The organism is Pseudomonas sp. 2835, from assembly GCF_050435905.1.
GTDB lineage: Bacteria > Pseudomonadota > Gammaproteobacteria > Pseudomonadales > Pseudomonadaceae > Aquipseudomonas.
Map to the genome: position 1 here is coordinate 277,902 of NZ_JBNDLE010000006.1, position 56,856 is coordinate 334,757.

Sequence of the window (56,856 nt, forward strand, 5' to 3'; positions counted from 1 at the left end):
CTGCTCTACCTGATCATTTCGCTGATCTCCGTGGCGATGACCTTCTTCGCCCTCGGCGCTCCGTTCGCCGGTGTCCTGGAAGTGATCGCCTACGCTGGCGCCATCATGGTGCTGTTCGTCTTCGTGGTGATGATGCTCAACCTCGGGCCGGCTTCGGTCGCCCAGGAACGCGGCTGGCTCAAGCCGGGCATCTGGCTCGGCCCGGTGGTGCTTGGTGCACTGCTGCTGGTCGAGCTGCTGTATGTGCTGTTCGCCAGCGAAAGCGGCGCCGGCATCGGCCACACCACGGTTGACGCCAAGGCCGTCGGCATCAGCCTGTTCGGCCCTTACCTGCTGGTGGTGGAACTGGCCTCGATGCTGCTGCTCGCCGCAGCGGTGACGGCTTTCCACCTCGGCCGCAACGAGGCGAAGGAGTAATCACATGCCAGCAATTCCTCTCGAACATGGCCTGGCCGTCGCCGGCATCCTATTCTGCCTCGGCCTTGTCGGCCTGATGGTGCGCCGCAATATTCTTTTCGTGTTGATGAGCCTGGAAATCATGATGAACGCCTCGGCACTGGCGTTCATCGTTGCCGGCAGCCGCTGGGCGCAGCCGGATGGACAGATCATGTTCATCCTGGTGATCAGCCTGGCAGCGGCCGAGGCCAGTATCGGCCTAGCGATCCTGTTGCAGCTGTATCGCCGCTTCCACACTCTCGATATCGATGCTGCCAGTGAGATGCGCGGATGAACCTTCTCTTTCTGACGTTCGTATTCCCCCTGATCGGCTTCCTGCTGCTGTCGTTCTCGCGCGGCCGCTGGTCCGAGAACCTGTCGGCGCTGGTTGGCGTCGGTTCGGTGGGCCTCTCGGCCATCGTCGCCGCCTACGTGATCTGGCAGTTCAACGTCGCCCCGCCTGCTGGCGGCGCGTACAGCCAGCTGCTGTGGCAGTGGATGTCGGTGGACGGCTTTGCGCCGAACTTCACCCTGTACCTGGACGGCCTGTCGGTGACCATGCTTGGCGTGGTGGTCGGCGTCGGCTTCCTGATCCACCTGTTCGCCTCCTGGTACATGCGCGGTGAAGCCGGTTACTCGCGCTTCTTCGCCTACACCAACCTGTTCATTGCCAGCATGCTGTTCCTGATCCTGGGCGACAACCTGCTGTTCATCTACTTCGGTTGGGAAGGCGTGGGCCTGTGCTCGTACCTGTTGATCGGTTTCTACTACAGCAACCGCAACAACGGTAACGCCGCACTCAAAGCCTTCATCGTCACCCGTATCGGCGACGTGTTCATGGCCATCGGCCTGTTCATCCTGTTCCAGCAACTGGGTACCCTGAACGTTCAGGAACTGCTGGTGCTGGCCCCGCAGAAGTTCCAGGCGGGTGATTTCTGGATGGTCCTGGCAACCCTGATGCTGCTCGGTGGCGCGGTCGGTAAATCGGCCCAGCTGCCGCTGCAGACCTGGCTTGCCGACGCGATGGCCGGCCCTACCCCGGTTTCGGCACTGATCCACGCGGCAACCATGGTTACCGCCGGTGTCTACCTGATTGCCCGTACCCATGGCCTGTTCGCCCTGGCCCCTGACGTGCTGCACCTGGTCGGTGTAGTCGGCGGCGTGACCCTGGTGCTGGCCGGCTTTGCCGCCCTGGTGCAGACCGACATCAAGCGTATCCTCGCCTACTCGACCATGAGCCAGATCGGCTACATGTTCCTGGCCCTGGGCGTTGGTGCCTGGGAAGGCGCGATCTTCCACCTGATGACCCACGCCTTCTTCAAGGCCCTGCTGTTCCTTGCTTCCGGTGCGGTGATCGTTGCCTGCCACCACGAGCAGAACATCTTCAAGATGGGCGGCCTGTGGAAGAAACTGCCACTGGCCTACGCCAGTTTCATCGTCGGTGGTGCCGCCCTGGCTGCCTTGCCGCTGCTGACCGCCGGCTTCTACTCGAAAGACGAGATCCTCTGGGAAGCCTTCGCCAGCGGCAACAACGGTCTGCTGTACGCCGGCCTGGTCGGTGCCTTCATGACCTCGCTGTACACCTTCCGCCTGATCTTCATCGCCTTCCACGGCGAAGCCAAGACCGAAGCTCACGCCGGCCACGGGATTTCCCACTGGCTGCCGCTGGGCGTGCTGATCGTGCTGTCGACCTTCGTCGGTGCCTGGATTCATCCACCGCTGGCGGGCGTGCTGCCGCAGAGCGTCGGCCATGCCGGCGGCGAAGCCAAGCACAGCCTGGAAATCGCCTCGGGCGCCATTGCCATCGCCGGTATCCTGCTGGCGGCGATGCTGTTCCTGGGCAAGCGTCGCCTGGTTACCGCGATTGCCAACAGTGGTATCGGTCGTGTGCTGTCGGCCTGGTGGTTCGCCGCCTGGGGCTTCGACTGGATCTACGACAAGCTGTTCGTCAAACCTTACCTGCTGATCAGCCACATCCTGCGCAAGGATCCGGTTGACCGCAGCATTGGCCTGATTCCGCGTATGGCGAAGGGCGGTCATGCCGCCATGAGCAAAACCGAAACCGGTCAGCTGCGCTGGTACACCGCTTCGATCGCCGTAGGTGCCGTGCTTGTACTCGGTGCCGTTGTTATGGCTGCGGTCTGATATGAACCTTGCGACTTTGCGAAAGGAATTGAGCCCGTCATGATTTTGCCTTGGCTGATCCTGATCCCCTTCATCGGCGGCCTGCTGTGCTGGCTGGGTGAGCGCTTCGGCGCTACCCTGCCGCGCTGGATTGCGCTGCTGACCATGTCCCTGCTGCTTGGTATCGGCCTCTGGCTGTGGGCCAACGGGGACTACACCCTGGCCCCTGCACCGGGCGCCGCGCCCGAGTGGGCGTTCGAATTCAAAGTGCTGTGGATCGAACGCTTCGGCATCAGCCTGCACCTGGCCCTCGATGGCCTGTCGCTGCTGATGATCCTGCTCACCGGCCTGCTCGGTGTGCTCTCGGTACTGTGCTCCTGGAAAGAGATCACTCGCCACGTCGGCTTCTTCCACCTCAACCTGATGTGGATCCTGGGCGGCGTGGTCGGTGTGTTCCTGGCCCTGGACCTGTTCCTGTTCTTCTTCTTCTGGGAAATGATGCTGGTGCCGATGTATTTCCTCATCGCGCTCTGGGGTCACAGCTCATCGGATGGCAAGAAGACCCGGATCTACGCCGCAACCAAGTTCTTCATCTTCACCCAGGCCAGCGGCCTGATCATGCTGGTGGCGATCCTTGGTCTGGTACTGGTCAACTACAGCAACACCGGTGTGATCACCTTCGACTACACCCAGTTGCTCAAGGCCGACCTGCCCGCTGGCACCGAATACCTGCTGATGCTCGGCTTCTTCATCGCCTTCGCGGTCAAGCTGCCGGTTGTACCGTTTCACTCCTGGCTGCCTGACGCTCACGCCCAGGCACCGACCGCAGGTTCCGTCGACCTTGCCGGTATCTTGCTGAAGACCGCGGCCTACGGCCTGCTGCGTTTCGCCCTGCCGCTGTTCCCGAACGCCTCGGCCGAGTTTGCGCCGATCGCCATGACCCTGGGTCTGATCGGGATTTTCTACGGTGCTTTCCTGGCCTTCGCACAAACCGACATCAAGCGTCTGATCGCCTTCTCCAGCGTTTCGCACATGGGCTTCGTGCTGATCGGTATCTACTCCGGCAGCCAGCAGGCCCTGCAAGGCGCGGTGATTCAGATGCTGGCTCACGGCCTCTCGGCAGCGGCACTGTTTATCCTCAGCGGCCAGCTGTACGAGCGCCTGCATACCCGTGACATGCGTCAGATGGGTGGCCTGTGGCACCGCATCGCCTACCTGCCGGCCATCAGCCTGTTCTTCGCCGCCGCCTCCCTGGGCCTGCCAGGTACCGGTAACTTCGTTGGCGAATTCCTGATCCTGATCGGCAGCTTCGTCGCTTCGCCATGGGTCACCGTGATCGCGACGTCGGGCCTGGTGTTCGGTTCGGTGTACTCGCTGATCATGATTCACCGCGCCTACTTCGGCCCGGCCAAATCCGATGAAGTCCTGGCTGGCATGGACACCCGCGAAATGATCATGGTGCTGGGCCTGGCTGGCCTGCTGATCCTGCTGGGCGTCTACCCGCAGCCGTTCCTGGACACTTCTGCCGCCACCATGAGTGGTGTACAGCAGTGGCTGGGTTCCGCTTTCACTCAACTCGCTTCGGCCCGGTAAGAGCGCTATGGACCTGACGATTCAACACTTTATCGCGCTTGCGCCGCTGCTGATCACCACCATCACCACGGTCGTAGTGATGCTGGCGATCGCCTGGCGGCGCAACCACTCGCAAACCTTCCTGCTGTCGACCGTGGGCCTGAACCTGGCCCTGCTGTCGATCATCCCGGCACTGAAGGTTGCGCCCCTGGCAGTCACCCCGCTGCTGACCATCGACAACTTCGCCTGCCTGTACATGGCGCTGATCCTGGTTGCCACCCTCGCCTGCGTCACCCTCGCCCACGCCTACCTGGGTGATGGCGGCAAAGGCTACCCGGGCAACCGCGAAGAGCTGTACCTGCTGATCCTGATGTCCGCCCTGGGCGGTCTGGTACTGGTCAGCGCGCAGCACCTGGCCGGCCTGTTCATCGGCCTTGAGCTGCTCTCGGTACCGGTCTACGGCCTAGTCGCCTATGCCTTCTTCAACAAGCGTTCGCTGGAAGCCGGCATCAAGTACATGGTGCTCTCGGCCGCAGGTTCCGCCTTCCTGCTGTTCGGCATGGCGCTGCTGTATGCCGACGCTGGCAGCCTGAGCTTCGACGGCATCGGCAAGGCCCTGGCGGCCACCAGCATGCCAAGCACGATCGCCCAGCTGGGCCTGGGCATGATGCTGGTTGGCCTGGCGTTCAAACTGTCGCTGGTGCCCTTCCACCTGTGGACCCCGGACGTCTACGAAGGTGCTCCGGCACCGGTTGCCGCCTTCCTGGCCACCGCCAGCAAGGTCGCCGTGTTCGCCGTCGTCGTACGCCTGTTCATGATCTCCCCTGCAGCCAGCAGCGGCGTATTGACCACCGTGCTGTCGGTGATTGCCGTGGCCTCGATCCTGATCGGTAACCTGCTGGCGCTGACCCAGAGCAACCTCAAGCGCCTGCTCGGTTACTCCTCGATCGCCCACTTCGGTTACCTGCTGATCGCCCTGGTGGCGAGCAAGGGCCTGGCGGTCGAAGCCATCGGCGTGTACCTGGTCACCTACGTGATCACCAGCCTCGGTGCCTTCGGCGTCATCACCCTGATGTCCTCGCCATACAACGGCCGTGACGCTGACGCCCTGTACGAGTACCGCGGCCTGTTCTGGCGCCGTCCGTACCTGACCGCGGTGCTGACCGTAATGATGCTGTCGCTGGCCGGTATCCCGCTGACCGCAGGCTTCATCGGCAAGTTCTACATCATCGCTACCGGCGTCGAGTCGCAGCTGTGGTGGTTGGTCGGTGCCCTGGTGATCGGTAGTGCCATCGGCGTGTTCTACTACCTGCGCGTGATGGTCACCCTGTACCTGATCGAGCCGAACCTGCGTCGCCACGACGCCCCGCTGAACTGGGAGCAGCGCACCGGCGGCGTGATGCTGCTGGCTATCGCCATCCTCGCCTTCGTCCTGGGCGTGTACCCGCAGCCATTGCTGGACATGGTTCAGCATGCAGGTCTGCAATTGATCGGTTGATCGATCTGGCACTGACAAACACCCCGCTTCGGCGGGGTGTTTTGTTTTCGGCTGCTTGCCAGCGATAGGGCCGGTACAGATCGGTGACTGTGCTTCGTCTGATAGTTGCGACGTCAGATACCCGCTCTCAGTCCTGGAACTCCATCGATGCGCCCCACCCTACCCCGCTCCTCCCTCGCCTTGCTGATCTCCTGTGCCGCGTCGGTGCAGGCCGGCGATAGCATCGAACTCGGCCAGGTGCTGATCCAGGAACAGGAGCAGAGCGAACTGCAGGACGCTCGCCAGCGCCTGCAGCAGGTGCCTGGCGCCAGCAACCTGATCGACATGCAGCGGGTGGAGCAAGGCCGGGTCGCCAGCAACCAGGATGTGCTCGCCTACCAGCCCGGGGTATTCGCCCAATCCGCTGGCAACGATGGCATCAAGCTGTCGATCAGGGGCTCGGGTATCAACCGCGCCCCCGGCGCCCATGGCTCGGGTGTGTACACGATGTTCGACGGCCTGCCGCTGACCGGCCCGGGTGGCACGCCCTATGAGCTGTTCGAACCCCTGTGGCTGAGCCGCGCCGAAGTGCTGCGTGGTGCCAACGGCTTCGACCGCGGCGCGTTGGCCCTGGGCGGCGCTATCGACTACATCACCCATACCGGCCGCGACGCCGCACCGCTGCAACTGCGCTATGAGCTCGGCAGTCGCGGCTATGCCAAACGCCAGATCAGCTCCGGCCAGGTACTGGGTGACCTGGACTACTACGTGGCGCTGACCGATTCCGAGTACGACGGCTACCAGCGGCACAGCAGCGGCAGCAGCAAGGGCCTCGCCGCCAATGTCGGCTACCGGTTCAACCCGAACCTGGAAACACGCTTCTACCTGCGCTATCGGGAAACCGAGAATGATCTGGCCGGGCGCTTGACCCAGGAGCAGATCAAGCATGATCCGCGGGCGGCCAACCCGGCCTACCTGAGCCGTGACGACAGTCGTCCGCAGCCGGGCAGTACCTGGCTGGGCAACAAGACCACCTTCTATCTCGATGAAGACTCGCAGCTCGAAGCAGGCCTTGTCTATCACGACTATCCGATGGACCTGCGCGAAGGCCCGATGCGCCTGAAGGTCGCCTACACCGACGTTAGCGGCACCCTGAATTATCAGCGCCGCCACACGCTGTTCGGCCACGAGAGCAAAACCACCGTCGGCTGGCGCACCACCAAGCACTTGCCTAACAGCGGCGCTTCGCAATACGCGCGGGTCAATGGCGTATTCGGAGCAAAAACCCGGGATTTCACCTACCAGGGCTCGGACACTGTCCTGCATGTCGGCAACGAACTGGAACTGATCCCCGACCTATGGCTGACCAGCGGCCTGGCAGCGATCTACACCCGCCGCGAAAGTGCGGTGACCTACCCGGACAATGGCGGCAAGGTCAGCCAGAGCGACTGGGACTATGCCCCGCGCCTGGGCTTGCGCTACGACATCAGCCCGCAGTTGCAGGTATACGGTAACCTGAGCCGTTCGGTGGAGCCGCCGCACCCCTGGTCGCTGGTCTGGAGCTCGACCAGTAACACGCAACCGATTGAAATGCAGAACCAGACAGCCACCACCCTGGAGCTGGGGGCCCGCGGCGAGTCGGCCATCGGCCGCTGGGACCTGGCCTGGTATTACTCGGACGTACGCCATGAGCTGTTGGCGGTGGAGATCGTGCCAGGCCAGCCGGCCAAGGAGTTCAACGCCAGCCCGACCGTGCACCAGGGCATCGAGGCCGGTCTCGACAGCCTGCTGTGGCAGCGCACTGGCGTCGGCAAGCTGAGCCTGCGCCAGGCCTACACCTTCAGCGACTTCCACTACCGTGACAACGACAGCTTCGGCGACAACCGACTGCCGGGCATCCCTATGCACTACTACCAGGCCGAGCTGCGCTTCGACCTGCCCAGCGGCCTGTATGCAGGGCTCAACACACAGATGGCCTCCAAGGTCCAGGTCGACTACGCCAACAGCTACCCGACCGACGCCTATGCCATTCTCGGCGCCACCCTGGGCTACAACTCGCCGAAACAGGACTGGCAGACCTGGCTCGACCTGCGCAACCTGACCAGCAAGCGCTACGCCGCCACCGTCACCCCGGGCTACAACGACAACGGCGCGGACATTGCCCGCTCGACCCCGGGCGAAGGCTTCGGGGTCTATGCCGGGGTGTCGTACAGCTTCCGTTAACTGGGCAGTTGCACCTGTGGTTTGGTGGACACGAAGATCGCCCAGCTGGACATGAACAGCGCGGCGATCAGCGGGCCGATGACAAAGCCATTGAGGCCGAAGACCGCAAGCCCGCCCAGGGTGGAAACCAGGATCAGGTAATCGGGCATCTTGGTGTCCTTGCCCACCAGGATCGGGCGCAGCACGTTGTCCACCAGGCCGATGACGAACACGCCAAAGGCGGCCAGCACCGCGCCTTGCCAGAAGGCGCCGGTGGCAACAAAGTACACCGCCACCGGCGCCCAGACGATCCCCGCGCCGACTGCCGGCAGCAGCGACAGAAAAGCCATCAGCACGCCCCAGACCAGGGCGCTGGGGATGTCGAGAATCCAGAAGATGATCCCGCCCAGTGCCCCTTGGGTCACCGCCACCAGCAGGTTGCCCTTGACCGTGGCGCGTACCACGCGGTTGAACTTCAGTTGCAGGCGGCGCTTTTGCTGTTCGGCCAGCGGCACCGCGGTGCGGATCTTGCGCACCAGCTCGGCGCCATCGCGCAGGAAGAAGTACAGCAGGTAGAGCATGATGCCGAAGCTCACCAGAAAATCGAAAGTACCCTGGCCGAAGCTGAATGCCTGGGTAGCGAAGAACTGGCTGCCTTGCATGGCGCCCTTGGTGATCTTGTCGCGCAGGCCGGCCAGGTCGCCCATGCCCATACGCTCGAGGAAGTTCTGCACAAAGGCCGGAAGGATGTTTTTGAAGCGTTCGATGTAGCCGGCCAGGTCCAGCTCGCCGCTTTCGACGTTCTTGTACAGCGCCGCACCCTCCTGCACCAGCAGGGTACTGATGATGATCACCGGCAGGATCGCGATCACCAGGCAGATGAACAGGGTCAGCCCGGCAGCCAGGTTGCGCCGCCAGCCCAGGCGCGCCAGCAGGCGGCGTTGCAGCGGGGCGAAGACGATACCGAGGATCACCGCCCAGAACACCGCGCCATAGAACGGCAGGAGAATCCAGATGAAGGCGACGGTTACCAGCACCAGCAGTGCCAGTAACGCCTTGTGTTGCATGACGGTTTCGTTCATGTGCGCTCCTTGTGCGTTCTATTCATTAGTGCGCCGGGCATTGCCAAAAGTGCCGTTGATGCAGATCAATAAACACTCGCTGCAGCCGGCGTAGCATCCGCGCCTTTTGCCGCGACCCGATCATGACCCTTCTCGCCAAACCCGAACTGCTCGCCCCCGCCGGCTCACTGAAGAACATGCGCTATGCCTTCGCCTATGGCGCCGATGCCGTGTATGCCGGGCAGCCGCGCTACAGCCTGCGCGTGCGCAACAACGAATTCGACCACGCCAACCTGGCCCTGGGTATCAAGGAGGCTCAAGCCCAGGGCAAACGCTTCTACGTGGTGGTCAACATCGCCCCGCACAACGCCAAGCTCAAGACCTTCCTCAAGGACCTGGCGCCGGTGATCGAGATGGCCCCGGATGCACTGATCATGTCCGACCCGGGCCTGATCATGCTGGTGCGCCAGAACTTCCCGCAGATGCCGATTCACCTCTCGGTGCAGGCCAACACGGTGAACTGGGCCAGCGTCGAGTTCTGGCGCAGCCAGGGCCTGACCCGGGTGATCCTGTCGCGTGAGCTGTCGCTGGAAGAAATCGAAGAGATTCGCCAGCAAGTGCCGCAGATGGAGCTGGAAGTCTTCGTCCATGGCGCCCTGTGCATGGCCTACTCCGGCCGTTGCCTGCTGTCGGGCTACCTCAACCGGCGCGACGCCAACCAGGGCAGTTGTACCAACGCCTGCCGCTGGCAGTACAAGGCCACCCCGGCAAGCGAGAATGTCACTGGGGAAATCGTCCGCGAAGTGGAACCGACCCTGGGCCTCGGCGCGCCGACCGAACAGGTATTCGTGCTGCAAGAGAGCAACCGCCCCGAAGAAGACATGCCGGCCTTCGAAGACGAGCACGGCACCTACATCATGAACGCCAAGGACCTGCGGGCAGTGCAGCATGTTGAAAGGCTGACGCGCATGGGCGTGCATTCGCTGAAGATTGAAGGCCGGACCAAGTCGCACTTCTACTGCGCACGCACAGCCCAGGTGTATCGTCAGGCCATCGATGACGCGGCAGCCGGGCGCGAGTTCGACCGCAACCTGATGCTCAACCTCGAATCACTGGCCCAGCGCGGCTATACCGAAGGCTTCCTGCGCCGGCATGTGCATGACGAGTATCAGAATTACCAGCGCGGCAACTCGGTGTCCGAGCGCCAGCAGTTCGTCGGCGAACTGAGCGGCGAGCGGGTCAACGGCCTGGCCGAAGTGCGGGTGAAGAACCGATTTGCCGTGGGTGATCATCTGGAATTGATGACGCCCAAGGGCAACTACCATTTCGACCTGCATCAATTGCGTGATCGCCAGGGCGGCGCGATCGAGGTTGCGCCGGGGGATGGGCACACGGTGTATCTGCCAATCCCCGAGCAGGTGGACCTGGCCTTCGGCTTGCTGCTCAGGGATTTGACTCATTGAATCAAGGTGCGGACTTGGCCACCGTCGCGCTTTCAACCTCGCGAATCACCTGCAAGCGATACTGCGGATCGGCCTTGATCTGCGCCTCGGTGAATGGAATCACCTGCCATTGCTTGGCCGAGAACGCCCGGGTCTGGTCGCTGGCATGAGCCGAACCCGCTTCACTGGACTCGGAGAACGCCAGCATTCCCAGGGCATGCGGGCCCAGGTCATCGAAGGTCACCAACTGCAGGTAGCTGGTGCCACTGACTACCAGGCGCTTGTCGGCGGCAACCGGTACGCTCTGGATCGCGTTGTATACGCCAAGGCTCGCCGGCCCGCCATGAATCGGCGTGCCATCGGCAGCCTGCTGGATCTGCCCCCAGCGCGCGTCCTCGGCGAAACCGGCCTTGCTCACCTGAGCGATTGAAGCCAGGGCCGCCTCACGCAAGGCATTGGCCACCTCGGCCTGATCGACCGCCAACCCGCGCGGCGTGTGCTGCGGATCGGCGGCGTCGAAACCGACGCGCCAGATGTCCTTGCGCCCCTGCAGGGCCTGTAAGATGTTCTGGAAGTGCACCAGGCCAAGGCCGCTATCGAGGTTGGCGCGTTGGTCCCAGGCCTTGAGGCTCGCACACAGCGCGCCGAGCCGGGCATCAGACGCTTGAGCGGCACACCAGGTGAGCAGGTCGGGCATGACCAGTTCGGCGACATATACCTGGTTGTCCATGACCATCTGCTGCAGGTCGGCCGGGCTGATCTTGCCCTTCTCGCTCAGGCTCGCCAGGCGCTGCAGGGCGAAGCGGCTGCGCGGCCCCAGCGGTTGGTCTTCGCGGCTGACCAGCGGCGAATAGCCTTGCAACGGTGTGGCCGGGTTGACCATCCACGCCGAGTCGTTGGAATGCTGGACGAAGTCCTTGCGGCTCAGGCTCGGCAGCAGTTGTGCGGGGAAGATGCCGGCCTGGGCGGCCCGCGGGTCGACCTTCCAGTTACAGGCACTGCGCGAGCCGTCGAGCACGATCAGCTCCTGGCCGGCGGCCGGGTCGCTGCAGGTGGCCAGCAAGGCGGCGTCGACATAGGGCACTACCGACTGGTTCAAGTACAGCGCCTGGCCCTTGGCATCCACCGCCAGGGTATTGACCCAGGGAATTCCCTGCAGACGCTGCACCGAGGCCTGCAAGGCCTTCAGGCTGTCGGCGCGATTCATCGCATCCCACTGCTCCAGCACCCGGGTGTTTTCGATATTGGCATCACGCAGGCTGAACGCGTGCTGCTTGTCCCAGTCCAGGCGCCCCGGCCATTGCACGATCGGACCGAACACCGAGCTGTAGACCTCACGGGTCACGGGCTTGAGCTGGCCGTCCTCGCCCTTGACCGTCACGCTCAGGCGCTGGTGGGTCATCGCCTGCGACTTGCCGTCGAGCAGGTAGCGGGTCGGGTCCTTGGGGTCCAGCTCCAGGCGGTACAAGGTGAAGTGCTTGGAGGTGTCAACCGTGTGGGTCCAGGCCAGGTGCTGGTTGAAACCGATATTGATCAACGGCAAACCCGGCAAGGCCGCGCCCATGGCATCCAGCTTGCCTGGCAGGGTCAACTGCATCTGATAAAAGCGCATACCGCCCGCCCAGGGAAAGTGCGGGTTGGCCAGGAGCATGCCGCGGCCATTGAACGAGCGCTCGGCACCGATGGCCACGGCATTGCTGCCGCGCTCGACGGCAAACTGCTCCTGGCGCAGTTGGGCGGCGCTGAGGTCCGGGCGCAACTGGGCGACCACATTCGGCGGCGTGGCCCCGGCCAGGGCTTCGGCGAACTGGCCTACACCGCCTTCGACCAGCAAGCGGCGGGTCAGCTTGACCAGGTCAAGGGTGGTGATCGGCCGCAACCATTCTGCCTGCAGGCACTGCGCGCCCTGCCCCTGGGCCTTGAACTCGGCCAGCGCGCGGTTGTAGCCCTTGGCATAGCCTTCCAGGCGTGCGCGCATGGCCGCCGGTTGCGCCTGCCAGAAACCGAACACGGCGGTTGGCGTATTCAGCCAATTGAAGAACAGGTCGCTGGGCAGGTTTTCGCGCTGCTCGAACGTGCGCTGGGCGGGGCCGAAGTAACGCGAGCGCTCGCCATTGACGGTGACCACTTCGTTAGCCAGCAGGCACAGGTTGTCTTGTGCGTAGGCGTAACCGATGCCGTAACCCAATCCCTGTTCGTCCTTGGCCAGGATGTGCGGTACGCCGTAACTGCTGCGGCGGATTTCGGCCGAGGCATCGCCCGCGGCCAAGCGCGCCTGGGCGGGAAGGCTCAGGCCGGCAAGCAGCCCGGCCAGACAAACGGTTGCAAAAGGACGGGGGTTGATCACGCGCACTCCAGCTCAATCAGGGGAAAGGTCGTTCTGACTGAACGAAGTGCGCCGGAAAAATTTACGGGATTGGCCCGCTCAATACGTCTTTAGAGGGTGAGCCTGGAGATTTTTTTCATCAGGTACTGCAGTTTTGCCGCGCTCATTCGTCTTATAGGTGTAGGCAAACACTTTTGCTTACCTGGACAGGCCAAGAAATGGAGCATTCACATGTACAACCAGCAACAGTCAGCGGTGATAGCTGGATCTGGCCGCACGACGAGCCAACCTGTGACTGAACGAACCGAAGCCGGCGACATCGAGCGCCCTGGCAATGAACACATCCGCGAGCTGCTCAAGGCCTTCGGCCTGCGCACCAGCCTGATTCGCCTGAAGGTCATCGATGCCCTGCACATGGCTGATCGCAATGGCCGCAGCATTGGTGTACGAGGGGTGCACAGCCAGCTCGAACAGCTGGATATCCCGCTGTCGTTTCTCAGTGTCCGCGAAGTGCTCAAGCGCTTGTGCGCCGAGGGCGTGATCAGCCTGGGCAGCGACAAATGCTACAGCCTCAACCCCCAGGCCCGGGCAGTGCTTGAGCAGTCGATTTCTCGCTGAGCGACCGGCCGGCAGCCAGCCGGCCGCGCTTATGGCCTCAAGGCTTGACCTTGCGGCGCATGATGCCGTTGACCACCACTACAACCACTGCCACCGCGATGGCGATGTACTGGAACACTTGCTCGCTGATGGTCCCCTGCTTTTGCAGATAGGACAGGCCGAGCATGATCCCCAGCACCAGCAGGGAGATCAGGATGGAGTATTTCAGACGTTGACCTTGAGTCATTGGGTAGTTCCTTGCGACATCGACAAAAAGCCCCGAAGCGGGCCGTGCGCATGATACATCCTCACCTGCCAGCAGCGGACTATTTCCCGCTTCTGCCAGCCACAATGCTTCGCCAACATGGTCTCCCAGGCCACCGCCCAGACAAACGGAAGAACAACCATGTGGATGCGAACCCTGCTGACCAGCCTGATGCTGCTTGGCCCCCTCACCGCTCAGGCCTTGTCCACCGAATCCCAACCCCGGGCGGTGTTGCTGGAGCTGGGTGCGCAACTGGCTAATAGCGCCGGCAGCAACCAATGGCAACAACTCTGGCAACGTACCCGCCAGGCCGGACACCTGCACAGCAGCCCGCAAGTCCTGCATTTTGATGCACCACAGGCACAGATTCCGGCGCTGGTTTCCAGCACCCTGACCAGGGCTGATGAGGCGCTGGCGCTGAAGCAGACGCACGTGCGCTATCGCCGCGATTTTCACCCCAGGATTATCGGCAAGGATGGCCCGCGTGAGTTGACCGCCCTGTGCGTGTGGGTCGACTGGCGCAGCTTCCCCGAGCAGGGGATCAGCCGCCCGGCCGGCTATCTAGGCCAGGTCAGCCTGTTGCTGGCGCGCCCTTGTGACTGAGCATGGGTAGGTCGACCAGGAAGCGGCGCTATTGCCATTTCAACCAGTAATCAAGGCGTGGCGCCCGCCCCTCAATTGCTTTCCCACCCCCAAGCATCGCCAGTCCTACGCAAAGCGTACAAAAAGCCCGCCCCTCCTGCCCCACTTGCTGCCTAGCCCGCGTTCCGCCCGGTAGCCGAGAATCCAGCTCAAGCCACGACAGACAGACGCGAATAGTCGCGTTGACGCTGCCTGCAATGGCTCTAGCCACCTGGCACGGATCATCAAGGTGCCGAACTATCGCCTACAAGGAAGTCATCATGGAACTGAGCGACCTGAACCGTATCGACGTCGATCAACTGCCTCATTCGCTGCAAATGCTGATCGAATGTCTGGGCATCGAGAATGCCTACAACCTGACCTGCGCATATGGCGGACGTCCCAAATACATTCCCAAGCACCGCGAACGTACCGCACTGGCGCAAGTACTGCCCGCGCCAGCACTGGATGCACTGATCAAACGATATGCCGGCATGGCCCTGGAAATTCCCAAGGTTGACCACTTCCTGCGCCAATTGCGCAACCAGCAGATTCAGCGGGAAAGCGCCGACGGCCTGTCTCGCAGCATGCTCGCCAACAAATACGGACTGAGCCTGCGCCAGATCGGCAACATCCGTCGTCAGGAAGCCTGTTCACGCTAAACACCAGCACCTTGAACCGAAAACTGCGCCCCCAGAAGCAAACCGCACAATGATGTGCACTCAAGACAAGGAAATCTCTGATGGCAACAATCGACAATGGCCTCATCGGCTCGGTCATGAACGCCCTGCCTCTGGACCGGATGATCTCGGGACCTTTGCAGGCGATGATCCAGGCGCAAACTTCGGCAAGCAAGTCCTACGCCGACTTTCTCATGGGTGTGTGCATCCAGAATGGCAAGGCCGTGGCCATTCAATTTGACTACGACGAAACCATCACCGATGAACAAGGGGTGTACAAGGGAACTGTCTCGAAGAAGATGCAGATCCCGCTGCTGGCAGCGGTCACTCACCCCAACATCGTCATCGAAGAAGGCAACATCGAATTCGAACTGACCATCAGCCAGCAAGCCGAGAGCACCGAAGAGAGCGGCAAAGAAGCAAGCTTCGGCGCTTCGCTGGGCTGGGGCAAATTCGGGCTCAATGTCAAAGGCCAGGTCAGCCACAAATCCACTCAAACTCGCAAAACCGATACCCGTGCACGTTACGCCTTCAACACCAAGGTACGCCGCCAGGACCCACCCGAGGCGCTGATGCGGGTCATCGACTTTCTCACCGACGCTGCGACCAAGCCTGTGGTCATGGCCGGTGCCACCGCGCAAAACCTCGATGCGATGCCGGTTTCGGCACTGCCGATGCCCGACGAACGCCGCAAAGAAGCAGCCATCTGATCGTGCAGCATCAATAAAAATCCAGGCCTCTCATTTTCGAGAGGCCTTCTGACGAGTACAAGGAGTGGCAACGATTGGACCAAACCCCGGCAGTGAACGCCCCCATTACCGCCAGCGACCTCTGTGACATTACCCGCGGCCTGCAGGAGGCCGCTGCGGCCACCAACCACCTGATTGCCCAGCAATACATCAAGCTGTTCGACCAGTTTTTTGATTACGACGCCGAGGCGCTGGGTGCGCCAATGAAAGCCAAGATGGTCGAAGTGGCGATCGATGACCAGCACACGATGCAGATCCCGCTGATCGCACTGGTGTCGCCGCGAGGGCTGGCACTGGAGCGAATGCAGGTTGACCTGTCGGTGCGGATTCAGAACACCGAGACCACCGAGGCCAGTGAAAACCTGCAGCGCGAACGCTTCTATGTGACGGTCGGCGGCCAGGGTAAACGCAACAACGACGCCCCCCGAGATCCCGATGAAGTGCAGATCCGTATGCAATTCCAGGCCTGTGATCCACCTGAAGCGCTGAACCGGCTGATTGAGGAGTACACCAACCTGATTACCCCGCAGCGCTTGCCCACCCTGCCCAAGCCCACGGACGACAGCAACGAGTTCATCGAAGCAGCGGCCGTGCGCTGAACATTACCGCCTCTAGAAATCGCGTTTGTAGAAGATATCCAGGGAGCTGGCCAGGCCACTGGCCGCCTCCAGGTAGACCTTCTTGCTGAGCTTGTAGCGCAAGGCAATGGTGTTGGCCGGCTCGAACACTCCCACCCCGTAACGCAGGCTCAAGCGCTCGGTCAGATTACCGCTGGCAACCACTGCGGTATTGTTGCCGCTACCCTGGGTGTCGAGCTGGAAGTCATCGATACCCAGGCTCGAAGCCAGGCTGCCGGTGATCCCGGCACTGCCTGCCAGGCCCAGGCCGAGCGCCGCTTCAGCGAGCATGTTGTTGTCCTCCCCGGTAGTGCCCAGCGGCCGCCCGAGCACCAGATAGGACAGCGCCTGCTCCTGGCTCATGGCCGGCTCCGAGAATACCTGGGTGGTGGGCTGCTCGGCGCTGCCGCTCAAACGGATCCCGGCAATCACGTCGTCGGTCTTGCGAATGGCCTCGATATCCAGGTACGGCTGATCGATGGGGCCGGCAAACAGCAGGCGCGCGCGGCGGATGGTCAGGCGCTGGCCATAGGCACGGTAGCGGCCATCGGCCAGGCTCAGTTCGCCTCGGGTATCGAGGTTATCGCCGATATGCACGTGGCCCAACAGGTTGGCGGTAAGGCCAAAACCGCTGAACGAGAGTTTATCCTGGCCCACCTGCACGTCGATATCCATGGCCATGGCCATCGGCGCTTTGCCCTCCTCGGTCTGATGCCCAAGGATCACTGTGTCATCGGACACCTTGACCGTCGACGGCGGCAATTCACGCACGGTGATCTTGCCCTTGGGCACCAGCACCTTGCCGGTTACTGCGAGCTTGTCGTCAATCAGGCTGATCTTCAGGTCCGGGGCCACTTCGAGGGCCGCGTAGGGTTCGACGTTGACCGGCAGACGCTGGCCCTGCAGCGCCAGGTTTACGGCCAGGGCCTGGCCCCAGCCGACCTGCCCGTTCAGGCTGCCCTGGCCGCTTTCGCCGCTTTTCCAGCTGCCGTTGAGCTGGACCTGTTCGCCGGCGATCAACGCCTGCAACTGCAGGTCCTCAAGGCTGATCGGCAGCTCGGCGCCGCTGATTTCGCCGCGCACAAGGTTCAGGCTGCCATTGACCTGAGGCGCCAGCAAGGTACCAGACAGGCGCCCGCTGCCGTTGAGCTGGCCGTTCAGGCGTTCGACCATCGGCGCGAACGGGCGGCCGATGGCCAGGTCCAGGCCGCTGAGACGGAAGTCACCACTCAAAGGTTTGTTTGTTGCCAGTGGATCAAGCCGGGTGTTGACCGCCAGCTCGCCGAGCTTGTCGCCCTGGAAATCCAGGCGGGTGTCGATGCGCCGCGGGCCCAGGGTGCTTTGCAGGCGCAGGGTCTGGTAAGGGAAGTCCAGCCACTGGTCCTTTTCACGCACCCGCAGGGTGCCGCCACTGGCATCGATGAGGATGGTGCCCTTGGGCCCGCTGGCCGGCACGTCGAGGTTGATGTCGGCATTGAGCAGGCCCTGCCAGGCGAAGTCCTTGGGCAACCACTGCGCCAGGCTTTGCAACGGGAACTGCTTGAGGTGATAGCGCAGGCGCGGTTCGGGCGCCAGGCGCTGGTCTTCGCCGCACAGGCTGGCCTGGCCGGAACGCCAGCAATGGGCGCCGAAATCCACCTGGCCGCTGGCCAGGCGTTGCAGTTTTGCCGGCGCCTGCAGGCGCCAGTCCTGGCCGCCGGCCTGGATTTCACCGCTGGCCAGGCGCCCGCGCCAGTTGCCCTTGTCCAGTTGCCCATCCAGGCCCAGGTCCAGCTTGAGCTGCGGCCCGTCCAGGCCCAGTTGCAGTTTTTGCTGGCGAATGTCACCTGTGCCTTTGGCGGTGAACATGCCAAGGCCGGTATCGCCCAGGCGAATGCTACCGGCCTCAAGGTCAATGACCGCGCGTTGCGCGTTGTCCAGGCGCGCATCCAGGCTCAGGCGCTGCACGCGATTGTCGGCCTGGGCCAGTTGCTGCCCCTGCAGCACAAAGCTGCCCTGAGGTGCCTGCAAGGTACCGGCAACCTCAAGGCGGCCTTTGACCTGGCCCTGTAGCTGCGGCCAGAGCTGGCCCAGGCGCGGCAGGTTGATATCGATCTGCCCGGCCAGACGCTGTTGCAGGCTGCCGCTGCCATTGATGTGGTTGTCGCCCAGGCGGATGTCCAGTGTGCCCAGGGTCCATTGCTGCCCTGCCCCTTGCGCCACTGCTTTGAGCACAGCGGGCTGGCCACGCAGGCGACCCTTGAGGTCAAGGTCGGCATCCAGGCGCAACTCACCGTTTTTCATCTCGCCCTTGCTGCGCAACGGGCCGGCCAGGGTGCCGGGCAACTCGGCCAGCCAGTACGCCGGGTTCAGCGCCGACAGCTCCAGCGCCGCATCCCAGGCCACGCCATCGGCGAACTGCACGCCGACACTGCCGGCGGCTTTGCCTTGGCCAGCCGTCAATTGAAGTTGTGGCAGGCTGACCTGCTTGAGGTCGCCCTTGAACGGGCTGCTCAGGCTGAACGCTCCGGCCGGGCCGTCCAGGTCGCCTTTGAACTCACCCTGGTAGTTGCCATCGCGGTATTGCACCTGGCCAATAAAGCGGCGCAAGGCAACTTCCGGTGCAGGATCCATGGGATACAAGCGCAGCCAGGGGAAATCCAGCCAGTCGATGCTGGCTTCGGCGTTCAGGCCTTGCTGCCAGTCGGCCTTGGCCTTGAGCTTGAGCGCCTGCTGCGCACTGGCGCTAAGGTCCAGGGCGCTGAGTTCTGCCCCCCTGGCATCTACCCGGCCTCGCAGGTCGAGCGCCACCGGGCCCTGTTCGGCAGGCAAGCTGGCTGAACCGAGCAGTTGATAGCCGCTTTGCAGGTTGCCCTTGGCGCTCAGTTGCAACTGGTTCAGTTGCAAGGTGTCGGGCAGCGCGGCCGAAGGTTTGAACGCCTCGCTGCTGATCTGCAGTTGCGCTGGCAGGTTGTGCGCCAGCGCCTGCAACTCGCCGCTCAGGCGCGCTTGCAGATAACCGCTGCTGTCAGCCGTGAGCTTGAGGGTTTTCTGCAGGTCGCCGTCAACCTGCAATGCCAGTTGCCAGGGTTGCCCGTCGACACTGGGCAACTGCAGTTGCCCCTGGGCCTGCAATGGCCAGTCGGCTTCGGGCTTGAGCAGGCCCTGCAGGTTCAGCTTCAGATCGTCGCGCTGCAGTTGCAGGCTATCGATCTGCAACCCACCCGAGGTCCAGTGCGCCGCCAATTGCAGTTGGCTGAGCTGTTCGTTGCCGTCCAGACGCAGATGGCCGATGCGCACAGTGCCCAGTTCGATGGCCAGCGGCAGCTTGAGTTCCGGCAGTTGCAACGGCCCGCTGTCGGTCTTCGGCTCGCCGGGGGCAAAGGCCAGGTTGACCTGATCGGCTTCCAGCCGCCCGATGCACAAGGTCCTGCGCAGCAGGCAGGCAGGCGACCAGGCCAATACCGGCGCCACCAGCTCGACGCGATCGCCGCCTTGTTCCCACAGCAAGCGCTCGGCTTGCCACTGCCCGGCCAGGCGCCCTTGAAAGTTATCCAGTTGCAGCCCCGGCACCAGCCCAAGTGCCCAGCGGCTGCCAGCCTGGGTGCCGAGCAACAGCCCCACACCCAGCACCAGCAACACGAGCAGGGCCAGCAGGCCAAGAACGATGAATTTGATAACGCGACTCACAGTTCCGGCCCCATGGAGAAGTGCAGACGGAAACCGCCGTCGTCATCCAGCGCACGGGCCAGATCCAGACGCAGCGGCCCGACCGGAGACACCCAGCGCACACCGATACCGACACCGGTCTTGAGGCTGGGTAGTTCCAGATTGTTGAATGAGTTGCCCTGGTCAACGAAGGTCGCCACCCGCCATTTTTCGGCGACCGAATACTGATATTCGGCGCTGGCGGCCACCAGGTAACGGCCACCGATGCGATCGCCATCGGAGTTCTTTGGCGACAGGGTCTGGTAATCGTAGCCACGCACGCTCTGGTCGCCACCGGCGAAGAAGCGCAGCGAGGGCGGAACGGAATTCTTGTAGCTGTTGGTGGCACTGCCGCCAAACTGCACACGGCCGAGGAAGCGATGGTTCTGGCCCAGGGTGGTCAGGCCCTTGAGCAACACATTGGCGTGCAGCAGGTTGGTGTCGGAAACCAGCCCCTCCTTGGCCGCCTGCACATCGAACTGCAGGCGATAGCCATTGTGCGGGTCGATGCGGTTGTCACTGCGCAGGTATGAATAGCTGATGCCGGGCATCAGCAGGTTGCTCAGGCCCGAGTCGTCCCCGAGCTTGTATTCTTCGCGCTGATACTTGAGCGAGATGACCCGCTGCCAGCCGCTGGGCAGTTTGCTGTGCCATTCCGGGCCGACGGTGAGCAGTTTGCTCAAGGTGTCGGTGCCGGCGATTTCTTCGTTCTGGTAGCCGCCGGCAAAGCGCAGTTTGTCGGTAAGCGGTGGGTCGAGCGGGATGTCATACCACAGGCCGACGTTCTGCCGTGGCGCCGACAGTTCGGTCTCCCAGCCATAGCTGTGGCCTTGCGGATTGACCCAGTGGCGGGTCCAGTTAGCCTTGCCGCGCGGCCCGACGTCGGTCGAGAAACCCAGGCCAAGGCCCATGGTTCGCGGCTTGCGGGTGTCAAGTTGAACGGCCACCGGGATGCTCTGCTCGACTGCGGCGGTGGGCGCAGCGTCGACCCGTACGCCCTCGAAGTAGCCGCTCGATTGCAGGGCATTGTTGAGCTCGGCGATCAGCTCGGAATCGTAGGGGGTATCGGCCTTGAACGGCACCATGCGTTGCAGCAGGTCTTCATCGAGCGGTGTATCGCCGGCGAAGCTGACCTTGCCCAGGCGGTAGCGCGGGCCGCTGGCGTAGATCAGTTCAATGTCGGCGACACCGGCCTGGGGATCGACCGCCAGGCGCTGGCGGACGAAGTGGCCGCTGAAAAAACCGTAGCGCGAGGCCTGGTTCTGGATCAGGCGCTTGGCGTCTTCGTAATGGCCATGGTTGAGCACCGCGCCTGAGCGCAGCGCCTTGCTGTCGGGAATGCGGAAGGCTTTAAGTTCGCTGGCCGGGCCGTCGATACGGATGGTCACATCACGCAGGTGCACCGGCTCGCCGGGATCGATGGTCAATACCAGTTGCGGGCCCTTGTCGGCCTTGGCGGGCGGCTTGACCTCGCTGTCGATCTGCGCCTGGTAATAGCCCAGGGCCTGGGAGGCCTTGCGCGCCTGCTCGACTGCGCCGCGGCTGAAGCGCAACAGCGCCTCTTCATCGCGTTTACCAAGGCTGCCGATATAGCCTTCGACATTGGCCTTGAGTTCGTTATTGGCAGGTTTGACCCGGACCACCAGCTCGCTTTGCGCATACGCGCCGATGCTGGCAACCCATAGAATCAAACCGCAGGTGAATCGTCCTGAATACGTCATAGGCGCGGATGCTACCAGAGCAGGGCGGCAGCATGGAGTCCGAGATAATGCTCAATGTGCAATTCAGGACGAAGCCTGCAGTGAAGGCTGTGGATTGAGATGAAGAAACACGTGTTCGCGGACCGGCCCTACCGCGATCTCACCTATTTCCTGGTAGCCCTGACGCTGGTAAAACGCCAGGTAGTGCTCGTTGCCGGTGTCCAGCACCACACCCTGGGAATGCTCATCCTCGGCACACCAGTCGTGCACAGCCTGTAACAATTGTTCGCCGTAGTGCTTGCCCTGGAACTGCGGGTGAATCCCCAGCAGCGGCAACACATGCACGGCGTCGCTGGGCAGGCAGGCCATCAGCGCGGCCTGGTAATCCAGGTAGCGTCGGGTGCAGCGAAAGCCAGTGCTGAGCACCATGCGCATGCGCCAGGCCCAGCTTTCGGTGATGCCCAGGCGCCGCTGCGGCGGGGCAATCAGGGCGATGCCGATCAGGCGGTCTTCGACCAGCAGGCCGATGGCGGGCAAGTCCTGGAGAAAATGCTGTTTGACCAGCTCGCGCACGGTAGCGCGAATGCGCTGGTCGAACCCCGGGCGCTGGGCTTCGAACAGAAAGGCAAAGGTCGGTTCGTGGCGATAGGCGTGATACAGCAGGGAGCGCGCCTCGCGGCTGTAACCGCCATCGAGCAGACGGACTTCAGCCGGTGCGGCAGTCGATTCGGGCATGCTGGCAAACCTCCGGAAATGGGCATTCATTGCCTTTGAGGTGCTCGCGGTGCCAACGTTCACCTCGTGGCACAGGTTAGCAACCTATCGAGTGGCTCGCCACGCTGGCCGGCGCCGCCGATGTCGGCTAGGATCCTGGGTTTTACCAGGATTGTGCTGCCCATGAAGATCGTCTCGTTCAACATCAATGGCCTGCGCGCCCGGCCCCACCAGTTGGCGGCGTTGATCGAAAAGCACCAGCCCGACGTCATCGGCTTGCAGGAAACCAAAGTCAGCGACGAGCAGTTCCCGCTCGCCGACGTCCAGGCCCTGGGTTATCACGTGCACTTTCATGGCCAGAAGGGCCACTATGGCGTTGCCCTGCTCTCGCGCCAGGCGCCACTGAGCCTGCACAAAGGCTTCAGCACCGATGAAGAAGACGCCCAACGGCGCTTCATCTGGGGCACCTTCGCCGATGCCGATGGCACGCCGATCACCATCATGAACGGCTACTTCCCCCAGGGCGAAAGCCGCGACCACCCGACCAAGTTCCCGGCCAAGCAGCGCTTCTACAGCGACCTGCAGGCACTGCTCGAAACCCAGTTCCAGAACGACCAGCCGTTGCTGGTGATGGGAGACGTGAACATTTCGCCGCAAGACTGTGACATCGGCATCGGCGCCGACAACGCCAAGCGCTGGCTGAAAACCGGTAAATGCAGCTTCCTGCCAGAAGAGCGCGAATGGATGGAGCGTCTGAAGAACTGGGGCCTGGTCGACAGCTTCCGCCACCTGCACCCGGAAGTCGCCGACCGTTTCAGCTGGTTCGACTACCGCAGCCGCGGCTTTGAAGACGAGCCCAAGCGCGGCCTGCGCATCGACCTGATCATGGCTTCCCAGGCGCTGCTGCCGCGGATCAAGGACGCCGGCGTCGACTATGACCTGCGCGGCATGGAAAAGCCTTCGGACCATGCGCCGATCTGGCTTGAATTGAACTGATAAACGCTCCCACAGGCTTTGCAGGAGCGGGCTTGCCCCGCGATGCGATCTGGCAGACAGCATGCTATCGCGGGGCAAGCCCGCTCCTACCACAGCCTGTCATCCCCCGGTCACATGGCTGTCTTAATCTCCCGGCACACCCTTTGCCCATGAGTGCCAGACGGCATGTTGCGCCACCTCTCCCTGCTTGTGCTTTGCCTGCTCCCGCTGATTGGCGCCGCTGACCCGCAGGCGCAATTGCGTATCCAGGGTTCCAACACCATCGGCGCCGCGCTGGCACCGGCGCTGGTCACAGGTTTGCTCGTGCAGCAAGGCGCCAGCGCTATCAGCGTCGTCAGTAGCGATGCCGCCAACGAACTTCAGGTCCGTGCCCAGGACAGCAACGGCCAGGGCTTGCGAATTGACATCGCCGCCCACGGTTCCAGCACCGGCTTCAGCGCACTGAAATCCGGCCAGGCAGAACTGGCCGCATCCTCGCGTCCGATCAAGCCGGCCGAGCTGAGCGAACTGCAAGCGCTGGGCGACCTTAATAGTGCCGCCGCCGAGCAAGTCATTGCACTGGACGGCGTCGCGGTGATCGTCCACCCCGACAACCCACTACCGCAACTGACCACCACCCAGCTGGCGCAGATTTTCTCCGGGCAGATCGGCCGCTGGGAGCAACTGGGCATCGGCAACGGCCCGATCAACCTGTACGCCCGCGATGACCGCTCCGGCACCTTCGAGACCTTCAAGGCGCTGGTCCTCGACCCGGCACAGCAAGCCCTGGCCGACCACGCCAAACGCTTCGAATCGGCCGAGCAACTGGCCAGCCAGGTGCTCGGCGATCGCCAGGCCATCGGCTTCAGCAGCCTGGCCACGGTGCATGGCGCCAAGGTCGTGGCGATTGCCGACGGTGAGTCCCAGGCCATGCTGCCAACAGCGGCGCTGGTGGCCAGCGAAGACTATCCGCTGTCGCGCCGGTTGTTCTTCTATCTGCCGCCCGGCCAGGCCAACCCCCTTGCCCGCGCCCTGGTCGAGTTCGCCCAAAGCCCCCAGGGCCAGGCCATCGTGACCCGTAACGGCTTCGTCGGCCAGCAGGTGCAGAGTATCAAGGTCCAACCCCGTGCCGACATGCCCCGCCGGTACCTGAGCCTTGCCAATGATGCGCAGCGCCTGTCGGTCAATTTTCGTTTCCAGGAGGGTAACGCCAGCCTCGACAACAAGGCCCTGCGTGACGTGCAGCGGCTTGTTCAGTACCTGCAGGCGCAGCACAAGCTGGTCAACCGGGTAGTGCTGGTGGGATTCGGCGATGCCAAGGATGACCCGCAGCGCGCGGCCCTGCTCTCGCGGCTGCGAGCCATGGCGGTGCGCCGCGAGCTGGCCCGTAGCGGTGTCGAGTTGCGCGAGATCATCGGCCTTGGCGATGAGCTGCCGGTGGCGGCCAACACCGCCGAGCAAGGGCGGATCCGCAACCGCCGGGTCGAGGTGTGGGTCTACTGAGCGGCTGTCTGTCAGGCTGGGCAATCAATTGTTACAGCCTTGATTGGGCGCCCTGCTTCTGCGGGTCTAGGCTTGTCCCTAGTGACGCCGGGCCCCTCTGACGGCTGCCAAGCCGCCATGTCGGAGTCACTGTTGCTCAGCAACGTCGACATTAAGGAGGGGCTCATGGCAGCTCTACAGGTATTTCTCGACAACGACTTCCTCGGCACCAGCCTATGGTTCTGGGTGGCCTTTCTCGGCATCGTCCTGACCTTGCTGGTACTGGACCTGGGCGTGCTGCACCGCAAACTGCACGAAATCGAAATGCGCGAAAGCCTGCTGCTGTATGGCGGCTATTTCAGCGTCGGGGTGATGTTCGGTGTGTGGGTGTGGTTCGAGCTGGGCGCGCAGAAAGCCCTGGAGTTCTATACCGGCTTTCTCATCGAGCAGTCGTTGTCGATGGACAACGTGTTCGTCATGGCGATGATCTTCAGCTTCTTCGCCATCCCCCGCCGCTACCAGCACCGGGTGCTGTTCTGGGGGATTCTCGGGGTGGTGGTGTTGCGGGCGATCATGATCGGCCTGGGCAGTGCGCTGGTGCAGGAGTTCGAGTGGATCCTCTACGTGTTCGGCGCCTTCCTGCTGTTCACCGGGGTAAAGATGCTGTTCTCCAGCGAAGATTCCCACCCGGACCTGGCCAACAACCCGGTACTGAAGTTTGTCCGGCGTCATATGCGGGTGACCGACGAGATCCACGGCCCGCGCTTTTTCGTGCACATCACCCCGCCCGGGCAGAGCAAGGCACTGCGCTATGCCACGCCGTTGTTCCTGGCGCTGGTGCTGATCGAGCTGGCAGACCTGGTGTTCGCCGTCGACAGCGTGCCGGCGATCTTTGCCATCACCCAGGACCCGTTCATTGTCTACACCTCGAACATCTTCGCGATTCTCGGGTTAAGGGCGTTGTACTTTGCCCTGGCGGCGCTGATGCACCGCTTCATCTACCTCAAGTACGCGCTGGCGCTGGTGCTGGTGTTCATTGGCGGCAAGATCTTCTACCACGGCCTGATCGGCGCCGTGCCGCCGATGCTGTCACTGGCGGTGACCATTGCCCTGCTCAGCGGTGGCGTGCTGGTTTCGCTGTTCTCGACCCGTGCACAGGGCAAGCCCGCCGCCGACAAGGAGGCGGACTTGCACGGCAAGCATCAATGACTGCTACGGAGCATTTCCTTGGGCACGTACTTGCCGATTTCGTACTTGCCGATCGCCGCACGGTGCACTTCGTCCGGGCCATCGGCCAGGCGCAGAGTGCGCTGCATGGCGTACATGTAAGCCAGCGGGAAGTCCCCCGATACACCGGCGCCGCCGTGGATCTGGATTGCCCGGTCGATGACCCTGAGGGCCACGTTCGGCGCGACCACCTTGATCTGGGCGATTTCGCTGCGGGCGACCTTGTTGCCGACGGTGTCCATCATGTAGGCGGCCTTGAGGGTCAACAGCCGGGCCATGTCGATTTCCATCCGCGAGTCGGCAATCTTGTCGACGTTGCCCCCCAGGCGCGCCAAAGGCCGGCCGAAGGCGGTGCGTTCCACCGAGCGCTTGCACATCAGCTCAAGGGCCCGCTCGGCCACGCCGATCGAACGCATGCAGTGGTGGATGCGCCCCGGACCAAGGCGCCCCTGGGCGATCTCGAAACCGCGGCCCTCGCCGAGCAACACGTTCTCGTAGGGCACGCGCACGTTCTCGAACAGCACTTCGGCATGGCCGTGGGGCGCGTCGTCGTAGCCGAACACCGGCAGCGGCCGGACGATCTTCACCCCGGGGGTGTCGGTAGGCACCAGGATCATCGAATGCTGTTGGTGCCGCGGGCCTTCCGGGTTGCTCAGGCCCATGAAGATCATGATCTTGCAGCGCGGGTCGCAGGCGCCGGAGGTCCACCACTTGCGGCCGTTGATCACCCACTCGTCACCGTCACGCACGGCGCGGGCGGCCATGTTGGTGGCGTCGGAGGACGCCACGTCCGGCTCGGTCATGGCGAATGCCGAGCGGATGTCGCCGCGCAGCAGCGGCTCGAGCCACTGGCGCTTTTGCTCTTCGTTGGCGTAGCGCACCAGCACTTCCATGTTGCCGGTGTCCGGCGCCGAGCAGTTGAACGGCTCGGGGCCGAGCAACGAGCGGCCCATGATCTCGGCCAACGGGGCATATTCGAGGTTGGTCAGGCCCGCGCCCAGCTCCGACTCCGGCAGAAACAGGTTCCACAAACCCTCGGCCTTGGCCTTGGCCTTGAGCTCTTCCATGATCGCGGTCGGCTGCCAGCGATCACCTTCGGCAACCTGGCGCTCGAACACTGCTTCGGCGGGATAGACATAGGCATCCATGAACGCCGTGACACGTTCACGCAGCGCCTGGACCTTGGGTGAGTAGGCGAAATCCATGGGCAGTACCTTCAGTGGAAAAGGGATCTGTTATCGATCCTAGATCAGCCAACAAAATCCACCTAGTCTATTCTCGGCGTGTATAAACATTCATAACCGATATATGATCCGCGGATAACACCAACAAGAGCAGCGCCCATGAACCTGAGCAAGGTCGACCTGAATCTGTTCATCGTCTTCGATGCCATCTATACCGAAGCCAACCTGACCCGGGCCGGGCAGATCGTCGGCATTACCCAGCCGGCGGTGTCCAACGCCCTGGCACGCCTGCGCGAAACCTTCAACGATCCGCTGTTCGTGCGCACCGCCCAGGGCATGGTGCCCACACCCATGGCCCAGAACATCATCGGCCCGGTGCGCAATGCCCTGTCGCTACTGCGTGTGTCGGTGCAAGAGAGCCGCATCTTCAACCCGCTACAGGCCAACAAGACCTTTCGTATCAGCATGACCGACCTCACCGAGGCGGTGATCCTGCCGCTGCTGTTCCAGCGTCTGCGACGCCTGGCGCCGGCGGTGGTGATCGAAAGCTTCTTGTGCAAGCGCCGGGAAACCACCAAGGAACTGGCCGCCGGGCGCCTGGACTTTGCCGTCGATGCGCCGCTCAACACCGACCCGCAAGTGCGCCATGTCAAGCTGATGCAGGACCGCTATGTGTGCGCCATGCGCCAGGGCCACCCGCTGTTCAAGAACAAGCTCAGCCTCGACGACTACCTGGGCATGACCCACATCCATATCTCCAGCCGCCGCAACGGCCTGGGCTATGTCGACCTGGCCCTGGGCAAGATGGGCGTGCAGCGCAAGATCGCCCTGCGCTCCCAGCACTACCTGATGGCCTCGCAAGTACTGCAGCAAACCGACATGGTCATGACCGTGCCCGAGCGTTTCGCCCGCCGCCACCAGCTCAACCACGTGAGCCTGCCGGTGGACGTGCCGCCGCTGGAAACCCACCTGTACTGGCACGAAAGCACCGACCAGGACCCGGCCAACCGCTGGATGCGCGAACAGATCATCGAGTTGTGCCAGGGGGTGGTGGCGCAGGATGAGCGGGCGGCCATGGCTGAGGTGTAGGGATCTCTCGCGGGGCAAGCCCGCCAATCCTTGCTTGACGTAAACGTCAACCTGCAATTAGCTTAGCTCCATGCCCTTTTACCGAGCCAAGCGATGAGCAGCCAGACCTACAGCATCTCCGACCTGTCCCGCGAGCTGGACATCACCACCCGGGCCATTCGCTTTTATGAAGAACAGGGCCTGCTCAGCCCGGAGCGGCGCGGCCTGGAGCGGGTCTATTCGGCCCGCGACAAGGTCAGCCTGAAGCTGATCCTGCGCGGCAAGCGCATTGGTTTTTCCCTCGCCGAGTGCCGGGAACTGATCGAACTCTACGACCCGTCCAGCGGCAACCTCAAGCAACTGCACAGCATGCTGGCAAAGATCGCCGAACGCCGGGCCCAGCTCGAACAGCAACTGCTCGACATCCAGCAGATGCAACTGGAGCTGGACACCGCTGAAGAGCGCTGCGAGCAAGCCCTGGCAGCGACCCTGAACAACCAGAAAAACAGCCACTGAGCCCTGAGGAACCCTGCCCATGTCATTGCCTGAAAAAGTCCGCCTGGTCGAAGTCGGCCCGCGCGACGGCCTGCAGAACGAAGCCCAGCCCATCAGCGTGGCCGACAAGGTACGCCTGGTCGATGACCTGAGTGCGGCAGGCCTTTCTTATATAGAAGTGGGCAGCTTCGTTTCCCCCAAGTGGGTACCGCAGATGGCCGGCTCCGCCGAGGTGTTTGCCAATATCCAGCAGCGCAGTGGGGTGACCTATGCGGCCCTGGCGCCGAACCTGCGCGGTTTCGAAGATGCGCTGGCGGCCGGGGTCAAGGAAGTGGCGGTGTTCGCCGCCGCCTCCGAGGCGTTCTCCCAGCGCAACATCAATTGCTCGATCAGCGACAGCCTGCAGCGCTTCGTACCGATCATGGAAGCGGCGCGTCAGCACGGGGTGCGGGTGCGTGGTTATGTCTCGTGCGTGCTGGGTTGCCCTTATGAAGGCACGGTCAGCGCCGAACAGGTGGCCCCGGTGGCCCGCGAGCTGTTCGACATGGGCTGCTATGAAGTGTCGCTGGGCGACACCATCGGCACCGGCACCCCTGGAGCCACCCGGCGCCTGTTCGAAGTGGTCGGTGCCCAGGTGCCACGCGCCCAGCTGGCCGGACACTTTCATGACACTTATGGTCAGGCCCTGGCCAACGTCTATGCCAGCCTGCTTGAAGGCATCAGTGTGTTCGACAGCTCTGTTGCGGGCCTTGGCGGCTGCCCTTATGCCAAGGGCGCCAGCGGTAACGTTGCCAGCGAAGACGTGCTGTACATGCTCCAGGGCCTCGGTATCGACACCGGTATCGACCTGGAGCGCTTGATTGCCGCGGGCTTGCGTATCAGTGAGGTGCTTGGCCGCAGCAGCGGCTCGCGAGTGGCTCGCGCCCGTCAGGCACAATGAACACACCCGGTAACAGCCGGATCGGCGTCCGGGTGTTACCGCCCCCGCACTTTCCAGAGAAATTCCGGGTAACACGGAAACAAATCGACAGAATTTTCCGGCCTGATTTTTACTGATAACATGTAAACCATTGATTTTATTGGATTTTAAAAAGTTGGCACGGCACCTGCTATATCTCAGGTACAAGAACAATAAAAAGTGCGACACACCCAATAAAAATAAGACGAAACGACTCTGACATAACAAGAACAACACGACAGAGGCGCAGCTAACAGATTTTTTTGGAGAGGATGTGCTTTCCAGGGGCTTGCCCCGCAACCGGACACAGAACAATAAAACTACCCCGAGGTAGCGCAGGTCACGGTTGGATCAGCAATGATGAAGGTAGATCAGCGCTCAAAAAAATACGTTTGCTCTTGATCCCGGATGGGGATCGCCAAAGATACAGAGGCAACGGTCGCCAAAAACAACAACAGGCCGCCCTCCAATAACAAAAAAAGAGCACGCAACAATCTTTGAGGGGAGCCTAGGCTCCCCTCAGTGCTTCCTGCCCTGCTCGTTTTCATCCTCGTCGTCCTTCTCGAAGCGGTTCACCACCAGCGGCATCACCCCCAATACCAGTAATGCCAGCACCGTGCTGACCACTGCCGTGGCTTCCCGCCCCATGCCCGCCGCGACACCAATGGCCGCGGTCATCCACAAGCCCGCTGCCGTGGTCAGGCCCTTGACGTGCCCGGCATCCTGGTCGTGCCCCTTGAGAATAGTGCCGGCACCGAGAAAGCCGATGCCGGCAACGATACCCTGCACCACGCGGCTCAGCGCCGCATCGTCGGCCCCGGCCATACGCGGTACCAGCACGAACAACGCCGCGCCGAGGGCCACCAGCATATGGGTGCGCACCCCGGCGGCCTTGCCCTTGAGTTCGCGCTCAAAACCGAGGATGGCGCCCAGCAGCGCCGCCATGACCAGGCGTACCGTCACCTGGGTAAGCTGCTTGGCATCGGTGATGTCGGCAAATTCCGCCAACAGAGTGATCCAGACTTGATGCCACCAGGCGTCCATGGGCGTTGTCCATGCAAAAGGGTTAATCGATGGACAACAGCGTAGTCGGCAAGTGCGCCGCCTACCGCTGATCGGTTGTTGCCAGTATCCGCAACGCTTACGCGGTCCCAACTTTAGGACCCCAGTAACGAGGATACGGCCATGCCTATTGAAATTAACCAGACCAACCAGTGCACCCTGATCAGCGATGACATGCGTGTCCAGGGCGAGGCCACGCAAGTGCGAATCGTCACCGACGAAGCCTTGCGCATGTCGGTTGCCGAGCTCGAAGGCAAGCGCGTGCCGATCACCGAACAGGAAGCCGACGCCCTCACTGTAGCGGGTGCGGTGGATGGTCGCAGGCACCTCAAGGAGACCGAGGAGGGCTCGATAATCTGAGGCCTGCAGAGGTTCGCAGGTAAATCTGATACGGTTTTTATCCAGATACCTGAGCCTGTTATGCAAACAGATGGGGCGCCATAGTGCTCTGGCCTGATCGAGGCCTGATGAGCGACGAACCATGAGCGATAGAATCCCCGTCCAGATCGTTGAAATTGCTGAGCCTTCCACGTTCAAGAAGAAGCCTGCCAGCAGTGACCGACAGATCCACACCCGTAGTTTCACCGGTTTGTTTCGTAACCTGCGCCTGGCTGGCGCGGGTTTTCTGTTTTTGCTGTTCTTCGGCACTGTCTGGTTGAACTGGGGCGGTCGTCAGGCCGTGCTTTGGGACCTGGCCGACAGTAAATTCCATATCTTCGGCGCCACCTTCTGGCCGCAGGATTTCATCCTGCTCTCGGCGCTGCTGATCATCTGCGCCTTCGGCCTGTTTGCCATCACCGTGTTCGCCGGCCGGGTGTGGTGCGGCTATACCTGCCCGCAGAGCTCCTGGACCTGGATCTTCATGTGGTGCGAGAAGGTCACCGAAGGTGAGCGCAACCAGCGCATCAAGCTCGATGCCGCGCCCTGGAGCCTGAACAAACTGGCCCGGCGCTCGGCCAAGCACACCTTGTGGCTGGGCATCAGCCTGCTGACCGGGCTGACCTTCGTCGGCTACTTCACGCCGATCCGGCCACTGGCCGAAGAACTGTTCACCCTGCAACTGGGCGGTGTCAGCCTGTTCTGGATTCTGTTCTTCACCGGCGCCACCTACATCAATGCCGGCTGGCTGCGTGAAGCAGTGTGCATGCACATGTGCCCGTACGCACGGTTCCAGAGCGTGATGTTCGACAAGGACACCCTGACCGTTGCCTACGACCCGGCCCGCGGCGAGTTCCGCGGCCCGCGCAAGAAAGACGTCGACCACAAGGCCAAGGGCCTGGGCGACTGCATCGACTGCCACATGTGCGTGCAGGTGTGCCCGACCGGCATCGACATCCGTGACGGTCTGCAGATGGAGTGCATCGGTTGCGCCGCCTGTATCGACGCCTGTGATTCGATAATGGACAAGATGGGCTATGCCCGCGGCCTGGTCGGCTACAAGTCCGAACACACCCTGCAAGGCGGCACCACCAACTGGCTGCGTCCGCGCCTGCTTGGTTACGTCACCGCCCTGGTGGTGATGATCGGCGCCCTGGTCATCGCCCTGCAGCAGCGGCCGATGGTGTCGATGGATGTGATCAAGGACCGTGGCCTGTTCCGTGAGAACAACGCCGGGCAGATCGAGAACATCTACACCCTCAAGGTCATCAACAAGACCCAGCAACCCCAGCACTATCGCCTGCGCCTGCTCGATGCCGAGGGTTTCGAACTGCACGGCAAGACCGAATTCAGCCTGGCGGCCGGGGAAATGAGTGATTTGCCGGTGTCGGTGGCGATGTTGGCCGAACGCCCGCAAAGCAGCTCCCAGGACATCAGTTTCGAACTGATCGACACCGACGAGCCCGGTGTGCGCAGCGTCGCCCACAGCCGTTTTGTCGCGCCTTTGAACCGCTGATCCCATACACTGCCCGAGCATCCGAAACCTTTCGAGCCATGATGAAACGCTACGAGAAATTCGCCGACGACATTGCCGAACTGATCCGCTCCGGGGTCCTCGGCCCCGGTCAGCGCGTGCCGTCGGTGCGCTACGCCAGCCAGACCCACGGCGTCAGCCCGTCCACGGTGTTCCAGGCCTACTACCTGCTGGAGCGCCGCGGGCTGATCCGCGCCCGGCCGCGCTCGGGGTATTTCGTCAATGCCCACGCGCCGCGCCAGTTCAGCGAGCCGCAGATCATCGAGCAGGCCAGTGAGTCCACCGAGGTGGATGTCAGCGAGCTGGTGTTCTCGATCCTCGACTCGATCAAGGACCCGCAAACCGTGGCCTTCGGCTCGGCCTTCCCCAGCCCCAACCTGTTCCCGCTGCCGCGCCTGGCCCGCTCCATGGCCAGCGCCAGCCGCGAGATGGACCCGCGCATGGTGGTCACCGACCTGTCGCCGGGCAACCCGCAACTGCGCCGGCAAATTGCCCTGCGCTACATGGTCGGCGGTCTGATGCTGCCGATGGAGGAGCTGCTGATCACCAACGGCGCGCTCGAGGCCTTGAACCTGTGCCTGCAGGCAGTGACCGAGCCTGGCGACCTTGTGGCCATCGAAGCGCCGGCGTTCTATGCCTGCCTGCAGATCCTCGAGCGGCTCAAGCTCAAAGCGGTGGAAATTCCCGTGCACCCGCGTGAAGGCATCGACCTCGGGGTGCTGGCCCAGACCCTGGCCAAGCACCCGGTCAAGGCCGTGTGGTGCATGACCAACTTCCAGAACCCGGTGGGCGCGAGCATGCCGGAAGAAAAGAAACAGCAGCTGGTTGAGCTGCTGCGCGAGCATCAGGTGCCACTGATCGAAGACGACGTCTATGCCGAGCTGTATTACGCCCAGCAGGCGCCGAAACCGGCCAAGGCCTTCGACACCGACGGCCTGGTGATGCACTGCGGCTCGTTCGCCAAGAGCCTGGCCCCCGGCTACCGCATCGGCTGGGTGGCAGCCGGGCGTTACGCGCAGAAGATCGAACGGCTGAAGCTGATGACCTCGCTGTGCGCCTCGATGCCGGCCCAGGCGGCGATTGCCGACTACCTGCAACACGGCGGCTACGACCGGCACCTGCGCAGGCTGCGCTATGCCCTGGAAGAGCAACAGGCGGCGATGCTCGCGGCCATTGCCCGGTATTTTCCGGCGCAGACCCGGGTCAGCCATCCGGCCGGTGGCTACTTCCTGTGGCTGGAGCTGCCTGAACAGATGGACTCGCTCAAGCTGTTCCAGATGGCGTTGGCGCAAGGTATCAGCATCGCACCCGGGCCAATCTTTTCCCCGACCCGGCGCTTTCGCAACTGCATCCGCCTCAACTACGGCAGCCCCTGGACCGAGCAATCGGAAAAGGCCATGGAAACCCTGGGCAAGATCGTCCGCTCGTTCTGAGCGACGGTTGTACTTCGAGCGCGCTTGCGGCACCCTGCGCGCTTGAATTTCCCAGGGATGGATGGCATGCACAAGCGACAGCATTTTCTTACGCCGCAACGCTACGAGCGCTTTCTCGAACACGATGAAGAAAGCCGCGAATTCCTGCGCAACAACCGCCTGCAGGCCGACTCCGACGAACAGGAAGCAGTATTCAGCGGCAAGAGCCTCAAGGGCCTGGCGCTGGACAAACTGCTGATCAGCTATACCGCCGGCGTCGACATCGACGCCCTGCCCGCCTTGCTCGAAGCGCTGGTCGCCGAGTACGAGCAGTTGCAAGGCAAGATGGCCGTGTACGCCGAGGACCCCGACGTCGCTCCGCTGAATCTGGGCGACAGTGAGGAACACCACGAATGCATGCAGGTCATCAGCCTGTGCATCCTGCTCGGTCGCCAGGACCTGCTCGAACGCTTCGTCACGCTGATGGACAACGGCGGCTATGCCGAAGAAGACACCCTCTATGAAGACCTGCTGAGCCGGGTGCTGCCCGACCGCTACGACGTCGATGCGTGGTACCAGGACTACGCCACGCCGTTGGTGCAAACCATCTATGCCAGCAGCCCCGAGCAAGCGGCCAGCCGCCTGCAGGGCTACTGCGAGCAATGGTACGAGCACTTCGAGCACGCCAGCTGGTACGACACCCATGGCGACGATATCAGCGGCTACGTCGGCTACTGGTCGTTCGAGGCCGCCGCAGTGGCCCTGCTCTACGGCATCGATACCCGCGAACTGTTGCACGTGATCTTCCCCCATGAGCTGCTCGCGCATGCCCGCAGCTTGCCCGCCTACCAGGGCATCCAATGGGAGTGCCTGGGCGACGCTGTAGACGAACAGGAAGAGGACGAAGAAGAGCTGATCGACGAAGAGGACGAAGACGACAGCGACGAAGACTTCGCCTATGACATCAAGGCCGCCGGCGTCACCTTGTCCGACGCCATCGATGCCGGCAGCATCCCGCACCTGGCTCAGGCCCTGAGTGCCTACGACACCGTCGAAGCAATCCTGGCCCTGAACCTGGCGGCCGACCAGCAGGAAGAAGACGAGGCCTTCTTCGATCTCGCCCTGGCCCTGCTCGGCTGGGTCCCAGGCCCCGGCCACGGGCTCAAACGGGTATTGCGCCTGGTCAATCGCGACCCGCAAAAGCACGCCGAGCAGCTTTATGACCTGCTGCGCCACGTACTGCTCAACTGCAAACTGAAGACCAGCCCGGATGCCCTGCTCGAAGAAAGCCTGGACGCCGAGGTGCTACGCAGCGAGCTTGCGCAAATCATCGCTGCAGTCAGCGCCAGTGCAACCTTCCTGGCCCTCGACACGCAGCGCCAGGCGCTGGTACTGGCTGATCTGGAACAGGTCGGCGAACACCTCGACGACCTGATCGAGCGCATCGACGAACGCCTGATGCCCTGGCTTGCGGTGCAGCGCAACAGTTCAGCCCAAGCCTCGGGCAGTAGCCTGCGCATCCCGGCGCAAACCAGCAAACCGCAGTCGCGGCGCGTCGACAACCTGCGCGAGCACGGAGTGGTCAGTACCCATCCAGCGGCCAGCGATGGCGGCAAACTCAGCCGCGAGCAGATCAACCCGGCAGCCACCAGCAACTGGCTGGAACTGAGCCTGGACGACGGCAAGCTCGGCGGAGTGCCCGGTGCGGCCTACAAGGTGATCTTCGCCGACGGCAGCATTGCCGAAGGCCACTTGAACAACCTCGGCCACATTCGCCTGGAGGGCGTACCGTTCGGCCCGGCCAAGGTGTACTACGGTGAAGACCCGCGCCCCTACCAGCGCCAGCCAATCAAGGCCCTGGCCAGCAGCGCGGCACTGATCGACCGCGACCTGCGCAGCCTGGGCTTTATCCCGGCGAAACTCGACTGCGACGACCTGTACGCCGAAACCACCGGGCGAATTGCCCCCTACTGCGAGCTCAACGCGCTCTGGTGGGAATGGGCTAGCGCCCGTTACCACGGTGATTGAGCCGCACAGTTGTTGAGTGCTGCGCGGGACGCTACATTTGCCACAGTCCCCAGGCCGGAACACGCGCATGCCGTCGAGCGAACTGCAGTCCCTGCGCCAGCAACTTGAGCAGTTGCAGCAGCAGAACAACCTGCTCACAGCCCAGCTCGCCGAGCGCAACGGCGGGCCTGCACCTGACCAGCAGGCCCTGGCCGATACCCAGCAGCGCTACCGTTTTCTGTTCGAGGCCATGGACGAAGGCTTTTGCATCATCGAGTTCTTCGACGGCCCCCACGGCCCGCTCAGCGACTACATCCATGTCGAAGCCAACGCTGCCTACGCCAAGCATGCCGGTATCGACAACGTGGTTGGGCAGAAGCTGCGGGAAATGGTCCCTGACGAGGCCGACGACTGGATCGCCCGCTACGGTGCGGTGCTGCACAGTGGCAAGCCGATCCGCTTCGAGCAGGAGCTGGTAGCCACTGGCCGTCACCTGGACATCTGCGCTTTTCGCCTGGAGCCGGCCAGCCGCAAGCAGGTGGCGGTACTGTTCCAGGATGTGACCGCACGCAAGCGTGCCGAATTCGGCCTCAAGCGACTCAACCAGGAACTTGAACAACGGGTGGCTCAGGGCCTTGCCGAACGCAAGATCCTCACCGACGTGGTCGAAGCTACCCTGGCGCAGATCCAGGTAGTGGACCTGGACATGCGCTGGCTGGCGATCAACAGCGCTGCCCGCGACGAGTTCCAGCGGATTTTCGGCCTGACGCCGAGTGTCGGCGACAGCTTGCCGAAACTGATGGCCAAGCGTGCCGATGACTGCGCCCGCGGCCTGCTGCTATGGACGCGGGCGCTCAAAGGCGAGGCATTCGTCGAGGTAGCCGAATTTGGCGAGGGCGACCAGCATCGCCACTACGAACTGCGTTTCAGCCCGCTGCATGATGCCCACGGGCATCTCATCGGCGCTTACCTGTTCGCCTACGACATCAGCGAGCGGATCCGCGAGCAAAAACGCCTGCGCAAGACCGAAGAAGCCTTGCGCCAGGCCCAGAAAATGGAAGCGGTTGGCCAACTCACCGGTGGCATCGCCCATGACTTCAACAACCTGCTGACCGGCATCAGCGGCTCGCTGGAGCTGTCGCGCAACCTGCTCGGGCGCGGCCGCCACGAGCAAATCGCCCCCTACCTGAGCAGCGCCCAGGACGTGTGCAACCGCGCCGCGTCCCTGGTCCACCGGCTGCTGGCGTTTTCCCGGCGCCAGACCCTGGAACCGCGCACCATCGACGTTAACCGCCTGGTCAGCGGCATGAGCGAACTGATCCGCCGCAGCGTCGGCCCGCACATCGAGATCGAGGTGTTTACCGCCAGTGCTGCGTGCCGGGCCAGCATCGATTCTTCGCAACTGGAAAACGCCCTGCTCAACCTTTGCATCAACGCCCGCGACGCCATGCCCGCCGGCGGCCGGATCAGTATCGAAACCCGCCACCTGCAAGCCGATGAGCAGGTGGCCGCGCACCTGGACCTCAAGCCCGGTGACTACCTGGCCTTAAGCGTCAGCGATAACGGCAGCGGCATGCCGCCCCAGGTGCTGGCGCGCGCCTTCGACCCGTTCTTCACCACCAAGCCAGTGGGCCATGGCACGGGCCTGGGGCTGTCGATGGTCTATGGTTTCGTACGCCAGTCCGGTGGCCAGGTGCGGGTGTACTCGGAACCTGGCCAGGGCACCAGCGTGCACCTGTACCTGCCGCGCCTGGACAGCGCCACCCTGCCGCCCAGCGAACCACTACCAACAGCCCGCCCGCAGCGTGAACTGCGCGACATGACGGTGATGCTGGTTGATGATGAAGCGACCATTCGCATGCTGGTGGGCGAGGTGCTCAGCGACCTGGGCTACGCCAAACTCGAATTCGGCGATGGCCACAGCGCCCTGGCGGCGCTGCAAAATGGCGCGCAAGTCGACCTGCTGATCAGCGATGTCGGCATGCCCGGCGGCATGAATGGCCAACAACTGGTGGCCGCCGCCCGCCAGTTGCGGCCCGGGTTGAAAGTGCTGTTCATCACCGGCTACGCCGAGCAGGCAGTGCTCGGCACCGGCGTATTCGAACCCACTACCCGGGTGCTGACCAAGCCGTTCAGCCTCGACACCCTGGCCCAGCGTATCGAGGAAATGATCGGCTGATCAGCGCCCGCCGCCCAGGTCCAGGAAGCTGCCGGTGGAATAAGAGGCCTGGTCTGACAGCAGCCAGATGATTGCCTCGGCCACCTCCTCTGCCTGCCCGCCGCGGCCCATGGGAATGCCCGGTTCCAGCTTGCTGACCCGCTGCGGGTCGCCGCTGAGGGCGTGGAAGTCGGTGAAGATGTAACCCGGGCGCACGGCATTGACCCGCACCCCTTCGCCGGCCACTTCCTTGGCCAGGCCGACGGTGAAGGTATCCAGCGCGCCCTTGGAGGCGGCGTAGTCGACGTATTCGTTGGGCGAGCCCAGCCGCGCTGCCACCGACGAGACGTTGACGATGCTGCCGCCCTGCCCGCCATGATGGGTCGACATGCGCTGCAGTGCGTGCTTGGCGCACAGGATCGGCCCGACTACGTTGGTCTTCATCAGCTTGAGCAGGCGAAACTCCGACACTTCTTCGACCCGGCTCTGGTGGCCGATGGTGCCGGCGTTGTTGACCAGCGCGGTGACCGGGCCCAGCTCGGCATCCACGCGCAGGAACAGCTGGATGATTTCGTCCTCGACACTGACGTCAGCCTTGACCGCAATGGCCTCGGCGCCCAGTTCGCGAACCTCGGCCAGCACCTGCTGGGCGGCCTCGTCGTCACTCAGGTAGTTGATGCAGATACGGTAACCGGCGCGTGCGGCCAGGCGTGCGGTGGCGGCGCCAATACCGCGGCTGGCGCCGGTGATCACAATAACCTTGTCCATGGATACTCCTTGCCCGCAATGGCGTTGACCCCTCAAGGCTAACGCAGTCAGGGGCCGGGTACAAAGCCGCTTCAGGCGGCGGGTGGCGGTACTGGAGCCTTGGGCTCGGCCTTGCGCAGCGGGTACAGGTGCTGGCGTACGATACCTTCAGGCAAGTCCTTGCCGAACACGCCGTATCGCGCCGGCCATTCCTTGGGCGGCAGCTTTTGCACCTTGGCCTGCAAGGTATCGGACACCACCCAGCCGGCCAGCCAGCTGGACGAGGCAGTGACACAGATGATGATGAACTGCACCAGCATGTGGCTGCGGCGCGGAGTATACCGACCTCAGCAACAACCACGCTATCAAGCCATCATCACGGGTCAACGCTCAAGTTCAATGCGCACCACTTGGGCCAAGGCCCGTTCTCTCAAGTCAGCCCGGATCGCCTGACGATACCCGTCGTACACCTGCCGATCAAAGCGATACACCCCGCCGACCACACGTAGCACCATGTCCCGGCGAGTGGAGGTCCAGAAGTCAAAATCACGGGTTTCCACCGACAGCGTGACATTCACTCCCAGCACGACCAGCAAGATGTCACCAGAAGCGGTCTTTTCACTCGGTACGGAAAGAAAACTACTAAACCCCTCCTCCTGTTCCCCCGCACGGAAAAACCGTTCGGCATATTGACTGTCACGAACCCACTTCAGGGTGGTCTCAACCTGCCGCGCCAACAGCGGTGTAGCCACTCTGCCGGTGATGGACGCGATACAGGCTTGCATCTGATCGGCACTGGTCACCACTTGCGCAGGCTCGGTGATCAAACTCACCGGTCGACATCCATGTTTTTCCAACCGATTGCGATAACGGTCCATCCAACTCTTCCAAAGTTGCTGGCGATCAAAGGCTCGGCTGGCGAAACCATCGGCCTGCATCAGCAGATCGAACAAGTCGTCGCGCTCTTCCTTCATCAGGTTTGGTGCGAAAGACATCATGCTTTCACCCGTCAGCAGCACTTCGGTTACTGTGGCACTGGTCATATCAGATATGCCTGAGTCATTCAGTAGATCCGTTAACTTACGTTTCGTCCCCCATGGCCAAACAGATGGAAGCGATTTCATGCTCCGCTGATTGGCTGACAAATCTGTAATCCATTGCTCAGTTTGCTGACAGTCAGCGCTGGCTATGGTCGTGCCATCCCCGCCCCTGGAATGGCACCCATGCTTAGACACCCGACCCGCCGCACCTTCGTCAAGGGCTTCGCCGCTGGCAGCGCCCTGGCTGGCCTCGGCCTGTGGCGCCTGCCGGCGTTTGCCACGCCAAGCGTGTTTGCCAACGAACTGAGCGGCAAGCACTTCGAACTGTTCATCGGCCAGACTCCGGTAAACCTCACCGGCCGCCCGCGCACGGCGCAGACCATCAATAACAGCCTGCCCGGCCCGACCCTGCGCTGGCGTGAGGGCGACAGCGTGACCCTGCGGGTGCGCAACCGCCTGGGCGAGCCGACCTCGCTGCACTGGCACGGGATCATCCTCCCGGCCAACATGGATGGCGTGCCGGGCTTGAGCTTTGCCGGCATCAAGCCCGGTGGCGAGTACCTCTACCGCTTTACTCTTGAGCAAAGCGGCACCTACTGGTACCACAGCCATTGCGGCCTGCAGGAACAGGCCGGGGTCTACGGCGCGATCGTTATCGAACCCAAAGAACCCGAAGCCCATCGCTACCAGCGCGACTACGTGCTGCTGCTCAGCGACTGGAGCGACCAGGCCCCCGAGGCGCTGATGGCGACCCTGAAAAAGCAGTCCGATGCCTTCAACTACCACAAGCGCACCGTCGGCGACTTCATCGACGATGTCGCCAGCCATGGCTGGCAGCAAACCGTGGCCGAACGCAAGGCCTGGGCCGCTATGCGCATGAGCCCCACCGACCTTGCCGACATCAGCGCTGCTACCTACACCTACCTGCTCAACGGCCAGCCGCCGGATGGCAACTTTACTTGCCTGTTCCAGCCCGGCGACACCGTGCGCCTGCGCCTGATCAACGGCTCGGCGATGAGCTATTTCGACTTTCGCATACCGGGCCTGAAGCTGACGGTGATCGCCGCCGATGGCCAGGCGGTGCAGCCGGTCGAGGTTGATGAACTGCGCATCGCCGTGGCCGAAACCTATGACGTGCTGGTGCAGGTCGGCGACTTGCCCGCCTACACCCTGTACGCGCAGAGCATGGACCGCACTGGCTACGCCCGCGGTACCCTGGCGCGCAGCAACGGGCTGAGCGCCGAGGTGCCAGAGCCGGACCCACGACCCATCTTGACCATGGCCGACATGGGCCACGGCGCCATGGCCGGGATGGGTGCCATGGACCACAGCCAGATGGCCGGCATGGACCACTCGATGATGACCGGCATGCAGCAGCACCCGGCTAGCGAAAGCGGCAACCCGCTGGTCGACATGCAGACCATGAACCCCAGGCCCAACCTCGCCGACCCAGGGATTGGCCTGCGCAACAACGGCCGCCGGGTGCTGACTTACGCCGACCTCAAAAGCACCTTCGCCGACCCCGATGGCCGCGAGCCTTCGCGGGAGATCGAACTGCACCTGACCGGGCACATGGAGCGCTTCGCCTGGTCGTTCAACGGCATCAAGTTCTCCGACGCCGAGCCGCTGCGCCTGACCTACGGCGAGCGCCTGCGCATCACCCTGGTCAACGACACAATGATGGCCCACCCGATCCACCTGCATGGCCTGTGGAGTGACCTGGAAGACGAACACGGGCGCTTCCAGGTGCGCAAGCACACCCTCGACATCCCGCCCGGCAGCCGCCGTAGCTACCGGGTCAGCGCCGACGCCCTGGGCCGCTGGGCCTATCACTGCCACCTGCTCTATCACATGGAAATGGGCATGTTCCGCGAGGTACGCGTCGATGAATGAGCTTCTCAATCGCCCACTGCTCGGCAGCCTCGCCCTGCTGGCCTTGCTGGCCAGTGAAGAGGCTCGCGCCGAAGTCATGGATCATGCCGCCATGGGCCACGGTGCCATGAACCATCAAGGCATGAACCACAGCATGGCGCCCGAGTCACCGCGCACGCCACTGCGGCCGATCACCGACGCCGAGCGCCAGGCGGCCTTCCCGCCGCTGCCCGGTCATCAGGTCCATGACCGGCAGATGAACTGGGCGGTGATCGTCGAGCAACTGGAATACCAGAACTTCGACAGCAGCAGCGCGCTGAAGTGGGATGCCAACGCCTGGGTCGGCGGCGATATCGATCGCCTGTGGCTGCGCAGCGAAGGCGAGCGCGAACAGGGCGTGACCCACAAGGCCGAACTGCAGGCGCTCTGGGGCCATGCTATCAGCCCCTGGTGGGAACTGGTCGGTGGCTTGCGCCAGGATTTCAAGCCGGCCAGTGGCCAGACCTGGGCTGCCTTCGGCATCCAGGGCACGCCGCTGTACGGGCTGGAACTGCAAGCCACCCTGTATGCCGGCGAGCGCCAGCAAACCGCGCTGCGCCTGGAGAGCAGTTACGCTATCCTGCTGAGCAATCGCTGGATCCTCGAACCGTCGCTGGAGGCCAATTTCTATGGCCGCAACGACGCGTCCCGGGACCAGGGCAGTGGCCTTGCCGACAGCGAAATCGGCCTGCGCCTGCGCTACGAAATCACCCGCGGCGTTGCCCCTTACCTGGGCATCAGCGTCAACCGGGCCTACGGCAACAACGCCGAGCAAATCCGTGATGAGCACGGCGACATCGGCCAGACCCGCCTGGTCGCCGGGGTTCGCCTGCGTTTCTAGAAGTGGAGAAGTACATGCTGAACAAGAAAATCGTCGCCTTCGGCCTGCTGGCCCTGAGCACCCTGGCCCAGGCCGGGCAGACCATCGATGTGTACCGGGACCCCAACTGCGGCTGCTGCAAGGAATGGATCAAGCACCTGCAAGACAACGGCTACACGGTCAACGACCATGTCGAGCCGAACATGAGCGCGGTCAAGCAGCGCCTGGGCGTCGAGCCGCGCCTGGCCTCGTGCCATACCGGGGTGATCGACGGCAAGTTCGTCGAAGGCCATGTGCCGGCCGAGCAGATCAAGCTGCTGGCCAAGCGCACCGACCTCAAGGGCCTGGCCGTACCGGGCATGCCCATGGGCTCGCCAGGCATGGAAATGGGTGACCACAAGGATGCCTACCAGGTCATCGGCCTGACCCGCGAGGGCAAGGACGAAGTGGTCGCCAACTACTGATCCGCCGCTGATGCTCAGCTATTGGGCGCTGTTTCTCAGCGCCTTCGGCGCCGCCACCTTGCTGCCGCTGCAATCGGAAGCGGTACTGGTTGGCCTGCTGCTGCGCGAGCCCGAGGCAGTGATCAGCCTGTTGCTGATTGCCACCGCTGGCAACGTGCTGGGTTCGATCGTCAACTGGTTGCTCGGCCGTGGCATCGAGCACCTGCGCGACAAACGCTGGTTCCCGTTCAAGCCCGAACAACTGGCAAAGGCCCAGCAACGCTACCAGCGTTATGGCCAGTGGTCGCTGCTGCTGAGCTGGATGCCGGTGATCGGCGACCCGTTGACGCTGATTGCCGGGATCATGCGCGAGCCGTTCTGGCGCTTTGTGGTTTTGGTCACCCTCGCCAAAGCCGGCCGTTACCTGGTGCTGGTGCTGCTGACACTCGGCTGGATGCAGCACTAGCGACCCCAGATCTGCGCCTCGGTCCAGCCCAGTTCGATAAAGTCCTGGGCGCGCAGGTGCGCTTCATCCTCACAAAAGAATTCATCCAGCTGCGGCGGGCGCACCGAGGTGTCGCTGAGCATCGCGTGCACCTGGCCACGGTGGTGGATCTGATGCTCGAACAGGTGCGACAGCAGACGCAGGCGTTGCTCGCGCTGCACCCAGTCGGGACGCACGATGTTCACGTAACGCTGCAACTGATCGTCACGTAACTGGCGGCAGTAGGTGATCAAGCGGTGATCGGCCTGCAGCTGTTCGGCGTGCAGTTCCAGGCAGGTTGAGTATGGCTCCTCGGGCTCGAAGAAGCGCTCGCTGTCCGGGTCGGGCGCTTCGCCGCGCTGCTCGCATTCCAGGGCCTGCAAGTAGAACCAATCGACCGTAAGAATATGGTTGAGGGTGGCCTTGATCGACGGGAAGAAGCTCGCCCGCGGGGCGACGAACTCATCCTGGCTCAGCTGCCTGCAGGCCTTGTACACCCGGTGGTTGGCCCAGCCGTTGTGGTAGGCCATGGTCAGCAGGTGGTGCGAAAGAGGCTCGGCCATGATCGATTCCTCAGCAAAAGCGTTGCAGTTGCATCTCCCGCAAGCGGCTGAGCGTACGCCGGAACGGGAACTCCAGATACCCTTGAGTGTAGAGCGCTTCCAGGGCGACCTCGGCTTCCAGGTACAGGGCGATCCGCCGGTCGTAGCATTCATCGACCAGGGCGATGAAGCGCCGCACGCTGTCGTCATGTACCGACAGTTGCGGCAACTCACGGTCCCCGGCCACCACCCGCTGGGCACCGTCCTCGGTGCCGCGGGCGATCTTCGCCGGGCGCTGGCGGGCACCGAGCGCCGGCACCTCGCCAAGCAGGATGGCCTGGAAGCGGTCGCACAGGGCCATGAAGTCCATGGCGGCGAAGGGTTGCTCACAAAGGTCGGCGTAGCGGCACCAGAGCACGCTGTCGCAGCGTTGCACCACGTTGAGCTGGCGTGAACCGATCAACAAAGGTTGATCAGTGGCCGCTTGCTCGCCGCGCAGTTGTTCGAAGACTTGCGCCAGGGCCGCCGGCTGGCCTTTTTCGGCAATCCAGTAGCGCTGTATCGTCGCGCCCGGATGCAGGCGATGGTCGTGCTCGCCCGCCACTGCCACAACCTGCATATGCTGCTCGATGGCGGCAATCGCCGGCAGGAAGCGCTCGCGGTTGAAGCCGTCGCTGTAGAGCTGCCCGGGTGGCTGGTTGGAGGTGGCAACGATCACCACCCCGGCGTCGAACAGCACCTGGAACAACCCGCCGAGAATGATCGCATCGCCGATGTCGTTGACGAACAACTCGTCGAAACACAGCACGCGGATTTCTTCGGCCAGGGACAAGGCCAGGGCCTGCAAGGGCTCGGCGGTGCCATTGAGCTGGAACAGGCGCTGATGCACCCAGCGCATGAAGTGATGAAAATGCTGGCGCCGGGCCGGAACCTGCAGGCAGGCGTGGAACTGGTCCATGAGCCAGGTCTTGCCTCGCCCAACCGGGCCCCAGAGGTACACGCCTTGCGGGGTTTCACCGCGCTGCAGGGCCTCGAAGCAGGTTTGCAGGGCGGTGGCGGCCTGCAACTGGGCCGGATCGCTGACAAACCCCTGGCTGGCAATGGCCTGCTGGTACCGGGTCAGCGGGGACTGTTCGGTGAAGCAGGACATGCGCGGCGTCCGTCGCAAAAGGGGGCATTCTGCGGCGGGGGGCATCGCGGGGCAAGTGGTACCACCATTGGTAGGAGCGGGCTTGCCCCGCGATGAGGCCAGTACAGTCAGCACATCGGATGTTGTCTGAGATACGACCGCTGCGCGCTCGATCGCGGGGCAAGGCCCGCTCCCACAAGGTCTCTACAGATCGAGGCCGACTTTGAGCAGCGCCCCGTCCGTCTCATCGGTAAGCAGGTACAGATACCCATCCGGCCCTACCCGCACGTCGCGAATCCGCGCCTTGAGCTCGCCGAGCAGGCGCTCTTCATGCACCACCGTGTCACCCTTGAGCTGCAGGCGAATCAGTTCCTGCGCCGCCAGGGCGCCGATGAACAGGCTGTGATCCCAGGGTTTGAAGCGCGGGTTGTCGTAGAACGCCATGCCGCTGATGGCCGGGGACTTCTCCCAGACATGGTGCGGGTCGAGCATGCCCTCGACGTGCTCGCCCTTGGCCTCCGGAATCGGCATCAGCGAATAGTTGATGCCGTGAGTAGCGATCGGCCAGCCATAGTTCTTGCCGGCTTTGGGGATGTTGATCTCATCGCCACCACGCGGCCCGTGCTCGTTGGTCCATAGCTCGCCGGTCCAGGGGTTGAGCGCCGCGCCCTGCTGGTTGCGATGGCCAAACGACCAGATCTCCGGGCGCACGTTGTCCTGGCCGACAAACGGATTGTCCTTGGGCACCGTGCCGTCAGGCAGGATGCGCACTACTTTGCCCTGCAGCTTGTCGAGGTCCTGCGAAGTCGGGCGCTGGTTGTTCTCGCCCAGGGCGATGAACAGGTAGCCGTCGCGGTCGAACACCAGGCGCGAGCCAAAATGGTTGCCGCTGGAGAGCTTGGGCTGTTGGCGGAAGATCACGTTGAAGTCTTCAAGCTTGGCGTTGTCGGCCGACAAGCGCCCGCGGCCCACCGCCGTACCGGCCATATCGCCTTCCCCGCCACCTTCGGCGTAAGACAGGTAGACCATGCGATCCTGCTTGAAGGTCGGCGACAGCACCACATCGAGCAAACCGCCCTGACCCTTGGCCCAGACTTCGGGGACGCCGCCCAAGGGCGGCCCGACCTTGCCTTCGGGGCTGACAATGCGTAGGTTGCCGGCGCGCTCGGTCACCAGGATGCCCTGGCCGTCCGGCAAGAACGCCAAGGCCCAGGGATTGCGCAGGCCTTCGGCGAGGGTGCTGACCTTGACGCTACCCTCCTCGCTCTTGAAATCGCGCTCGGGCGCGGCATGGGCCAGCAGCGGCAGCAGCGCCGCGGTCATCAGGGTGGGTAGCCAGGTGCGTGGGGACATCAGCGATTCCTTCCAGGGAGGGCCTGTTATTCAGGGTGCGGGCGCGCGCGGCGGCCGGGTGGGTTCCAGGCGCGGGGCGGTTTGTTCGCGGCGGATGTTTTCGCCATTGCCGATACCACGGTTTTCAAGGGTCGGCGGGCGCGGATTGGGCTGGGTCGACGGGCCGCGCACCGGCGGCGTGGCCGGCACGCTGCCCTGGCGGCTGTTGGGGTTGGCGCGCATGATCGGGCTTTTGTAGGGGTTGTTGTTGCTGGCCGCCAGTTGCAACGGCGCGGCAACTGGCGCCGCCTGCAGCGGCGAGCTCAAGAGCAGGGCCATGGCCAGGCCCGACAGTAATCGGTTCATGGTAATCACCTCCGGCACCACGCGGCGCCGAAAACCAGCGCGCCCAAGCGTTGGATAGCCTAAGGCGCGACAGGTTCGCCGGGAAACCTCGATTTGCCCCGCAGGTGATTCATTTTGTTACCGGATCAACCATCGACCTTATGTTTCGCGGCATACAGGCAGAGCATCTCCATGGCCAGGGTCGAACCGGCCAGGGCGGTGATATCGGCATGATCATAAGCCGGCGCGACCTCCACCAGGTCCATGCCCACCAGGTTGATGCCACGCAGCCCGCCGAGAATTTCCAGGGCCTGAACCGTGGTCAGGCCGCCACACACCGGGGTGCCGGTGCCGGGCGCGTAGGCCGGGTCCAGGCAGTCGATGTCGAAGGTCAGGTACACCGGCTGCTCGCCGACCCGCTGGCGAATCGCCTCGATGATCGCCTGGGTGCCGCGTTGGTGCACCTGGCGGGCATCGAGCACGGCAAAGCCCTGGGTATCGTCATTGGTAGTACGCAGGCCGATCTGCACCGAGCGCGCCGGGTCTACCAGGCCTTCGCGGGCCGCGTGCCAGAACATGGTGCCGTGATCGACGCGCTGGCCCTCCTCGTCCGGCCAGGTGTCGCTGTGGGCATCAAAATGAATCAGCGCCAACGGTCCGTGTTTGCCTGCGTGCGCCTTGAGCAGCGGGTAGCTGATGAAGTGGTCGCCGCCCAGGGTGAGCATCGCGCAGCCGGCTTCGAGAATCTGCTCGGCATGGGCCTGGATGCTCTCGGGCACGGTGTGCGGGCTACCGTAGTCGAAGTTGCAATCGCCGTAGTCGATCACTGCCAGATGATCGAAGGGGTCGAACTCCCACGGCCAGTGCCGGGCCCAGGCCTGCTGTACCGAGGCGGCACGAATCGCCCGCGGGCCGAAGCGCGCACCGGGGCGGTTGCTGGTGGCGGTGTCGAACGGCACCCCGCTGACCACCACATCGACACCGCGCAGGTCGCGGCTGTAGCGCCGGCGCGAGAAGCTGGTGATACCGGCAAAGGTGTTTTCGGCGATGGTGCCATAGAGACTGTCGCGGGTGATGGCCTGGTCGTTGTCGGGGGCGAGGTCCATGATCGGGCTCCTTGGGTATTGTTATTGGCGGCTACGGAAAGTGGTCCACAGGCGGGTGCGCTTGCGCATGTCGGCCAGGCTCATGCTGCGGTCGGCAAACAGCCGCGCGCGTACTTCGGCCGAGGGGTAGATGTCCGGGTCGCCGCGCACCGCCTCGTCGACCAGGGGCGTGGCGGCCTGGTTGGCATTGGCGAAGAACAGCGTGTTGGTCAGTGGCGCCACCGAATCGGGGCGCAGCATGAAGGCGATGAAGGCGCGGGCCGCTTCTGGGTGCGGCGCGTCTTTGGGCACGACCAGGTTGTCCTGCCAGATCAGCGTGCCTTCGCGCGGGATGCGGTAGATCACCTGGTACGGCTTGCCGGCCTTGTGCGCCTGGTCGGCGGCCATGGCCGCGTCACCGTTGTAGGTCAGGGCAAGGCATACGCTGCCGTTGGCCAGGTCGTTGATCTGCCGGCCGTTGGCGACGTAGCTGATCGACGGCTGCAGTTGCTTGAGCAGCGCCTGGGCTGCCGCCAGGTCGTCCTTGTCACGGCTGTAAGGATCCTTGCCGAGGTAATGCAGGGCAATGCCAATCACCTCCTGGGGCGAGTCGGACATGGCAATCCCGCAATCCTTGAGCTTGCTGGCGTACTCGGGCTTGAACAACAGGTCGAGGCTGTCCAGGGGCACATCGCCCAGGCGCTGGCGCACTGCCTCAAGGTTCATGCCCAGGCCCAGGGTACCCCAGGTGTAGGGCACGGCGTACTGATTACCGGGGTCAACTTCGGCCAGCTTGGCCAGCAGGTCCTTATCGAGGTTGGCATAGCCGGGCATGGCCTGGGCCTGCAGCGGCTGCAGGGCGCCGGCAGCCAGGGCCCGAGCCAGGAGGCTGGAAGATGGCACCACCACGTCATAGCCACTGCCACCGGTGAGCAACTTGGTTTCCAGTACTTCGGTGGTGTCGAAGGTGTCGTAACGCACCTTGTAGCCGGTTTCCTGCTCGAAACGCTGCAAGGTTTCGGGGGCGACGTAGTCGGCCCAGCTGTACAGGTTGAGGACTTTTTCCTCGGCCTGCACCGGCAAGGCCAGGGCCAGGGACAACAACCACAGGGATGTACGCATGTCGGGCACCTTTGTCAGTGGATGCCGCCAGCATGCCTGCCGGGTTACATTACTAAAATGGCAAGTCAATTAACCTGACATTCATCGGGAGCAATGTTTGATGTTGGGACAACTGCACGACCTCGACCTGCACCTGTTGCGGCTGTTCGTCACTGTAGTCGAGGCCGGCGGCTTCAGCGCCGCCCAGGGCGTGCTGGGCCTGAGCCAGCCGAGCATCAGCCAGCAGATGGCCCGCCTGGAAACCCGCCTGGGCTATCGCCTGTGCAGCCGCGGCAAGGGCGGCGTTGGCCTGACTGCCAAGGGTGAGGTGCTGCTCAAGGCCACCCGCGAATTGCTGGTGCAGATCGAAGCATTCCGGCATCAGGCCAACGGCGTCGCCGGACGCTTGCTCGGCGAGGTGCGCATCGGCGTTTCCGAAGCCCAGGAGAGCACCGTGACCTTGCGCCTGGCACGGGCCATCGAGCGTTTTCGCCAGCGTGACGAGTCGGTGCGCCTGGAACTGGTCAGCGCCATGCCGGCCGACCTTGAGCGCCAGCTGTTGCAGCAGCGCCTGGACCTGGCCATCGGCTATTTTTCCGGCAAGCAGGCAGCGTTCGATTACATCCCGTTGTTCGAAGAAAACCAGCGCCTGTACTGCGCCAGCCATCACCCGCTGGCCGGCCAGCCGGAGGTCAGCCTGGAGGCCTTGCAGCAGGCCGACCAGGTCGAACACCCCTACCGCTTCCAGAGCCGCCAGGAGCCGTTTGACGGCACCAGTGGCGCGGCCCGCTCTGAGCAGGTCGAAGGCGCCCTGACCTTTATCCTCTCGGGTCGGCATATTGGCTACCTGCCCTGCCACTACGCGCAGCCTTGGGTCGCGCGCGGCCTGTTGCAGGCTCTGGACCCGGCGCTGGATTTCGCCGTGCCGTTCGTACTGGTGCGCCACCGCGCCCAGGTGGCCAGTGATGCCGAGCAGGCCTTCGTAGCCGACCTGCTGGCAGCCTTCGCCTGACTCAGTAGGCCAGCGACCAGGTCAAGGTGTAGGTGCGGCCACGGCCCTGGTAGTCATAGAGGTAGGCCGGGCCATAGGTCGGCGAGTAGAACAGCGTCGCGCGCTGGCCCCAGACGGTGCTGTACTGCTTGTCGAGCAGGTTCTGGATGCCGGCGCTGAAGGTGCCGAAACCGGTGTCCTGGCTGCCCAGCAGGTCGAAGGTGGTGTAACCGCTGATCGTGTGATCGGCATCGTCCTTGAGGGTGAAGGCATGGTTGGCCTGCAAACGGGCGCTACGGCCATCGCCCTTCCAGCCGACGAAGGCGGTGGACTTGGACAGCGAGGCATAACGGGCATCGCGCTTGATCCAGTCGCCGTCCTTGTCTTGCTCTTGCGAGCGCACCAGGTGCAGGGTGCTGCCGGCTTCCCAGCCGCTTTCGAAGTGTCGGGTCAGTGCGCCTTCAAAGCCGAAGTCGCGGCTTTTCTGCTCTTCGACATTGATGGTCAAAGTGGCCATGTCGGTGGTGATGATCTTGTCAGACCAGATGTAGTACACGGCGGCCTGGGCGTCCCAGTCGAGGTCGGCGTAGCGCCAGCCCAGCTCCACCTGGCGGCTCTTGATCCCGGCCAGCGGGTTGTCCTCGACGCTCAGGCCCGGCTTGCCGTAGTACTTGGCCGGGTCCGGCAGGTCGAAGCCTTCGCCGTAGTTGCTCCAGAGCTGGTGGCCGTTCTTGAAGTCGTAGATGGCGCCGAAGTTGAACAGGTTGACCTGGTAGTCGTTGTTGCCGCCGGGCACGCTCTTGAAGTCGCCGACGTCGACGTCCATCTGCTGGCGCCGGGCGCCGCCGGAAAAGGTCAGGTTATCGGTAGCCTTCCAGTCCAGCTGGGCGTAGGCCGAAATACCGTCGACCCGGTAGCTGGGGTAACGTGCCGCCTTGCTGGCTTCATCCAGGTCCAGGCCACCGCTTTCGGACGACGTCAGGGCATTGAAAGTGGTCTGGTCGGCGTTGAAACGCTCGCGGTCCAGGTCCACGCCGTAGGTCAGCTTGAGGCTGTCCCACTGCTTGGCAAACAGCGCCTTGAGGCTGCTGACCTCGAAGTTCTGCTGCGAGGCGGCAAAGTACACGCCCTTGGAGCCCGCCGGCTTGCCGGTGTTGTAGTACGGGAACGGATAGAAGTTGTCGTCTTCCTTGCGGTACGAGGCCTGCAGGTAAAAGTCCTGGCCGAGCACATCGCTGTGGTGATAGTTGGCGTTAAGCAGTAGACGCTTGGTGCGCGGCTCAAGATCGGTGGAGTAACCGCCGCGCAACTCGGCGTCTTCCAGGTCCGAGGGGCCGTTGTAGTTCAGGTTGGGAAAATAGATTCCGGTACTGCCGTGGTTGCCCGAGTCGTAGTACTGGGCCAGCAGGTCGAGGCTCTGCTCGTCGTTGAACTTCAGGCCCAGGCTGCCGAGCACGTCGATGGTGCGGTTGTACTGCAGGTCGGTCTGGGTGTTGTCGATGAAGATCTGCTCGCCGGCGCCGTCGTAGAAGGCTTCGTTCTGCTCGGCAGACACACCCAGGCGCGCATTGATGCGCTCGTTGCCGCCGCTGATCGACTGGGCGATGCGGGTCGACAGGTCGTCGCTGTTATTGAAGCCGCTGCTGGCACCGAGCTGGGTTTCAAAGCGCGCCGGGCCCGCCTCGCCCTTCTTGGTGACAATGTTGATGATGCCGCCGGTGGCGCCGCCGCCGTAGATGGCGCTGGCGCCGGAGAGCACTTCGACGCGCTCGACGTTGAACGGCGAGATGCTGTCGAACTGGCGCGACAGGCCGCGCGAGCTGTTCTGGCTGACGCCGTCGATCATCACCAGGACATTGCGCCCGCGCATGTTCTGGCCGTAGTTGGTGCGCCCTTCCGGTGCCAGGTCCAGACCCGGGACCAGCTTGCCGATGGCTTCCTTGAGGCTGACGCCGCTGTCGATCTGCTCGCGCAATTGCTGCTGGTCGACCACCCAGACGGTGCCGGGGATTTCGCTGATCGAGGTGCTGGTACGCGAAGCGACACTGACTTCGATGGGTTTAAGGCTGACGCTTTGGGCCACCGCGCTCTTGCGCAGGATCACCGTGTTCTGCTCGCTGAACTGCCAGCTCATGCCGCTGCCGGCCAGCAGGCTCTGCAGGGCCTGGGCAATGCTGTAGCGGCCAATGAGCGCCGGGCTTTGCCGGCCCGCCACGTCCTGGCTGGTGAACAGCAGGTGCAAGCCAGCCTGGTCGGCGAAGGCGGTCAACGCCTGGTCGAGGTTCTGCGCAGGCAGGTCCAGGGATACTTCACGTTCCTGCTGGGTGCTGGCGGCGGTTAGCACCTCGGCCGCCTGCACCTGCAGGGTGCCGAGCAACGCGGCAACGGCGGTTGAGGCCAGCAGGGCGTGTTTGAAATAACCGGTGGAACGGGCGATTGGCTTGAGCGGACCCTTCACTGTTTTCTTCCAGGCAAATGGTTGTAAATGAGAATGGATTGCTGATCAGTCTCACTACGACGATTGGGCGGGGAAGAACTTGCAGTGGGAATTTGAAAATATTTTTTCAGTACCGCGGGTCAGTACACCACAGCCAGCCACGGCAGGTAGGTCACCTTCAGTGCATAGCGCTGCTCCAGGGTGCGCAACAAGCCTTCAGGGTCGTTCAGGTCAAACACCCCGCTGACCTGCAGCGCTGCCAGTTGCTGATCCGACAGCACGATGCGACCGTGCTGATAGCGTTCAAGTTCGGCCAGCACTTCGCGCAGCGGCTTGCCGTTGAAGATCAGCTTGCCGCGTTGCCAGGCGGTTTGCGCGCGGGCATCGGGCGAGGTTTCCAGCACCTGCCCGCCAACCCGGGCCTGACCCTGGGCAACCACCACGCGATTGCGCGCACCCTCTCGGCGCACGCTGAACACCGCAGCGCTGCCTTGCACCGGCTCGGCGCCGGCATCGACCACGAACGGCCGCGGGTCGGCGGCCGGCTCGAACAAGGCCTCGCCGGCCTTGAGCAACACGCGGCGCTCACCGCTGCTGAAATCTACCGACAGCGCACTGCCACTGTTGAGGGTGACCTGCGAGCCATCGGCGAGGGTGATGCGCTGCTGCTGGCCCACCCCGGTGTGGTAGTCGGCAAGCAGGGCCGGCGCCTGCTGCACGCCGCCGTAGCCAATCAGCGCCAGCACCAGCGAGGCGGCAACGGCCGAGCCCCAGCGCCGCGGACGTGGCGCTGGCTCGGCGATTTCTGCCGCCGCCCGGGTCTGCCCCAGGTCGGCCCACAGTGCCTCGGCTTCGCCCGCAGCCTCGGCATGGGCCGCACTCAGTGCGCACCAGCGCTGGTAGCGTTGGCGGTCAGCGGCGCTGGCGTTGCCCGAATGCAGCAGCACCTGCCAGTCGAGGGCATCATCGGACAAATCGCTGATCGGTTGCGGCGCAGGCATCGCGTAAGCGTCAGTCATGGTTGTGTTTGAGCCAGTTGCGGCAATGGCGCAGGGCCTGGCCGATGTATTTTGCCACCATGCTCTCGGAAACGCCCAGCCGTTGTGCAATCTGCGCCTGGGTCAGGCCCTCGACGCGGTTGAGCAGCAACGCCTGGCGGGCATTGGCCGACAGTTGCAGCAAGGCTTCATCGAGCAGTTCCAGGCGCTCACTGGCCAGCAACACCGCTTCTGGCGCCGGCGCCGGGCATGGCACCTGGCGTGCTGCTTCGCTGTCATCGAGAGTGCTGCTCATGCGTTGTTCGCGGCGCAGGGTATCGATGGCCAGGTTGCCGGCCACGCGAAAGATGAAGCTACGCGCGTGCAGCACCGGCAGGTCCTGCTGGTCGATCCTGACCAGCTTCAAGTAGGTTTCCTGAGCGACGTCGGCGGCCCGCTGGCGGTCGCTCATGCGCCGGGTGAGGAATTGCAGCAGGTCATCGTAATGTTCCTGGAAGCTTGCCAGCAGCCCGGAAACGGGAGACGTCAACATGAAGGATTCGATGGCCAGTGGGAAGAGTTAGCGGGCGTTAATGAGAACAAGTATCTTTCATAACGTACAGCACTTTCAACGCCGCTGTGCATTTGCCACACTCGGGGCTGTCCTCCTGCGCTGGAGCTGTGCCCGTGACCCGATACCTACGCCTGTGCCTGGCCCTGCTGTTGATCGGCGGCTTGAACGCCTGCGCCCTGTTGCAGCCCCGTGACCCGGTGAACATCAGCGTGATCGGCATCGATCCCCTGCCCGGCCAGGACCTGGAACTGCGTATGGCGGTAAAAATCCGCGTGCAGAACCCCAACGAAAGCGCGATCGACTACAACGGTATCGCCCTGAACCTTGAGGTCAACGGCCAGCCGCTGGCGGCCGGCGTCAGCGATCGTAGCGGCAGCATCGGGCGTTTCAGCGAGGAGGTGCTGGTGGTGCCGGTGAGCATCACCGCGTTTTCGGTACTGCGCCAGGCCGTAGGCCTGAGCCAGGTGCGCAGCCTCGACGGCCTGCCATATACGGTGCGCGGCAAACTGGCCGGTGGCGCCTTCGGGACCCGACGCTTCAGTGACAGCGGCCGGCTTAACCTGCCGCAGCCGGCCAACGCAACCTGGTGATGGAGTGATTGGCCTGGGCCTTACTTGGCGGCGGCCATCAGCTTGTTGACTTCACTGCGGACCATGTTGGCGTACTCGGGTGGCGACATGCCGTCCAGTTCTGCCCGCACCCATTCGGCCCACTTGCCCTTGCGCCGCGGCTTTTCGGCGATGATCCGCGCCGCATCGGCCTTGGCCTTGCCCAGGTTGGTCTGCCAGAGCTCGAACAGTCGTGCTTTCTCGTCCTCGATCTGCGCCCGTTCGGCGAAACTCTTGTTGGCCAGATTGAAACTCATGAGGGGTGTCCTGCCGCTGGAAAATAGGCGCTATCTTACACTGTAGCCGCCGGTGTCCGGCAAACCGCTGCAACTTTCCGCGCCCGCCGGCATCCACTGTTCAATGCCCATCAACTGACGAGGAAGCACCCATGGCCAGGAAAACCACCGTGCAAAGCGATGCCGAGCAAATCAAGGATCAGGCGTTCAGTGAATTGCAGGCGTTGATCGAAGAGTCGGAAAAACTGCTCAGCGACAGCGCTGCGCTGGTTGGCGAAGAAGCCGAAACCCTGCGAGCCCAGGTCGGGCTGAAACTGAAACAGGCCCGTGACGCGGTCACCGGCGTGCGCAGCAAGGCGCAGCCGGTGGTGGAGGCCACCCAGGACTACATCGGCGGCCATCCGTGGCAGACGGTGGCGATTTCGGCAGGCTTTGGCCTGGTAGTCGGTCTGCTGCTGGGGCGCAGGCCATAAAAGCATCGCAGGTCCTGCTCGCTCCTGTAGGAGCAGGCAGGACCTGCGATGAACTCAACGCAAACTCAACGGCTGCACCAGCCCACAGGCAATTGCCATCCCCACCAGCGCCGGCAAGTGCTCAGCCTGCATGCGCTTCATGACCCGCGAACGATACAGGTCGACGGTCTTCACGCTGACCTCCAGTTGCTCGGCAATTTCCCGATTGGTATACCCCCGCACCAACGGCAGGAACACATCGCGCTCCCGCGGCGTGAGGCTGTCAATGCGCGCCTGCACCGTTTCCAGCGGCCCGGCATGACGCGCCTGGCCGAGAGCGGCCTGAACGCTGTCGAGCAGTAGCTGGTCGTTGTAGGGCTTCTCGATGAAATCGCAGGCGCCAGCCTTGAAGGCGCGCACCACGATCGGTACATCAGCGTGGCCACTGACGAAAATCACTGGCAAATCGATACCGCGCGCGCGCAACGCTTCCTGCACGCTCAAACCGCCCATGCCCGGCATGCGAACATCCAGCAGCACGCACGCCGGCCGATGGCCGTCGCAGGCGTCCAGAAACGCCTGGCCACTGGTGAACGGCAGCGCCTGCAAGCCCACCGACTCGAGCAACCACAGGGTCGAATCGAGCATGCCCTGGTCATCGTCGACCACATACACCCGCGGTTCCTGCATATCACTCCCCACTGTTGGCCACCGGCGCCAGCCGGCAACACAAGATCAATCCGCCCGTCTCGCCAGGCTGGGCCTGCAAGGTGCCGCCAAAGCCTTCGATGATACTGCGGCTCATGCTCAAACCCAGCCCCAGGCCGTCCGCCTTGCTGGTGTTGAACGGGGTAAAGATGCCATCCAGGCGCTCGGCTGCCACCCCAGGGCCCTGGTCGCTGACGCGGATCGTCAACCAACCGGCCTCAAGCTTGGCGCTGAGCAGGATACGCGAGGCCCGGCCGTTGTGCTGCTCGCGATTGGCGTCGATGGCGTTGCGCAACAGGTTGAGCAGCACCTGTTCGAGCAGTACCCGGTCGGCGTACACCGCTGGCAGCCCCGCAAGCACATGCTGTTCGATGCTTACCTGGTCGCGGCTGGCTTCCCAGTCGCACAGGCGCACCGCTTCGGCGACGACATCGGCAATCGCCAGGGCCTGCAGGCGCCGCGGCTCCTTGCGCAGGAAGGCACGCAAGCGCTTGATCACCTCGGCGGCATGGGTCGCCTGTTCGTTGATGCGCTGCAAGCCTTGGGCGACCCGTTGCGCCGCTTGCGGGTCGCGCTCTACAGCTTGCAGATAGCGCTGGCTGGCGCTGGCGTAATTGACCACCGCCGCCAGCGGCTGGTTGATTTCATGGGCAATTCCCGAGGCTAGCTCGCCCAGGGTGATCAG

52 protein-coding genes and 1 pseudogene (2 of these 53 running past the window's edge) are annotated in these 56,856 nt (G+C 63.3%); 30 read left to right on the top strand and 23 right to left on the bottom strand.

The annotated features are described in order from the left end of the window. From nuoJ to ABIE20_RS11540, 6 genes are all read left to right on the top strand, one after another. On the top strand, positions 1-417 hold the 3' portion of the coding sequence (gene nuoJ / locus ABIE20_RS11515) for an NADH-quinone oxidoreductase subunit J (protein WP_038996050.1). 84 nt of this gene lie to the left of the window's left edge; 417 of the gene's 501 nt are visible here — the last part of the coding sequence; its start codon lies off the left edge, out of view; its stop codon occupies positions 415-417. A 4-nt stretch (positions 418-421) separates the two neighbouring features. After that, positions 422-730, top strand: coding sequence for an NADH-quinone oxidoreductase subunit NuoK (gene nuoK / locus ABIE20_RS11520; protein ID WP_028944232.1), 309 nt, complete (start codon positions 422-424; stop codon positions 728-730). After that, complete coding sequence (gene nuoL, locus ABIE20_RS11525) at positions 727-2,580, top strand: NADH-quinone oxidoreductase subunit L (protein ID WP_038996051.1); 1,854 nt, start codon at positions 727-729, stop codon at positions 2,578-2,580. The genes nuoK and nuoL overlap by 4 nt, the downstream gene beginning before the upstream one ends. A 39-nt stretch (positions 2,581-2,619) precedes the next feature. Continuing rightward, positions 2,620-4,152, top strand: coding sequence for an NADH-quinone oxidoreductase subunit M (gene nuoM, locus ABIE20_RS11530; protein WP_258610243.1), 1,533 nt, complete (start codon positions 2,620-2,622; stop codon positions 4,150-4,152). Positions 4,153-4,159: 7 nt separating this feature from the next. Then, positions 4,160-5,629: an NADH-quinone oxidoreductase subunit NuoN gene (gene nuoN / locus ABIE20_RS11535; RefSeq protein ID WP_429505202.1), complete on the top strand. Its 1,470-nt coding sequence runs from the start codon at positions 4,160-4,162 to the stop codon at positions 5,627-5,629. Positions 5,630-5,776: 147 nt separating this feature from the next. Then, positions 5,777-7,831 carry a TonB-dependent receptor family protein gene (locus tag ABIE20_RS11540; RefSeq protein ID WP_429505203.1) on the top strand — a complete coding sequence of 685 codons (2,055 nt, stop codon included), beginning with the start codon at positions 5,777-5,779 and terminating at the stop codon, positions 7,829-7,831. On the opposite strand, the gene ABIE20_RS11545 is transcribed toward ABIE20_RS11540, so the two are convergent. Further along, positions 7,828-8,892 (bottom strand): AI-2E family transporter, encoded by a 1,065-nt coding sequence (locus ABIE20_RS11545; protein WP_429505204.1) that lies wholly within the window; start codon positions 8,890-8,892, stop codon positions 7,828-7,830. The two genes, ABIE20_RS11540 and ABIE20_RS11545, sit on opposite strands and share 4 nt — an antisense overlap. Before the next feature lie 122 nt (positions 8,893-9,014). Here ABIE20_RS11545 and yegQ point away from each other — a divergent pair, with 122 nt between their 5' ends. Further along, positions 9,015-10,334, top strand: a complete 1,320-nt coding sequence (gene yegQ, locus ABIE20_RS11550) for a tRNA 5-hydroxyuridine modification protein YegQ (RefSeq protein WP_429505205.1) — start codon at positions 9,015-9,017, stop codon at positions 10,332-10,334. 1 nt (position 10,335) lies between these two features. Here yegQ and ABIE20_RS11555 read toward each other — a convergent pair whose 3' ends face one another. Further along, complete coding sequence (locus ABIE20_RS11555; protein WP_429505206.1) at positions 10,336-12,660, bottom strand: acylase; 2,325 nt, start codon at positions 12,658-12,660, stop codon at positions 10,336-10,338. Between the two features lie 210 nt (positions 12,661-12,870). Here ABIE20_RS11555 and ABIE20_RS11560 point away from each other — a divergent pair, with 210 nt between their 5' ends. Then, the gene (locus tag ABIE20_RS11560) at positions 12,871-13,257 is read left to right on the top strand and encodes a fe2+ zn2+ uptake regulation protein (RefSeq protein ID WP_429505207.1); all 387 of its coding nucleotides are present in this window, start codon (positions 12,871-12,873) and stop codon (positions 13,255-13,257) included. 37 nt (positions 13,258-13,294) lie between these two features. Here ABIE20_RS11560 and ABIE20_RS11565 read toward each other — a convergent pair whose 3' ends face one another. Then, positions 13,295-13,483 (bottom strand): hypothetical protein, encoded by a 189-nt coding sequence (locus ABIE20_RS11565; protein ID WP_093384931.1) that lies wholly within the window; start codon positions 13,481-13,483, stop codon positions 13,295-13,297. Positions 13,484-13,642: 159 nt separating this feature from the next. On the opposite strand from ABIE20_RS11565, the gene ABIE20_RS11570 reads away from it, so the two are divergent. The 4 genes from ABIE20_RS11570 to ABIE20_RS11585 all read left to right on the top strand — a co-directional run bounded on the left by ABIE20_RS11570 (position 13,643) and on the right by ABIE20_RS11585 (position 16,150). Then, positions 13,643-14,104, top strand: coding sequence for a hypothetical protein (locus ABIE20_RS11570; protein ID WP_429505208.1), 462 nt, complete (start codon positions 13,643-13,645; stop codon positions 14,102-14,104). A 299-nt stretch (positions 14,105-14,403) separates the two neighbouring features. Further along, on the top strand, positions 14,404-14,784 hold the full coding sequence (locus ABIE20_RS11575; protein ID WP_429505209.1) for a Mor transcription activator family protein: 381 nt from the start codon (positions 14,404-14,406) through the stop codon (positions 14,782-14,784). Between the two features lie 80 nt (positions 14,785-14,864). Then, positions 14,865-15,512: a DUF2589 domain-containing protein gene (locus tag ABIE20_RS11580; protein ID WP_429505210.1), complete on the top strand. Its 648-nt coding sequence runs from the start codon at positions 14,865-14,867 to the stop codon at positions 15,510-15,512. Positions 15,513-15,616: 104 nt separating this feature from the next. Continuing rightward, entirely contained in the window at positions 15,617-16,150 is a 534-nt protein-coding gene (locus ABIE20_RS11585) for a DUF2589 domain-containing protein (protein WP_429505263.1), read from the top strand. A gap of 12 nt (positions 16,151-16,162) precedes the next feature. Here the strand turns inward: ABIE20_RS11585 and ABIE20_RS11590 are convergent, their stop codons facing one another. The 3 genes from ABIE20_RS11590 to ABIE20_RS11600 form a co-directional block, all read right to left on the bottom strand. After that, a complete protein-coding gene (locus ABIE20_RS11590; protein ID WP_429505211.1) occupies positions 16,163-19,837 on the bottom strand; it encodes a translocation/assembly module TamB domain-containing protein in 3,675 nt (1,224 codons plus the stop codon). Further along, a complete protein-coding gene (locus ABIE20_RS11595; RefSeq protein ID WP_429505212.1) occupies positions 19,834-21,576 on the bottom strand; it encodes an autotransporter assembly complex protein TamA in 1,743 nt (580 codons plus the stop codon). Before ABIE20_RS11595 ends, ABIE20_RS11590 begins: the two co-directional genes overlap by 4 nt. A 63-nt stretch (positions 21,577-21,639) precedes the next feature. Continuing rightward, positions 21,640-22,290: a GNAT family N-acetyltransferase gene (locus tag ABIE20_RS11600; RefSeq protein ID WP_429505213.1), complete on the bottom strand. Its 651-nt coding sequence runs from the start codon at positions 22,288-22,290 to the stop codon at positions 21,640-21,642. A 162-nt stretch (positions 22,291-22,452) separates the two neighbouring features. Between ABIE20_RS11600 and xthA the strand changes: the two genes are divergently transcribed. The 3 genes from xthA (at position 22,453) to ABIE20_RS11615 (ending at position 25,935) form a co-directional block, all read left to right on the top strand. Further along, a complete protein-coding gene (gene xthA, locus ABIE20_RS11605; RefSeq protein ID WP_429505214.1) occupies positions 22,453-23,265 on the top strand; it encodes an exodeoxyribonuclease III in 813 nt (270 codons plus the stop codon). 165 nt (positions 23,266-23,430) lie between these two features. Then, positions 23,431-24,747, top strand: a complete 1,317-nt coding sequence (locus tag ABIE20_RS11610; protein WP_429505215.1) for a substrate-binding domain-containing protein — start codon at positions 23,431-23,433, stop codon at positions 24,745-24,747. Between the two features lie 165 nt (positions 24,748-24,912). Further along, positions 24,913-25,935 (top strand): TerC family protein, encoded by a 1,023-nt coding sequence (locus ABIE20_RS11615; RefSeq protein WP_429505216.1) that lies wholly within the window; start codon positions 24,913-24,915, stop codon positions 25,933-25,935. Here ABIE20_RS11615 and ABIE20_RS11620 read toward each other — a convergent pair. Further along, positions 25,929-27,158: an acyl-CoA dehydrogenase gene (locus ABIE20_RS11620; RefSeq protein WP_429505217.1), complete on the bottom strand. Its 1,230-nt coding sequence runs from the start codon at positions 27,156-27,158 to the stop codon at positions 25,929-25,931. The two genes, ABIE20_RS11615 and ABIE20_RS11620, sit on opposite strands and share 7 nt — an antisense overlap. Positions 27,159-27,296: 138 nt before the next feature. Between ABIE20_RS11620 and ABIE20_RS11625 the strand changes: the two genes are divergently transcribed. The 3 genes from ABIE20_RS11625 to ABIE20_RS11635 all read left to right on the top strand — a co-directional run bounded on the left by ABIE20_RS11625 (position 27,297) and on the right by ABIE20_RS11635 (position 29,640). Next, positions 27,297-28,226 (top strand): LysR family transcriptional regulator, encoded by a 930-nt coding sequence (locus ABIE20_RS11625; protein ID WP_429505218.1) that lies wholly within the window; start codon positions 27,297-27,299, stop codon positions 28,224-28,226. 93 nt (positions 28,227-28,319) lie between these two features. Continuing rightward, on the top strand, positions 28,320-28,721 hold the full coding sequence (locus ABIE20_RS11630) for a MerR family transcriptional regulator (protein ID WP_010226535.1): 402 nt from the start codon (positions 28,320-28,322) through the stop codon (positions 28,719-28,721). 19 nt (positions 28,722-28,740) lie between these two features. Beyond that, positions 28,741-29,640, top strand: coding sequence for a hydroxymethylglutaryl-CoA lyase (locus ABIE20_RS11635; protein ID WP_429505219.1), 900 nt, complete (start codon positions 28,741-28,743; stop codon positions 29,638-29,640). Positions 29,641-30,177: 537 nt separating this feature from the next. On the opposite strand, the gene ABIE20_RS11640 is transcribed toward ABIE20_RS11635, so the two are convergent. Further along, a complete protein-coding gene (locus ABIE20_RS11640) occupies positions 30,178-30,702 on the bottom strand; it encodes an MgtC/SapB family protein (protein WP_429505220.1) in 525 nt (174 codons plus the stop codon). A 141-nt stretch (positions 30,703-30,843) separates the two neighbouring features. On the opposite strand from ABIE20_RS11640, the gene ABIE20_RS11645 reads away from it, so the two are divergent. The 5 genes from ABIE20_RS11645 to ABIE20_RS11665 all read left to right on the top strand — a co-directional run bounded on the left by ABIE20_RS11645 (position 30,844) and on the right by ABIE20_RS11665 (position 38,230). After that, on the top strand, positions 30,844-31,080 hold the full coding sequence (locus ABIE20_RS11645) for a DUF3203 family protein (protein ID WP_429505221.1): 237 nt from the start codon (positions 30,844-30,846) through the stop codon (positions 31,078-31,080). A gap of 121 nt (positions 31,081-31,201) precedes the next feature. Further along, a complete protein-coding gene (ccoG, locus tag ABIE20_RS11650; RefSeq protein WP_429505222.1) occupies positions 31,202-32,614 on the top strand; it encodes a cytochrome c oxidase accessory protein CcoG in 1,413 nt (470 codons plus the stop codon). 41 nt (positions 32,615-32,655) lie between these two features. After that, a complete protein-coding gene (mapR, locus tag ABIE20_RS11655; protein ID WP_429505223.1) occupies positions 32,656-34,065 on the top strand; it encodes a GntR family transcriptional regulator MpaR in 1,410 nt (469 codons plus the stop codon). A gap of 66 nt (positions 34,066-34,131) precedes the next feature. After that, complete coding sequence (locus ABIE20_RS11660) at positions 34,132-36,072, top strand: PoNe immunity protein domain-containing protein (protein ID WP_429505224.1); 1,941 nt, start codon at positions 34,132-34,134, stop codon at positions 36,070-36,072. Between the two features lie 67 nt (positions 36,073-36,139). After that, entirely contained in the window at positions 36,140-38,230 is a 2,091-nt protein-coding gene (locus ABIE20_RS11665) for a PAS domain-containing protein (protein ID WP_429505225.1), read from the top strand. Here the strand turns inward: ABIE20_RS11665 and ABIE20_RS11670 are convergent, their stop codons facing one another. From ABIE20_RS11670 to ABIE20_RS11680, 3 genes are all read right to left on the bottom strand, one after another. Continuing rightward, positions 38,231-38,977, bottom strand: coding sequence for an SDR family oxidoreductase (locus tag ABIE20_RS11670; protein ID WP_429505226.1), 747 nt, complete (start codon positions 38,975-38,977; stop codon positions 38,231-38,233). A gap of 71 nt (positions 38,978-39,048) precedes the next feature. After that, positions 39,049-39,276 (bottom strand): hypothetical protein, encoded by a 228-nt coding sequence (locus tag ABIE20_RS11675; RefSeq protein WP_429505227.1) that lies wholly within the window; start codon positions 39,274-39,276, stop codon positions 39,049-39,051. Between the two features lie 63 nt (positions 39,277-39,339). Beyond that, the gene (locus ABIE20_RS11680; RefSeq protein ID WP_429505228.1) at positions 39,340-39,999 is read right to left on the bottom strand and encodes a hypothetical protein; all 660 of its coding nucleotides are present in this window, start codon (positions 39,997-39,999) and stop codon (positions 39,340-39,342) included. Positions 40,000-40,179: 180 nt separating this feature from the next. On the opposite strand from ABIE20_RS11680, the gene ABIE20_RS11685 reads away from it, so the two are divergent. Genes ABIE20_RS11685 through ABIE20_RS11700 form a run of 4 tightly spaced genes read left to right on the top strand, consistent with a single transcriptional unit; the run spans position 40,180 to position 43,636 of the window. Then, positions 40,180-41,889 (top strand): copper resistance system multicopper oxidase, encoded by a 1,710-nt coding sequence (locus tag ABIE20_RS11685; protein ID WP_429505229.1) that lies wholly within the window; start codon positions 40,180-40,182, stop codon positions 41,887-41,889. After that, positions 41,882-42,748, top strand: coding sequence for a copper resistance protein B (locus ABIE20_RS11690; RefSeq protein ID WP_429505230.1), 867 nt, complete (start codon positions 41,882-41,884; stop codon positions 42,746-42,748). The genes ABIE20_RS11685 and ABIE20_RS11690 overlap by 8 nt, the downstream gene beginning before the upstream one ends. 14 nt (positions 42,749-42,762) lie before the next feature. Further along, positions 42,763-43,191, top strand: coding sequence for a DUF411 domain-containing protein (locus ABIE20_RS11695; protein ID WP_429505231.1), 429 nt, complete (start codon positions 42,763-42,765; stop codon positions 43,189-43,191). Positions 43,192-43,201: 10 nt separating this feature from the next. Beyond that, the gene (locus ABIE20_RS11700; RefSeq protein ID WP_429505232.1) at positions 43,202-43,636 is read left to right on the top strand and encodes a YqaA family protein; all 435 of its coding nucleotides are present in this window, start codon (positions 43,202-43,204) and stop codon (positions 43,634-43,636) included. On the opposite strand, the gene ABIE20_RS11705 is transcribed toward ABIE20_RS11700, so the two are convergent. The 6 genes from ABIE20_RS11705 to ABIE20_RS11730 form a co-directional block, all read right to left on the bottom strand. Further along, positions 43,633-44,217 carry a DinB family protein gene (locus tag ABIE20_RS11705; RefSeq protein ID WP_429505233.1) on the bottom strand — a complete coding sequence of 195 codons (585 nt, stop codon included), beginning with the start codon at positions 44,215-44,217 and terminating at the stop codon, positions 43,633-43,635. The two genes, ABIE20_RS11700 and ABIE20_RS11705, sit on opposite strands and share 4 nt — an antisense overlap. A gap of 10 nt (positions 44,218-44,227) precedes the next feature. Next, positions 44,228-45,346, bottom strand: coding sequence for a cell division protein ZapE (zapE, locus tag ABIE20_RS11710; RefSeq protein ID WP_429505234.1), 1,119 nt, complete (start codon positions 45,344-45,346; stop codon positions 44,228-44,230). A gap of 183 nt (positions 45,347-45,529) precedes the next feature. After that, on the bottom strand, positions 45,530-46,678 hold the full coding sequence (locus ABIE20_RS11715; protein WP_429505235.1) for a PQQ-dependent sugar dehydrogenase: 1,149 nt from the start codon (positions 46,676-46,678) through the stop codon (positions 45,530-45,532). A gap of 30 nt (positions 46,679-46,708) precedes the next feature. After that, a complete protein-coding gene (locus ABIE20_RS11720) occupies positions 46,709-47,023 on the bottom strand; it encodes a hypothetical protein (RefSeq protein ID WP_429505236.1) in 315 nt (104 codons plus the stop codon). 125 nt (positions 47,024-47,148) lie between these two features. After that, entirely contained in the window at positions 47,149-48,108 is a 960-nt protein-coding gene (speB, locus tag ABIE20_RS11725; protein WP_429505237.1) for an agmatinase, read from the bottom strand. 21 nt (positions 48,109-48,129) lie between these two features. Beyond that, positions 48,130-49,209 (bottom strand): extracellular solute-binding protein, encoded by a 1,080-nt coding sequence (locus tag ABIE20_RS11730; RefSeq protein ID WP_429505238.1) that lies wholly within the window; start codon positions 49,207-49,209, stop codon positions 48,130-48,132. A gap of 100 nt (positions 49,210-49,309) precedes the next feature. On the opposite strand from ABIE20_RS11730, the gene ABIE20_RS11735 reads away from it, so the two are divergent. Further along, complete coding sequence (locus ABIE20_RS11735; protein WP_429505239.1) at positions 49,310-50,200, top strand: LysR family transcriptional regulator; 891 nt, start codon at positions 49,310-49,312, stop codon at positions 50,198-50,200. A gap of 1 nt (position 50,201) precedes the next feature. Here ABIE20_RS11735 and ABIE20_RS11740 read toward each other — a convergent pair whose 3' ends face one another. The 3 genes and pseudogenes from ABIE20_RS11740 to ABIE20_RS11750 form a co-directional block, all read right to left on the bottom strand. Next, positions 50,202-52,637 (bottom strand): TonB-dependent siderophore receptor, encoded by a 2,436-nt coding sequence (locus ABIE20_RS11740; protein ID WP_429505240.1) that lies wholly within the window; start codon positions 52,635-52,637, stop codon positions 50,202-50,204. 119 nt (positions 52,638-52,756) lie between these two features. Beyond that, the gene (locus ABIE20_RS11745; RefSeq protein WP_429505241.1) at positions 52,757-53,635 is read right to left on the bottom strand and encodes a FecR family protein; all 879 of its coding nucleotides are present in this window, start codon (positions 53,633-53,635) and stop codon (positions 52,757-52,759) included. A 4-nt stretch (positions 53,636-53,639) separates the two neighbouring features. Continuing rightward, positions 53,640-54,146: pseudogene (locus tag ABIE20_RS11750) on the bottom strand (RNA polymerase sigma factor); the annotation flags it as partial. Positions 54,147-54,280: 134 nt separating this feature from the next. On the opposite strand from ABIE20_RS11750, the gene ABIE20_RS11755 reads away from it, so the two are divergent. Beyond that, the gene (locus ABIE20_RS11755; RefSeq protein ID WP_429505242.1) at positions 54,281-54,757 is read left to right on the top strand and encodes an LEA type 2 family protein; all 477 of its coding nucleotides are present in this window, start codon (positions 54,281-54,283) and stop codon (positions 54,755-54,757) included. A gap of 20 nt (positions 54,758-54,777) precedes the next feature. Here the strand turns inward: ABIE20_RS11755 and ABIE20_RS11760 are convergent, their stop codons facing one another. Next, positions 54,778-55,032, bottom strand: a complete 255-nt coding sequence (locus ABIE20_RS11760; protein ID WP_045201352.1) for a hypothetical protein — start codon at positions 55,030-55,032, stop codon at positions 54,778-54,780. Positions 55,033-55,163: 131 nt separating this feature from the next. Between ABIE20_RS11760 and ABIE20_RS11765 the strand changes: the two genes are divergently transcribed. Continuing rightward, complete coding sequence (locus ABIE20_RS11765; protein WP_429505243.1) at positions 55,164-55,484, top strand: DUF883 family protein; 321 nt, start codon at positions 55,164-55,166, stop codon at positions 55,482-55,484. Positions 55,485-55,538: 54 nt separating this feature from the next. Here ABIE20_RS11765 and ABIE20_RS11770 read toward each other — a convergent pair whose 3' ends face one another. Both ABIE20_RS11770 and ABIE20_RS11775 read right to left on the bottom strand, forming a co-directional pair. Continuing rightward, entirely contained in the window at positions 55,539-56,153 is a 615-nt protein-coding gene (locus ABIE20_RS11770; RefSeq protein WP_429505244.1) for a response regulator transcription factor, read from the bottom strand. A 1-nt stretch (position 56,154) separates the two neighbouring features. Next, on the bottom strand, positions 56,155-56,856 hold the 3' portion of the coding sequence (locus ABIE20_RS11775; RefSeq protein ID WP_429505245.1) for a PAS domain-containing sensor histidine kinase. The gene runs 1,104 nt beyond the window's last position; the window shows 702 of its 1,806 coding nt (coding positions 1,105-1,806); the start codon falls outside the window, past its right edge — the gene reads right to left on this strand; its stop codon occupies positions 56,155-56,157.

Coding starts and splice junctions, on each gene's coding strand:
- ABIE20_RS11615 (WP_429505216.1), top strand. CDS start 24,913: ATGGCAGCTCTACAGGTATTTCTCGACAACGACTTCCTCGGCACCAGC.
- ABIE20_RS11630 (WP_010226535.1), top strand. CDS start 28,320: ATGAGCAGCCAGACCTACAGCATCTCCGACCTGTCCCGCGAGCTGGAC.
- ABIE20_RS11640 (WP_429505220.1), bottom strand. CDS start 30,702: ATGGACGCCTGGTGGCATCAAGTCTGGATCACTCTGTTGGCGGAATTT.
- ABIE20_RS11580 (WP_429505210.1), top strand. CDS start 14,865: ATGGCAACAATCGACAATGGCCTCATCGGCTCGGTCATGAACGCCCTG.
- ABIE20_RS11680 (WP_429505228.1), bottom strand. CDS start 39,999: ATGACCAGTGCCACAGTAACCGAAGTGCTGCTGACGGGTGAAAGCATG.
- ABIE20_RS11715 (WP_429505235.1), bottom strand. CDS start 46,678: ATGTCCCCACGCACCTGGCTACCCACCCTGATGACCGCGGCGCTGCTG.
- ABIE20_RS11625 (WP_429505218.1), top strand. CDS start 27,297: ATGAACCTGAGCAAGGTCGACCTGAATCTGTTCATCGTCTTCGATGCC.
- ABIE20_RS11685 (WP_429505229.1), top strand. CDS start 40,180: ATGCTTAGACACCCGACCCGCCGCACCTTCGTCAAGGGCTTCGCCGCT.
- ABIE20_RS11565 (WP_093384931.1), bottom strand. CDS start 13,483: ATGACTCAAGGTCAACGTCTGAAATACTCCATCCTGATCTCCCTGCTG.
- ABIE20_RS11570 (WP_429505208.1), top strand. CDS start 13,643: ATGTGGATGCGAACCCTGCTGACCAGCCTGATGCTGCTTGGCCCCCTC.
- nuoN (WP_429505202.1), top strand. CDS start 4,160: ATGGACCTGACGATTCAACACTTTATCGCGCTTGCGCCGCTGCTGATC.
- nuoL (WP_038996051.1), top strand. CDS start 727: ATGAACCTTCTCTTTCTGACGTTCGTATTCCCCCTGATCGGCTTCCTG.
- ABIE20_RS11745 (WP_429505241.1), bottom strand. CDS start 53,635: ATGACTGACGCTTACGCGATGCCTGCGCCGCAACCGATCAGCGATTTG.
- ABIE20_RS11720 (WP_429505236.1), bottom strand. CDS start 47,023: ATGAACCGATTACTGTCGGGCCTGGCCATGGCCCTGCTCTTGAGCTCG.
- ABIE20_RS11690 (WP_429505230.1), top strand. CDS start 41,882: ATGAATGAGCTTCTCAATCGCCCACTGCTCGGCAGCCTCGCCCTGCTG.
- ABIE20_RS11700 (WP_429505232.1), top strand. CDS start 43,202: ATGCTCAGCTATTGGGCGCTGTTTCTCAGCGCCTTCGGCGCCGCCACC.
- ABIE20_RS11665 (WP_429505225.1), top strand. CDS start 36,140: ATGCCGTCGAGCGAACTGCAGTCCCTGCGCCAGCAACTTGAGCAGTTG.
- ABIE20_RS11610 (WP_429505215.1), top strand. CDS start 23,431: ATGTTGCGCCACCTCTCCCTGCTTGTGCTTTGCCTGCTCCCGCTGATT.
- nuoK (WP_028944232.1), top strand. CDS start 422: ATGCCAGCAATTCCTCTCGAACATGGCCTGGCCGTCGCCGGCATCCTA.
- zapE (WP_429505234.1), bottom strand. CDS start 45,346: ATGTCCTGCTTCACCGAACAGTCCCCGCTGACCCGGTACCAGCAGGCC.
- ABIE20_RS11620 (WP_429505217.1), bottom strand. CDS start 27,158: ATGGATTTCGCCTACTCACCCAAGGTCCAGGCGCTGCGTGAACGTGTC.
- speB (WP_429505237.1), bottom strand. CDS start 48,108: ATGGACCTCGCCCCCGACAACGACCAGGCCATCACCCGCGACAGTCTC.
- ABIE20_RS11575 (WP_429505209.1), top strand. CDS start 14,404: ATGGAACTGAGCGACCTGAACCGTATCGACGTCGATCAACTGCCTCAT.
- ABIE20_RS11760 (WP_045201352.1), bottom strand. CDS start 55,032: ATGAGTTTCAATCTGGCCAACAAGAGTTTCGCCGAACGGGCGCAGATC.
- ABIE20_RS11595 (WP_429505212.1), bottom strand. CDS start 21,576: ATGACGTATTCAGGACGATTCACCTGCGGTTTGATTCTATGGGTTGCC.
- ABIE20_RS11675 (WP_429505227.1), bottom strand. CDS start 39,276: ATGCTGGTGCAGTTCATCATCATCTGTGTCACTGCCTCGTCCAGCTGG.
- ABIE20_RS11635 (WP_429505219.1), top strand. CDS start 28,741: ATGTCATTGCCTGAAAAAGTCCGCCTGGTCGAAGTCGGCCCGCGCGAC.
- ABIE20_RS11765 (WP_429505243.1), top strand. CDS start 55,164: ATGGCCAGGAAAACCACCGTGCAAAGCGATGCCGAGCAAATCAAGGAT.
- ccoG (WP_429505222.1), top strand. CDS start 31,202: ATGAGCGATAGAATCCCCGTCCAGATCGTTGAAATTGCTGAGCCTTCC.
- ABIE20_RS11600 (WP_429505213.1), bottom strand. CDS start 22,290: ATGCCCGAATCGACTGCCGCACCGGCTGAAGTCCGTCTGCTCGATGGC.
- ABIE20_RS11735 (WP_429505239.1), top strand. CDS start 49,310: ATGTTGGGACAACTGCACGACCTCGACCTGCACCTGTTGCGGCTGTTC.
- ABIE20_RS11705 (WP_429505233.1), bottom strand. CDS start 44,217: ATGGCCGAGCCTCTTTCGCACCACCTGCTGACCATGGCCTACCACAAC.
- mapR (WP_429505223.1), top strand. CDS start 32,656: ATGAAACGCTACGAGAAATTCGCCGACGACATTGCCGAACTGATCCGC.
- xthA (WP_429505214.1), top strand. CDS start 22,453: ATGAAGATCGTCTCGTTCAACATCAATGGCCTGCGCGCCCGGCCCCAC.
- ABIE20_RS11660 (WP_429505224.1), top strand. CDS start 34,132: ATGCACAAGCGACAGCATTTTCTTACGCCGCAACGCTACGAGCGCTTT.
- ABIE20_RS11670 (WP_429505226.1), bottom strand. CDS start 38,977: ATGGACAAGGTTATTGTGATCACCGGCGCCAGCCGCGGTATTGGCGCC.
- ABIE20_RS11645 (WP_429505221.1), top strand. CDS start 30,844: ATGCCTATTGAAATTAACCAGACCAACCAGTGCACCCTGATCAGCGAT.
- ABIE20_RS11695 (WP_429505231.1), top strand. CDS start 42,763: ATGCTGAACAAGAAAATCGTCGCCTTCGGCCTGCTGGCCCTGAGCACC.
- ABIE20_RS11560 (WP_429505207.1), top strand. CDS start 12,871: ATGTACAACCAGCAACAGTCAGCGGTGATAGCTGGATCTGGCCGCACG.
- nuoM (WP_258610243.1), top strand. CDS start 2,620: ATGATTTTGCCTTGGCTGATCCTGATCCCCTTCATCGGCGGCCTGCTG.
- ABIE20_RS11730 (WP_429505238.1), bottom strand. CDS start 49,209: ATGCGTACATCCCTGTGGTTGTTGTCCCTGGCCCTGGCCTTGCCGGTG.
- ABIE20_RS11545 (WP_429505204.1), bottom strand. CDS start 8,892: ATGAACGAAACCGTCATGCAACACAAGGCGTTACTGGCACTGCTGGTG.
- yegQ (WP_429505205.1), top strand. CDS start 9,015: ATGACCCTTCTCGCCAAACCCGAACTGCTCGCCCCCGCCGGCTCACTG.
- ABIE20_RS11540 (WP_429505203.1), top strand. CDS start 5,777: ATGCGCCCCACCCTACCCCGCTCCTCCCTCGCCTTGCTGATCTCCTGT.
- ABIE20_RS11770 (WP_429505244.1), bottom strand. CDS start 56,153: ATGCAGGAACCGCGGGTGTATGTGGTCGACGATGACCAGGGCATGCTC.